Below are 57,671 nucleotides of genomic sequence, written 5' to 3'. Positions count from 1 at the left end.
CAGGTGATGATCCTCGAAATCTCACTACACTGTATCAAACACCTGTCAACACGCCTTATATGACTAAATATGAAAACCAGGTTCGACAAGCACTAGATAACGGTGAAACCATCCGTTATCGCGTAATTCCTGTTTATGAAGGAACTGCATTGTTATGTAAGCAAATTGACATTGAGGCAAAAGGACTAAATAAACACACAACCGTTGATTTTCGTGTTACGATTTTAAATGAACGATAAACTCTTACGGCATTATTTTGCAATCAGCTGAGCAGGTAGTTAATTAAGATCGAATAAGCTCACTTAGCTTTTAAATCAGGAGGTGTATATATGGATTTTCAAAAAATCAAAGAAGAACTGATCGAAACTGATCCACAAAGCTTTTTAACAGCTGTCTTAGCATATGAACAAGCCGAAGACAGTATGATTATTTTCAGTCAATCGCTTGAAGAACAATTTGAACAAACGATTCAGTACCTTACATCTGATGATACGATTTCCTTAAATGACCTTTCGAGTTGGAAAAATCACGGGTTTCTAGTCGTAGCTCAAACGATTGATGGCGACTATATTGCGGGGACAGCTGAGCAAACATTTGTGATTCCTGTTTCACTCTACAAAACAGATATTGAAACCTATCACCTGTCTTTACCAGACTTTTTTATTGCCTACACAAACCATACAATTGTCTCATCAATTTTACCTAAAAATCCATAAATAAAAAAACAGATTTTGGCGCTTAAATCAGCCAAAATCTGTTTTTTTATTTATGCACGGTAACGTTCTACTCCGTCAAGATACGTTGCTTCTAATTCCATGCTAGGGTTCAATACGATAAAGTCAGCATCACGTCCGTTTGCGATCATACCGCATTTATCTTCGATTTTACAACTAACAGCTGGAACTAAAGTTGCCATCATAATAGCTTGTTCTGGTGTCGCGATTTCCCAGTCAACAACATTTTTGATTGCTTCTTTTAATTTCAAGATACTGCCAGCTAAATTACCAGACTCTAAGCGAGCCGTTCCATCTTTTACGACAACTGGGAATTCACCTAAGTTGTAATTTCCGTCCGGCATGCCGCCGGCCATCATACAGTCAGTAATCAATGCTACATGATCATGTCCAGCTTTTTCCATTAAAATATCTGCAGCATTTGGATGTACATGATGACCATCACAAATCAATTCAGAGAACACATGGTTTAATGACATCAATGCACCAACCATCCCAGGTTCACGGTGGTTAAGTCCGCGCATGCCGTTGTATGCATGAACAAAAACACTCGCCCCGGCTTCTACTGCATCTGTCGCTTGTTCTAGCGTTGCATCACTATGCCCTAAAGCCACAACCACACCTTCATCCGTAACAGCTTTGACAAAGTCTTTAACTCCTTTACGCTCTGGAGCTAAGGCAATTTTTTTGATCAAACCACCTGAAGCTTCCTGCCATTCATTGAATGTCGCAAGATCTGGATCGCTGAAATAACTTGGATTTTGAGCACCTTTATGTTCTTCCGTGAAAAATGGTCCTTCAAAGTAAATCCCTTGCACTTTAGCACCTGGAACTTCTTGATATACCTCACCGATTGTTTTTGCAACATCTTTTAAGCGCTCTTTACTTGAAGTCAATGTTGTAGGTAAAAATGATGTAACACCGCAAGATAACAAGCCTTCTGACATAACTTTCAAGCCTTCTGCATCACTATCCATCACATCATGGTTCATATAGCCATGAATATGAGTATCTACCAAGCCCGGCGCAATCCATTTTCCTTCTTCATTAATCACTTTAGCATCACTTGCTGGTACTTCTTTATAAAAGTCTCCAAATAAGCCATCTGTAATTTCTAAATATCCCGGTCCTTTTACATCGCTTTTTAAAAAGAACTTTTCTGCAAAGATAAACGTTCTCATCTTCATCCTTCTTTCTTTAATTTTCTACTTTAAACCTACTCTTAAAATCAGTTAAAGTCAAGAATGGTGTAGACCTTTTCTAAAAAATATTTACTGAACTTTCTTTAAATTTTAATCGTTTCGATACGCTGGATTTGTTCAGATAAAATTAGATATTCAGCAGCTTTCTCTGAACATCCTTTGACGACCAACAATTGACTCTTCAATTGAAATAATTCACTTAGATAATAATAGCTATTTCTATGTCTTGACCAAACAATCCCTTGGTCAATATAGATTTGCGCTTCTTCCAGCCGTTTTTGATCCGTCAAAAATTTAGAATAATTATAAAAAATCTTTGTTAACTCAGCAGTGACGCGTTCATTGGGTAATTTATGAAAATAATGAATACTTAATTTCAGATATTTCTCCGCTTCGACAATTTTCCCAATACTACTATAGGTACTACCGATACAACTGATGACTTGTATTTCAAAGTCAGATAAGTTCTCTTTATTTGCCTGATAAGTATAGGAAAGCCCCTTTTTCAAGTCAAGTATTGCCTGTTCATAATCACTACATAAATAAAATTTACAACTACCTAGATAATAATAATAGCGCTGCCAATCCGTATCCAAATGTAATCGTTCTTCAATTTGGGTATCTCTCATGTAATGCATTATTTTAAGATATTCTTTATGGCGAAAGTAATCAGCTATTTTTTCAAATATTTGAGTGATCAGACGGACTTCTTCTGACTTAAACTGCATGATTTGATCCATCGTTACGCCTAAACGCTGACAAATTTGCTGCATCACTACCACATTGGGCAACTCTTCATTGTTTTCGATCCTACTCAAGACACTTTGTGAGCAGATATCTTCTGATAACATTTTTTGTGTTAATTTTCTATTCTTACGAATTTCTTTAATAACCGCTCCAAAAGAATCCATGCCTTCACTCCTAAGCCTATTTCAATAATCTATTAAAAATGATTTTTATTTTATAAACAACTCAAAATATGCGAATTCGCATTATGCATTTATTGTACTTTATTGCATAATATACTGCAAGAACATTACCTATTACTAAACCGAGACGATTGAAAATAATTTTGCTTTGCAAATAAGGGGTGTTATTCATGACACAGGAGAAACGAATTAGTTTTAGTTGGGACAAAAGTAGTTATAGCGGCTACGTTGAAAAAGAATATGAAAATGCTTATTTAGTAGTTGTTTCGGATCCAAGTCCGGACATGGAAGAAAAATATACAAATCGTATGGTAATTAGTAAAAAAGATTGTCAAGCCTCAGAATAATTTCTGACGCTACTTTCTTAAAATGAGAGTGACCCAAAACTTTTTCGTTTTGAGTCACTCTTTTTATTTAAAAGTGCTTTGCTTATTTTTGTTTGTAGGTACTTAAAAATTGGCGCATTTTTTCAGTGGTAAATTTCAAGTCTTCCATTTTAGGCAGATAAACGATTCTAAAATGATCCGGTTGTGTCCAATTAAAGCCGCCACCGTGGACAAGTAATATATGATGCTCATGCAAGAAATCTAAAACGAATTTTTCATCATCGTAGATATTAAAACGCGCGGTATCGATTTTAGGAAATATATAAAAAGCCGCTTTAGGCTTAACAGCTGAAAGTCCAGGAATATCATTGATTGCATTGTAAATATATTCCCGTTGCTCATAGATTCTTCCGCCTGGCAATAATAAATCATCAACACTTTGATAACCGCCTAAAGCTGTTTGGATAATTTGTTGTGATAAGACGTTTGAACATAAACGCATGGATGCCAGCATATTCAATCCTTCAATGTAGCCTTTCACATGTTTTTTGTTTCCACTAAGCACCATCCAACCGCAACGGAATCCTGCAACTCTATGTGATTTAGATAATCCGTTTAAAGTGACAACAAACAAATCTGGTGCCAGAGTGGCAATTGGAATATGGGTTAATCCGTCCATAACCAGACGATCATAGATTTCATCAGAGAAGATGATCAAATCGTTTTGTCTTGCTATTTCAACGATCTGTTCAAGAATTTCCTTTGGATACAACGCTCCTGTCGGATTATTCGGATTGATCAATACAATCGCTTTTGTATTCGTTGTTACTTTCGCTTTGATATCATCAATGTCTGGATACCATTCTGCTTGTTCATCACAAATATAATGAACAGGATTTCCACCAGCCAATGAAATTGAGGCTGTCCATAATGGATAATCCGGCATTGGTACTAAAACTTCATCACCATTATTCAATAATCCTTGCATGCACATTGAAATCAGTTCACTGACGCCATTACCAGTGTAAATATCATTGATCGTCACATTAGGAAAGCCTTTGACTTGGCAGTATTGTTCAATTGCTTTTCGAGCTGAAAAAATACCTTTTGAATCAGAATAACCTTCTGAATTACGAACATTCATGATCATATCGCGAACAACTTCATTCGGGGCATCAAAACCAAAGGGAGCGGGATTGCCAGTATTAAGTTTCAAAATACGAATGCCTTCTTCATGCATTCTGTCGGCTTCTTCTAAGACTGGGCCGCGCACGTCATAACTTACACCATCAAGCTTGCTAGATTTCTCAAAATTTCTCATACTGTATCCCTCATTTTCAAAATTTATATCTTTAAAGTTACGCCACCTAGAAAAAAAAAGCAATGAAAAGTTGGCAATTTCCGAAAAAAAACAAAAAATTCTTACTATTCTTATTTTATAGGTGCGTACCTGCTGGACTAAAACAAGAGAGCTGTGACAAACATCCGCGGGAACCGCCCACGATGACTGTTTATCACGCCCTCATACTGCCTGTATTATTTATTTTTGTACTGATAGACTCTAGCCTCATAGGGAGCAAAAATCGTGTGTTGGTGGATAACATGATTATTCAGATTACAAACTTTTAAGTCCCAGTCCTCGATCTGAACATTTTCTGGTAAATCTGCAGAAGCAAACTCTTTTGATAGGTTGATGATAATGACAAATCGTTTTTCGCCTAAACGCCGTCCATATACAAATAACTGAGGATGCTCAGGTAAGTATAGCTTATAGCTCCCATAAATCAATGCCTCATTTTCATTTCTCAATTGAATAACCGCTTTGTAGAAGTTCAACACAGAGTCTGGATCAGCTAGTTCATCTAGCACATTGATTCTCCTTTTATTAGGATTAATCACCATCCAAGGTTTCTTTCTTGAAAAACCAGCATATTCTTCTGCGGTCCACTGCATCGGTGTTCTTGAATTATCTCTAGCTGTTCGGCGAATCACATCCATCGCTTTTTCCGGGGCAAGTCCAGTATTAAGCATTTCATAGTAAAAATTTTTAGTATCCACTGCATCAATCTCAGCAATCGAGGCAAATGGCATATTGGTCATCCCAATCTCTTGTCCCTGATAGATAAAAGGAGTACCTTGCAATAAGAGAAATGTTAACGCCAAAGCCTTAGCAGATGCTTGCCAAAAAACGATCTCTTCACTACCAAAACTAGAGACTGAACGAGGCAGGTCGTGATTCTCCATATAAAGAGCATTCCAGCCTTTGCCTTCTGCTAAAGCCTCCTGCCATATAGTGATTGCCTGTTTAAATTGAACAACATCGAACCCTTCTTGCTCGCCCTTATTCCACAAAGCAATATGGTCAAACTCAAACAACATATTGAAATAGCCTTCTGTTTCTCCAACCCACTGATCTGCTTCAGCTGCACTGACACCATTGGCTTCGCCAACAGTCAAAATATCCCGCTTTTTAAAGATATCCCTCAACTCTTCCAAATGAGCCTCAATTCCTGGAACATTTTTAAATGAAGCAAACGGATCATTGATTGAGGAAGTTTCTAACGGTGCTTTTTTTATATGAGAAATAGCATCCACACGAAAACCATCGATTCCTTTATCAAGCCACCAATCGATCATTGAAAAAAGTGCCCGCTTTACCTGCGGATTTTCCCAATTTAGATCTGGCTGCTCCTTGGCAAAAACATGAAGATAATATTGATCCGTCAATTCATCGTATTCCCAAGCAGAGCCACCAAAAATAGATACCCAGTCATTGGGCGGTCCATCGATCGAACCATCTGCCCAAATATAGTAGTCTCTAAAATCGTCTTTTACAGATGACCTAGATTCAATAAACCAAGGATGCTGATTTGATGTATGATTGATCACTAAATCCATAATTATTTTAATGCCATACTCATGCGCTTCTTTCAATAGTAAATCAAATTCTTCCATCGTTCCAAACGTTGCTAAGATGTTTTGATAGTCACTGATATCGTACCCATTATCAACATTAGGCGACTCATAAATTGGCGTGATCCAGATGAAACCGATCCCTAGCTCTTTGAGATAATGAAGTTTTGAGCGGATACCATTGATATCTCCAATGCCATCGCTATTTGTATCCATGAAACTAGCTGGATAGATCTGATAACCAACTGCCTCTTTCCACCAAGCTCTCTTAATGACCATATGCCCACCCCTTAAAGTATCTTTTTTCCTATTATATAAGATACAAGCAAAAAGCGTATCTAAAACGCATGTATCCTCCTCGGCTTTAGATAAATTTAAATGGCTAAGAAAAAAAGTAACGATCATACATTAAATGATCGACCTACAAACACTTCGGTCATCTCTAGTATGACGGAAATAGCATGTAAGTCGATCACTTTCATTTTCATATTATTAGGCAAGCGCGCCAACTTTAATGGGTGTTTGATTTATCGCCATTGAATTCAATCAAATTGATAAACAAAACATTACGCTAAAATCCCCCCATCAGCAATAAATTCACTTCCTGTCGAATACGATGAATCATCAGACGCTAAAAATAAAACTAATTTTGAAATTTCCTTTGGCTCTGCCATTCGTTTCATTGGGATCGTTTGTTGGAATTGTTCAATCGCAGCTTTTTGTTCACCTGTTGCCTCTGTTACCATCGGTGTAACAACACCACCTGGATGTACTGAATTCACACGTATATTTTTATCGGCAAATTCTAAAGCAGCACACTTAGTCAAACCTCTGACTGCAAATTTGGAACTGACATAGCCATAGCCACCAATACTTCCTTCAAATCCTTCAATCGAAGAAATATTGATAATTGAGGCTGCATCACTTTTTTCCATCAATGGCACCGAGGCTTTCATTCCTAAGAAAACAGATAGCTGATTAATTTCGATGGTTTTCATAAACTCTTCCTGGCTAGTATTAATTAGACTATTAAACATACTGATCCCTGCATTATTGACCAATACATCCAAGCTTCCACTTTCCTTAGCAATTTGTTCAATCGCCGCTTGCCATTGGTCCTCATTGGTCACGTCTAAATGGATAAAGTGAGCTTTGTCTCCCAGATCATCTGCTGTCTCCTGCCCTTTGGCATCATTGATATCAGCAATATATACCGTTGCACCTTCTTTGATAAATAAAGAGGCATGTTCTTTGCCCATCCCCATTGAAGCACCAGTAATTAATGCGATTTTTCCTGCTAATCTCATACATAATTCCTCCACTCTTAAATTAGAATAAAACTAAAAACGTCATAAAACGCTTACAATCATTATAGCGCTTTATTTTGTTTTGTAAATGATCCCTACGCAAAAGAATACAAAATAAAAAGCCTTAAAAAAATGAGCTTGTTTCACTCGATTACTTCTCTATAAAAAAAGACACCTCATAAAGCTGTGTCAATTTTTGTTCGATATTTTATATTCTCATCGTTTCTCTTCAGTTCATTTTGTAGCCACTGTGTAATGTTGTTTTTTAAAGGTAGGAATCCCATTTTGGCGGCTATCATCTTGATATTGGACTAATTCAAGTTCATGAATTCCTTCTGTGACTGCACTAGGGACTTTTTGTAAACCGATTATTTCTGTAGAATCAGTTAAATCTAGTTGATCGATCAATTGTCCGTCCGCGTAGATATATGAAGTCATCTCACCGTTTATTCCTTTAGTTTCAACCTTTAGGGGAGTTGTTTTGTTATTCTTATTATACCTAATCACAACCTCAGTATTATTCGCTGAATTTCCTTGCTCACTTGAGATATTAAATGTCCCTTCTCCTAAATTAGACATAGTAGAAAATATATTATAGACACTTTCTTCAGTTACTTCGCTATTTTTTGAACTACTTTTATTTTCTGGTTCGTTAGCTGAATGACATCCAACTACAATATTGTACCTAAAACTATCGGGAAAATTTTTCTGGTTGGATTAACGATATTTTTACTCACCATAATCTCCTTTCAATTTTATGACTAAATGATCGCCATTATTTCAATATACCAATTGTTAGCCTCTATTTTTTATCTCACTTTTTTGTTAATTTAAACCATTATTCATATATAACTTTAAATGTTTCAAATACTACTAGAGACTCCCAATCAAATTTAATATCCTGTCTGCCTTTGTACGCCTCTGTAAAAAAAGTGATGTGTGCATTGCGCCAGTAGTCTAATGTTTTATCCCCTTCTCCCTCAGTTCGAGCATGATGTTCTGTGATATCTTTAAATTTTAATACTTCTACAACTGTATTTTTAATAATTGATGTCGGATTTCCACGACCATCTAAAACAACACTCATATCATCGACTTCGGGAATCTCTACATTTTCTAACTTATATAATTGATATAAGCTGGTCGTTCCACACTTCTCTCCCATAACAACAAGCCTAGCGAGTTCGCTAGCCATTGCCTCTCCTCCACCAAATGCAAACGCTTGAATATCTTTATTCGTGTATTCTGGATGTTCATTTTTAAATTTTTTTATGTAAAACTCTACTTGATTCATTCTTTTTGCTCCTTTGTTTAATAATATAATTATATCAGTAAAAGTTTGGACATTAAATAAGAGAAAATGACTCATTCTCCTGTATCAGAACTTTTATAAACAAAAAAACCTAAACCTATAGATACCAAGGTTTAGGGTTGAATTATGCGGCCAAGAAGACTCGAACTTCCACGGGGTTGCCCCCACCAGCCCCTCAAGCTGGCGCGTCTGCCATTCCGCCATGACCGCATTTCAGTGAAAAATACCACTCAATCTATCATAAAATACGCTGTTATTTTTGTCAATATTTCATTTTTTCATAGCAAGCACTCCGTCTTGTTCAGCGCTTTTGCTGATACTCATATAATTGAGATAGCTTTTCATAAGACTGCTCTACAGATTCTGGAATATTCACGGTACCAATATAATTGCTTCCATTAGGACCATAACCATTTTTATCATCTCTAAGGCGTGGAATTTCACCTAACACTAAAGAGAGAAAATACTCTTTATCCCACAATCCATTCAGTTGACTATTTTCAAATAAAACCGATTCACCAACAGCTTTAACAAAAGGGATCCTTGGTACATAATTTGTAAAAACGGTATCTGTTTCTTGCCATTCCTTTTCAAAAGTTGCTTTGATTCTTCTTTGCAATATTGGGTCTTCTAATAATAACACCTTTTTAGGCGCTAGGCCCGCTGCTTCAACTACTTTTAGTGAGAATCGTGCATTTTCACCAGAATTTGTTGACGTATTCTCAGTGATGAAGCGTTCTTTGTCCAAACCATACTTTAATTTAAAATAGTCCAGATACATGTCAGTTTCACTCTTATAATGGACATCGACGCCCATCTTTTTGAAGTTTCTTTGTAAAAATACCGTAGCGTGACCGATACCACCCACTAACATAAATTGCGATACTACACCTTGTTCGTACAAACGGATCAATTCATCAGCTAGATACGGAAGGCTGTTGCCAGCTAATATAGCTAAATCATAGGTTCCATCTATTTGCTCCTTTGCAGCTAAAAACTCGATAACTGTGTTCCAATCCTGAATCATCCTATTCCTCTTTTCTTTTACATTAATTACTTCGATCTTTAATACATGAATACGGGACAAAACTTTTTAGGTCTTGTCCCGTATTTTACTTCTGAAAATATACTTAAATCAGAAATTATTCACGCCGACTACTTTTTGCAGACTCTTTTTACAAACTCATTTCTGACCCTATTACTTACCGGGGGCACATTCCACTAACTTTCCGTGACATTTTCCGCAAACATAACGTTGTGTATTAATTCTACGTTTTCGCAAAATCAAGGTTTGGCATTTTTCGCATTGATATTGATGATACGACTGAGGCTTTTGTTCCACTAAAGGCCGAACATAGCGGCTGCCTCCTGTTTGCTTCAACAAGGATTTAAATTCCGCATCTTTATGCTGATAGCCTTTATCTTCTAGATGAAGATGATAGTGACACAGCTCATGTTTAATTACATTGATTAATTCTTTTTCACCATATAACTCAGATACTTTGGGATTAAAATCAATATTATGAGAACCTAAATGGTAGCGTCCTCCAGTTGTTTTTAGGCGCCGATTGAAGAATGCTTTGTGTCGAAATCTCTTTGCAAAAAAAGTCAGTGAAATGTCTTCCACCATTGTTTGTAGCTGGTCATCCGTTAATTCTTGCTTTATTGGTTTTCCTTCTTTAGAAAAAGGACTCAAGACTATTCTTTCCTTTCAGCTTGCGGCAGCATCGTTAAACTGATGCGCCCTTTCTTCGTATCAACATCTTCCACCCAAACGGTCACAACGTCTCCTACTGCTACGATATCAGTAGGATGTTTCACAAATTTTGAGCTGAGTTTTGAAATATGCACTAAACCATCTTGCTTGACACCGATATCAACGAATGCACCGAAATCAATCACGTTACGGACTGTTCCTTGTAGCTCCATCCCAGATTTTAAGTCTTCCATTGATAACACATCTTTTCTTAAAAGAGGTGCAGGCATTTCATCACGCATATCTCTACCTGGTTGAACTAACGCTGCGATAATATCTTTTAACGTTTCACTTCCAACTGCCAAATCTGTTTCTAATTGTGTCAATGCTAGTCCTTTAATCCGTTGCGCCGCATCTGGTGTGCCCAGTTCTGCTAATTTTACATTGGCTTGTTCTAAAATGGCTTTGGCAACATCATAACTTTCTGGATGGATACCTGTATTATCCAAAATATTTTTTCCATTTGGAATTCGTAAGAAACCAATGGCTTGTTCATACGCTTTTGGTCCTAAGCGAGGAACTTTTTTCACTTGATTTCTAGCAGTGAAGGCACCATTTTCATCGCGGTAGGCCATTAAATTTTGAGCTGTTGTTTTATTTAAACCTGAAATATGTTGTAACAGTTGCGGGCTGGCTGTATTCACATTAACACCGACTTGGTTAACAGCGGTTTCTACAACAAAGTCCAATTGTTCTGCTAAACGTTTTTGTGAAACATCATGTTGGTATTGTCCCACACCGACTGCTTTCGGATCGATTTTTACCAATTCAGCTAAAGGATCTTGCAAACGGCGTGCAATGCTGACTGCACTTCTTTCTTCTACTTGCAAGTCTGGAAATTCAGTTCTAGCTACATCACTGGCAGAATAAACAGAGGCTCCTGCTTCATTAACAATTACATAAAAAACATCTCTTTTGATTTGTTTTAATTGTTCCGCCACAAATAATTCTGATTCACGGCTAGCTGTTCCATTACCAATTGCCACCATTTCAACCTGATGCTCTTCAATCAACTTGTTAAACGCAGGTCCTGCGGCCGCTCTTTTTTCCCCAGAAGCAGGTTTATGCGGATAAATCACTTGGATCGCTAAGACTTTTCCGGTTGCGTCGACGATTGCCAATTTACACCCCGTACGGTAAGCCGGGTCAAAACCTAACACAACTTTGCCTTTCAATGGCGGCTGTAATAACAAATTACGAAGGTTTTCACCAAAAATGTTAATTGCTTGTTCGTCTGCTTTTTCAGTGAGTTCGTTGCGGATCTCCCGCTCGATTGCAGGACCAATAAATCGTTTGTAGCTGTCCAAATAAGCTGTTTCAACATAGCTAGCGGTTGATGACTGCTTGTTGTTGCCGATCAATTGACGGTCTAAATATGCAGCAATTTTATCTTCTTCAACTAGCAGTGTCACTTTTAGGATATCTTCTTTTTCTCCACGATTTGTCGCTAACACTCTATGGGAGACCATTTTGCTCAGAGGTTCTGAAAAATCATAGTACATTTCATACACTGATTTTTCATCTTTTTCCTTGTCTTTGACCGTGCTGACATATTGCCCATGTTTAAAGGTAAAATCACGAATCCACGTTCGGAACTTAGGTTCATCACTCACTCGTTCAGCGATGATTTCATGTGCTCCAAGTAAAGCTGTTTCAGCAGAATCAACTTCTTTTTCCACATCTACGAATGTTTCAGCTTCTGCCATAACATCTGCTTGGGCTGGGAAACTCAACAGCCATTCTGCCAAAGGTTCTAGCCCTTTTTCTTTGGCGATCGTCGCTTTAGTTCGGCGTTTTTGTTTATAAGGGCGATACAAATCTTCTACTTGCTGCATTTTTGTCGCTTTTTGAATAGACTTGGCTAGCGCTTCTGTCAGTTTGCCCTGTTCTTCGATTAAGCGTAAGACTTCTTCTTTACGTTTTTCCAAATTACCTAAGTAAGTATACCGTTCTTCGATTTCACGGATTTGAACTTCGTCTAAGCTACCAGTCATTTCTTTACGGTAGCGAGCAATAAAAGGAACAGTGTTGCCTTCACTCAATAAAGTCAGCACTGTCGTTAGTTGTTTTGAACGATATTCTGTCAATTCTTTCTGAAGTAAATCAACTACGTCTTGGTTATAAGTTTCTGCCATATTTACATACCTCTTTTCATTAACATACTGTTTCATTCTAGCATATTTTCCACTTGAAATATAGAAAGAGGACAAAGCTTAAAAAAGAGTTTAGCGATCCTTTCAAAAATAAAAGACAGCTTTCCTAAAAATCTGGTTGCCAGGGTCCTTTTAAATTTTGATATTCAATATCCTGGACGATCCCCTTGGAATCAAAAATCACCCCGTGAACAGAACCGCCAAAAACGGCACCGCCATCGATCCCAATTTTATGATCCGAACACCATAAATCAGTCGTTTCCATGTCACCATGAAGCATCGGCGTAATCGTATGACCGAAGACAATCGTTTTCCCCGTCTTATTCTGCCCTGTATGAAAGGCCTCTCTAATCCAGATAAAATCATGAGGACTGGTTTCGTGCCAATCCTTTTGAGTTAAGTCGACACCCGCATGGACAAAGATATAGTTGTTCCATTCAAAATATAATGGACGTTTCATTAAAAATTCAATCAACTCTTTATAACGACTACGGATCATCATTGCGATTTCTGTAGGAGAATATTCTTCTGTCGCTCCCTTATGGAGTAAACTTTCCATAGTTTCTTTACCGCCATTACGCACATAGCTAGTAAACCAATCTTCTGGACTGTTTAAAAACTGCAAAAAATACTCTTCATGATTTCCTCTTAGGTAAATTCCATCATATTTCTCGACTAATTTTTTTCCAAGCAAAAAGCTCTCTTTGGTTTTAGGTCCACGATCATTTAGATCACCAATCAATACCAATTGATGCATCGTCGGATCATAGTATTGAATCAACTCTTTAAACAATTCATATTCTCCATGGATATCACTGATTGCATAGACAAATTTTTTCATTGAACCAAACCCTCCTAAACATTCTTTTCCTTTATTATAACGCAAGAAACAAAATAGAATTCAAATGACTAATCAAAAAGAACCCAAACTTCCGTTTATTTAGTAATCATTTAAAAATTGAAATAAATCTTAGACTTTTCATGAAAAAGAGAGTAAACTTACATAAATGACACTATGTCATAAAAATAAGTAGAAAAGAGCTGAAATCTATGAAAAAGAAAACTATTTTCGGGATTCTTGCCGTGTTAGTGATTGCGATTGTTATTTTCTTATTTGTTCGAGGGAATTCAAGAACATCCGAGGCTGTCACTGTTCGAACAGGTGAAGTCAAAAAAGAAACGATCGTCGAAAAACTTTCGACAACCGGTACTTTGATTCCAAATCAAACCCAATCGCTTATGGGTACTGGAAATGTGGTTGATGTGTCCGTTAAGATTGGCGACAAGGTAACAAAAGATAAAGTTTTAGCAACGTACGATAATGGTTTACAATTAGTGGCTGGTTTCGATGCTACAGTGACTCAAGTCAATATCAAAGCCAAGCAAGCCGACACAAATGCTCAACAAGGAAAACCATCGATTCAATTAGATGATCTTTCCACCTTGAAAGTCCAACTAGAATTATCTAATTCTGAAGCATCTGCCGTTAAAGTTGATCAACAAGCTGAAATTACAAGTGGTAATCAAACCTTCCTTGGAAAAGTAGCTGAAAAAGATCCAGTCGCACAAAGTACTCAATCAACAACTGGCACAACAGCAAGTTTAGCCGCAATCGTAACCTTTGATCACGCACCAGAAAATCTTTTTGCTGGTTTTGATGTCGATGTTGAGATCAAAACAAATACTGTTGAAAATGTTCTGGCCTTACCAATTGAAGCGCTAACCTATAACGATAAAAATGAACCGATTGTTTATGTTGTCAACAAGGGGATTGCCAAAGAAACAAAAATTGCAATTGGCATTCAGTCAGATAAATTGATTGAAGTAAAAAGTGGCTTAAGTGAAAATGCGACAGTGATTCTTTCTCCAAGCTCTGATATAAAAAACAACGTTGCAGTAACCAAAGAATAGAAGGTGAAATAATTGATCGATTTAAAAGATGTCGTAAAAATCTATCGGACTGGCGGTGAAGCATTAGCAGCCTTAAAGCATGTTTCTCTTCATATCGCAGAAGGAGAATTCACTTCAATTATGGGCCCAAGTGGATCAGGAAAGTCAACCATGATGAACATCCTTGGTTTATTGGATCGTTTTGATGAAGGAACCTATCATTTGAATGGACAAGATGTATCCAATTTAACAAGTAATGAAAGTGCACATGTTCGCAACAAAGAAATCGGCTTTGTCTTCCAATCCTTCAATTTGATGCCGCGCATGTCTCTTTTAGATAATGTCGCCCTTCCCATGGTTTACTCTGGTATTTCGGCAAAAGAACGAAAAGAACGCGCTTTAGAAGCATTAAGAAAAGTTGGTTTAGCCGATCGAGTATCACATAGACCCAATGCCATCTCAGGCGGGCAAAAACAACGCGTAGCAATTGCCCGGGCGATCGTCAATGATCCAGCAGTTTTAATGGCTGATGAACCTACAGGAAATTTAGACTCAAAAACAACACTGGAAATCATGAAAATCTTTCAGGATCTAAACGACGCTGGGACAACCGTAGTCATGGTCACTCATGAACCAGATGTAGCACAATACACAAAACGAATCGTGTCTTTTCGAGATGGTGAAATCATTGATGATCAGCCTGTGCTTGAGCGAAAAACACTATAGAAAGGAGCCGTTCCTATGGGAATTATTGAAAGTTTCAAAATGGCGATCGATAGTATTTTAGCAAATAAAATGCGCTCGTTTTTGACTATGCTGGGGATTATCATCGGGATTGCAGCGGTTATTGCGATTTTAGCTGTTGGCAATGGCGCAACGAGTCAGATCACTGGCACCTTCAGCGATTTGGGTGCTTCTACGATTTCTGTTTCCACTAATCGCGATGCCACAGAGAGTCAAAAAATCACGAGTAAAGATATCAAGGCGTTAAAAGATGGAATTCCACAAATCGATCATGTTTCTCCTGCCGTATCAATTCAAGCAGTCGGGGCAGAAAATGACAAATCAAAAGCCACCTTGATCATGGCTGGGACTCCTGACTTACAATATACGAATCAAACAATGGATAAAGAGATTATCTATGGTCGTTATTTCAATACCACTGAATATTCAGAAGGCAGTAAAGTCGCTGTGATCAGTGCTGATACCGCCCGCTATTTTTTCAATGGACGAGAAAATGTAGTTGGCGAAAAAATCAACTTACGTGGGCAAAAAGGACAAATTAGCCCCCGAATCATTGGTGTAACCAAAAGTACTGTAGAAAAAATGGTCGGCTCATTTGATGAAGAAGAAATGATGGGGTATATTTCAATCCCTCTAACAACAGCTAATAACTTAAATCCTGACGCAACTAAAATCACTAGTTTGACGGTTATTGCTAAATCAAAAGATGATATCGATGCGGTGTCGAAACAAATCGTAAACATTCTTTCAGTCCGTCACAATGCAGTCGGTGACAAAGTCTATACTGCAACCAACTTTTTACAAGCACTTGATCAAGTCAATAATGTTTTAGGGTTATTTATTAACTTTATTGCAGCTGTTGCAGCAATCGCCTTACTTGTAGGTGGCATCGGTGTAATGAATATCATGCTCGTTTCAGTAACCGAGCGAACAAGAGAAATTGGAACTAGAAAAGCCTTAGGTGCAACCGACAGTAATATTCTATTCCAATTTTTAACGGAATCAGTGATTTTATGTTTGATTGGCGGATTGATCGGTCTGACGTTAGGCGCAATCTTGGCCGTTACAGTTGCCAGTGCTTTAGATATCACGGCACAGTTTACGTTGACATCCATTGTAGCCGTCTTAGTCTTTTCAAGTGCTATCGGGATTTTCTTTGGTGTTTATCCAGCCAGAAAAGCTGCGAAACTTGATCCAATTGAAGCATTACGCTACGAGTAATTATTCGAAATGGAAGATTAAAAAATCAGGACGAGAAGAATGCTTTTCTGTCCTGATTTTTTATTTATTACGCTCTTTTCATTCCAGAAACGATAAAATCAAATAGCTCTTCCGGAATTTGAAAATGGCCAAATCTCAATCGTGATCGATATTCCTGCCATAGTCGAAACTGAGCAACTGCTTGTAATGGCACTGGTTGAATCTTTTTTAAGAAGTCAATATTTTTTCTAAAGGGAACAAAGCCTGGAGCCATTTCAAACGAATACGTTTCCCCAGGTAACACTTGTCCCAGTGCAATAAACTCCTGACACGGTTCTTTGATTTTCAAACTCTGCTTCGGTGCATAGTAAATCAACCAATCGCCTGCTTTCATTTTATTCAACGGTGCTGATTTACCATGACATAATTGGCAGAAGCCTCCTGCTACACCTAGCGCTACGTGATCTTTAGAAGCAACCCCGATCCAATAATTCATATTATTCTCTCCCTTCCAGTCTTACAATACAATGGTTTCTCTACTATCCATTCCTAAAATCACAATTGCTTTGGTAAAATGAATTTCGTATAATTCTAGCATTTTACCTGCCTGTTTGATGTTTTCTTCATAGCTAGGGATTTTTTGAATCCATTGTTGGGCTACATCATAAACAGTCAGCTCACTCTTTGTTACTTGTGCCTCATGCACCCGGACATGATTTGTTTGTTCACTTGGAATCGTTGTAAAGGCGACATTGGGATTTTTTTGGAACTCAGCGATTTTTTCATTTCCTTGAAAAGTCGAGAAAAATAAACATTTTTTCGTTTCATCATAAAAGAAATTGACGATTCGGACATTGGGTATTCCCTCAACACTTGTTGCTAAGGCGATTTCTGTTTGTTCATTCATTATTTTTTTAAACGCTTCTGCTGTTGTCATAAATTTTTTGCTCCTTTATTTTTCACTTATCTGACTGACAAGTTCATTCTAACAAACAAACCCTGACAACTGATTGTCAGGGTTTGTTAAATGTTTTTCAGAAGCTGATTTATTCTATAATTTATTCAATGTCCAAGTAACTGTATCACCATCTTTTAGAAAATATTCAACGGCTCCTACATCGGGTTGTTTCCCATTAACATCGTACATCCAGTATTTACTAGATTTTTCATCTTGCACACGACCATCAATTCCACTAATAAAATCTTTCGACATTTCTACTTTATAATTTGTTTCCATAACCGTTTGAAGTGACTCGTCTTTTTTAATGTTCAATTCTTTTTTATCAAACTCTTTGCCATCTTCTTTCAAGACGATCGTAATACTAAGTGCGTTTTCACTTGCTTTCGTTGTATCTTTTTTATCCGTTGCTTGACCACAAGCACCAAGTATGAAGATCATCATCATGATCATCGCTGCATTTATAATTTTTTTCATTTTTAGTTCCACCTTTATTTTAATTATTTTATATCATATTTGACTAAAATTCGTTGAAGCTTTGTTTGTATGGTTCGAAACAGGAAGCATGAGAAAAAGGCATTTGAAAAACAATAAGACATTGTATAGGGTACAGCACTTAATAATAATGCTAGATATCTTTGCCAAGAAAAAGACCGATCAATTGAAAAGACCGTCCATAGATCCATAAAAAAGGAAAAGAAAAAACCGGCTAATATCCCATAGAGTGCTAAAAACCAATAACTTTTTTTAAGCCTTTTCTGCAACCAAGGCAATCCAGCTACCAGACCAATCATGCCCCAAGAAAACATTTGAAAAGGTGTCCACGGGCCTTGTCCAAATAATATATTTGATGTAACAGCTGATAGCGACCCGACTAAAAACCCAACTTCAGCCCCTAAGCAAATGCCTGAAATTATGATGATTGCTGTCATTGGAGTGATGGCTGGAATCATATAAAACAAAAATCTACCTAACACAGCAACAGCCGTTAATACCGCAATCAAAACTAGCTCTTTTATATTAATCTGTTTTCTTTCATAACGATAATAAATTGGAAAACAAGCGGCAATCACTAACAGCATAGATATTATCTGGTATTGACTCGCTTGAAGCAGCACCGCTCCGACAATAAACAAAAAGAGGATGCACAATGATTTGATCAATACGCGATTAACAGCTCTATTATTCATCATACTACTCCTTTTACAGCTTGACAGGCTTCAATTACTTGCTCTGTCGTAACTAAAGCATGAAAATTATCTCGCGATATGCGACTGGCTGCTGTTGTATAAAATGTATGATGACTAAAAAAAATTTTTGGTTTGGCTGTAGTCAATACCTTATTTTGGAAAAATAACCCGCAACGATCAGATAATTCTGCAGCAAAATCCAGATCATGGGTCACTACTAAGATTGTTTTGCCTTGTTTAGATAATTCTTTTACTATTTTGATCAACTGCTTTTTCCCATAATTATCGACACCTTTAGTCGGTTCATCTAATAATAAAATGTTAAAATCAGTCAAAAGTAATTTCCCTAATGCAGCTCTTTGACATTCACCACCGCTTAGATCAAGAGGGTGCTGCTGCATAACCTCATTTAGATCAAGCAAGGTTACGACACTTTTTATCCGTTCCATTTGCTTTGTTTCATTCATTTTTTTGCTCTCTAAATAGTGCTTGTAATCCTCTAAGACTGAATCTTTAATAAACAACATCTGAGGTTCTTGTGGTAAATAACCGATTGTTTCTTTATTTTTTTTGATTGATTGATTTAAAATCGAAATTTTGCCACGGTAACAGTCATAGATGCCAGCAATTGTTTTCAATAATGTTGTTTTTCCCGTTCCATTCCCTCCAACTAAAGAAAAGATTTCTCCTTCATAAACTTCAAAATCAACACCCGCTAAAATATCCCGACTATTCTTTTCATAGCGAAACCAGCAGTTTTTTAACTGGATACTTATTGTCGTTTTCTTTTTGATAGGTGACGTCTGTTGCTCCTGTAAAACCATGTCTGCTGAAAAATGCCGAGCCAAAAAACGTTTGCCTTCAATTACTGTGACCGGACACTCATCCTTTAGCCCACTTCCAAGGAAAATTTGTACCGCACTGGGCAAACTGACTATAAAGCGGCCGAGATCACTTCTATTCTTCTTGATTTCAGTTGAAATGGCTCTTGGGGCATCTTCAAAAATCAGCTGTCCATGGTCCAAAATTATCAGCTTATCAACTAATGCAAAAACTGATTCCACACTGTGTTCTACTAATAAAATGGTTACCCCCATTTCTCTATTTAGTCGCACTAATATATCGACAAAGTTTTGAGAGGCAATCGGATCAAGCTGAGTTGTGGGTTCGTCTAAAATCAAGATATCTGGTTTCATTACCAAAACAGAAGCTAAATTCAACAACTGCTTTTGTCCCCCAGATAATTCACTGGTTTTAAATTCCAGTAGTTCTTGAATACCAAGAAAATTAGCCATTTCAGCAATTCGACTCTTAATTTCAGCTGTAGGGATTCCTATATTTTCTAAACCAAAAGCTAATTCGGGCCAAACGCCATCTGTCACAATTTGATTTTCAGGATTTTGCATGACATAGCCGATTTTACTAGCTGAAAAATGTTCTGGAAGGGCGGTTATCTCTTCATTATTTAAGTAAATAGAGCCTGTTTGTTTGCCGGCTGGCGTCAATTGAGGCTTAAGTAGTTTTAATAAGGTTGATTTTCCACTCCCAGTTGCACCAGAAATCAAAACAAACTCACCTTTTTCGATAGATAATGATACCTCTTTCAAAACAGGTCTGTCACTTCCAGCATATTGAAAAGTTAAATTTTTGATTTCAAGATACGCCATACCATTACCTCCTTTAATCGTTTTAATAACGGTATAAATGCTAAAACGCCTATAAAAATATAATACGGCCGGTTTTGTTGGATTAGTCGATAACTATTATTGAGATATGGATAGAAATTGAATTGATAGTGACCATTCATCAATCCTAAAATAAAAAAACTACCAGAGAAGATGATTAGTATCAACCAGAGCGTATCCGTTTTTCTCCAGCTATAACTTAAATGACTGCTTCTAGTCCCAATACCGTAGCCACGGGCTTTCATTGAATCTGCCGTATCCATGGCATTTTCCAATGACCAAGAAAATAAATTTCCAAATAAATCAAACCCATAGGCTGCACGTTCCTTAAAATTTTTGTTTTGTGTTCGTTGAACTGTTTTTTGCGTTTGATTCAGCTCTTGAAAAAAATGCTCAAGCAATGGTATGAACCGAAAAACCAATGTTAAAATCAAGACAGACTTAGGAAATCGTTTCCCAAAAAGATAAAAAAATTGCTCCGATTCAACGGATAGCTGAAAATTTTGAAACAAATAGATAACCGTAGCAATCATGATCCCCATAAAAAAACCATATACAAAGGCTTCCATGGTAATCGGTTTATTAAATAAAAAAAATAGAATCGTTGCTCCTCGATGGACAAATAAAGGGTTTGTTATCGTAATAATCAGACAAAAAATCAAAGGATATAGCACTGATTTCTTCGATTTCCCTTTCAAATTAAGCAACAGCAATAACAAACTTCCAACAAAAGAAGAACTAATGATCACTGGATTCGTTGAACTCATTACTAGCAATAGCATCACTAGATAATAGCAGGAAATAACTAGCGGATGGTTTTGCCTAAAAAGAGACTTATTCATATTAGACTTCCTTTCTCAACTAGTTTTTAGACATAAAATAACGCCTAGCATCGTTGGATAATCTTGCGCAGAACAGACTAAAATCTTTGTAAAACATTATCAAAAAAACTCGAATATTCAACTCGTCTCTTTAAACAACAGTAACATTATATAAATCCAAATTACTAAAGTCAATCGTTCATAAGTATCAGCTGCTCGACTAACAATCTGATTAACTCAAAAAAAATTATCTTTTTTCACAAAATGACCTAATTTTTGGTTATAATAAGGTAGCTGACTCATTATGTAAACTAAAGAAGGTGCCACATGAAAACAGAACGACTACTAGCGATCACGATGATATTATTAGAAAAGAAACAAGTAAGTGCTTCTAAACTAGCGGAAATGCTAGAAGTGTCCGTACGAACCATATACAGAGATATTAATTCTCTTAGTGAAGCTGGTATTCCAGTAACCTCTTCTCCTGGTGTAAATGGCGGTATCCAAATCATGGAGAATTATAAAGTGGACAAACAGTTCTTCACGTCAACCGATATTACATCACTGTTGATTGCATTGGAAAGCTTATCGAATAATGTTTCACCCCTTCGAATAAACCAAACTTTTGAAAAAATAAAAACACTCGTTCCAGCTAATTTTCTCGATGAAGTCGAATTTAAAACAAACCAAATCGCAATCGATTTAACACCTTGGACGAGCAATCACACCTTGCAGCCATCTTTAGAAATCGTTAAATCCGGCATGGATCAAGCGCGTTTACTACGGTTTAATTATGAAGATAATCAAGGCAGAAAAACGGCCAGAATCGTTGAACCTTATCGACTTGTTCTAAAAGAAATAAGCTGGTATCTACAAGCCTTTTGTACAGAAAAAGCCGATTTCCGTACATTTAAAATTTCTAGAATGATCGATCTAGAGCTCTTGCCGACACCCTTTGCTTCTAGAGACTTTCATCCTAAACCTTTAGGAAAAGAACCGTTTTACGGGAAAGACTTTACGCTTACTACGCTGAAAGTAACACATAAAATCAAAGATCAACTAGTAGATAAATTTGGGCAATTAACCATTTCTCCTTCAGACGAACCTGAAAAATGGATCGTTGAGTTCCCATTTATGGAAGATGAATTTGGCTATAACTTACTCTTGGGTTTTGGAAATCAATGTGAATGCCTTACTCCACCACACGTTAGAACTGAATTAAAACGACGTATCGAAACTGTATTAGAGCTCTATCAAAACTCCTAATACAAAAAAGCTTCTCAACATGACTTAAATAGTACATGCTGAGAAGCTTTCTATTTATTTCTTTTTCTTACCGCCAAAAGCATCCTTCATCTTATCAAAGAAGCCTTCTTCTTGCTGTTCACTTACAGTTTGACCGCCAGCTTTAGCAAATGTGCGTAATGCTTCTTTTTGTTCATCATTCAAGTTTTTCGGTGTAATGATTTTAACTTTCACGTGCTGATCGCCATTGGCTCCGCCACGTAAGCGTGGTGCGCCTTTGCCGCGTAAACGGAAATTGGTTTCTGTTTGTGTACCTGCTGGGATTTTTAATTTTACATCCCCGTGCACAGTTGGTACTTTGATTTCGTCACCAAGAGCTGCTTGAACAAAACTCAATGGTAAATCATAATAAATCTCTGAACCTTCGCGATCAAAGATATCACTTTCTTCGACACTAAACACAACATATAAATCACCATATGGTCCGCCGTTCATACCAGCTTCCCCTTGGTTTGATAAACGCATTTGTTGTCCGTCTTCTACTCCAGCGGGAACATTGACTTTGACTTTATGCGCTTTCTTCTCATGTCCTGTACCGTGACAAGTTGGACATGGTTCTTTGATTTCTTTCCCTGTACCATGACAAACATCACAGGTTTGACGACTCATTACACGACCAAGTGGTGTTTGACGTTCCACATTGATCGAACCAGAGCCATGACATTTGTGGCAAGTTTCTGGATGAGTACCAGGTTTTGCTCCATTACCGCCACAAGTTTCACAGTTATCTTCACGATTGTACTTGATTTCTTTTTCAACACCAAAAATCGCTTCTTCAAACTTCAGATTGACCGTATACTGTAAATCAGCCCCTTGTCTTGGAGCCGTCGGATCGACACTACGTGAGCCGCCACCAAAGAATGAATCGAAAATATCTTCAAAGCCGCCAAAACCGCTGCTTGAAAATCCGCCGCCGCCAAAGCCACCGAAACCACCAGCACCGCCGCCGTAGTTTGGATCAGTACCTGCATGACCATATTGATCATAAGCTGCTTTTTTCTGTGGATCGCTCAAGACTTCATAGGCTTCAGATACTTCTTTGAATTTGTCTTCTGCATCTGCTTCTTTATTGATATCTGGGTGATATTGCTTAGAAAGCTTACGGTAAGCTTTTTTTATTTCATCATCTGAAGCACCTTTGGCAAGGCCCAGCACTTCATAATAATCTCTTTTCGTAGCCATTAGTTCCCCTCCAACTATTATTCCATTTATTCTTAAAAAGGATCGACGCTAACTTATTTGTATAAAAACATCGTTGTAATCATACCACATATTAGCTAAAAGAAAAACCGCTTCACTTAATTTTTCCTGCAAATAAAGATAGGCAAAGACCAAAGCGATGACTTTGGTCTTTGCCAGCTTGTTAATGATCAAGGATTATTTGTCGTCGCCTTCTACTTCTTCAAAGTCAGCATCTACAACATCATCAGCTCCACCTTGTGCAGCTTCTGGATTTTCTTCTGCCTGTTGTTGCGCTGCTTGTTCATAAAGTTTTACAGTTAAGTTTTGAACGATTTCGTTTAATGAATCACGTTTTTCTTTCATTTGTTCGATATCGTTGGCTTCAACAGCTGCTTTTAACTCATCACGAGCATCTTCGGCTTTTTTCACTTCATCTGCGTCAACTTTGCCTTCTAATTCTTTCAATGTTTTATCAACAGTGAATAATAAAGCATCTACATCATTACGTAAGTCAACTTCTTCTTTACGTGCTTTATCTGCTTCAGCATTAGATTCAGCATCTTTCACCATACGTTCGATTTCGTCATCTGACAAACCTGATGAAGATTTGATTGTGATTGTTTGCTCTTTTTGTGTTCCTAAATCTTTCGCACGTACGTTTACGATACCATTTTTATCAATATCAAAACTTACTTCGATTTGAGGCACACCACGAGGAGCAGCTGGAATATCTGTTAATTGGAAACGACCTAATGTTTTGTTATCTGCTGACATTGGACGTTCACCTTGTAATACGTGAATATCTACGGCTGGTTGATTATCAGCGGCAGTTGAGAAGACTTGTGATTTACTTGTTGGGATCGTTGTATTACGATCGATCAATTTAGTAAATACGCCACCCATTGTTTCGATACCTAATGATAATGGTGTTACGTCTAATAATACAACATCTTTAACATCACCTGTGATAACGCCACCTTGAATGGCAGCACCCATTGCTACTACTTCATCCGGGTTAACAGATTTGTTTGGTTCTTTGTTTGTTTCTTTACGGACAGCTTCTACAACAGCTGGAATACGTGTAGATCCACCGACTAAGATTACTTCATCGATTTCAGATGGGTTCAAACCAGCATCTTTCAAAGCTTGACGTACAGGTGTTTTTGTACGTTCTACTAAATCGCTAGTTAATTCATCAAATTTCGCACGAGTTAAGTTCATTTCTAAGTGCAATGGACCAGCGTCTCCTGCTGTGATAAACGGTAAGCTGATTTGTGTTGAAGTCACACCAGATAAATCTTTTTTCGCTTTTTCAGCCGCATCTTTCAAACGTTGAACAGCCATTTTGTCTTTAGATAGATCAACACCGTTTTCTTTTTTGAATTCCGCTACCATGTAGTCGATGATTTTGTTATCAAAGTCATCTCCACCTAGTTCGTTATCGCCGGCAGTTGATAATACATCGAATACACCATCACCTAATTCAAGGATCGATACGTCAAATGTACCACCACCAAGGTCAAATACTAATACTTTTTCGTCTTTATCTGTTTTATCTAAACCATAAGCTAATGCTGCAGCCGTTGGTTCGTTAACAATACGTTCAACTTCCAAACCAGCGATTTTACCAGCGTCTTTTGTTGCTTGACGTTGTGCATCGTTGAAGTAAGCTGGAACAGTGATTACTGCTTTATCAACTTTTTCACCTAGATATTCTTCTGCAAAGCCTTTTAAGTATTGTAAAATCATCGCAGAAATTTCTTGTGGTGTATATGATTTGCCGTCTGCTTCTACTTTGAAGCCTGCTTCGCCCATATGACGTTTGATTGACGCAATTGTGTGCGGGTTTGTTACTGCTTGACGTTTTGCAACTTCACCAACTTGGATTTCTCCATTTTTAAATGAAACAACTGAAGGGGTTGTACGGTTACCTTCTGGATTCGCAATGATTTTTGCTTCTCCGCCTTCTAATACTGCAACTGCTGAGTTTGTTGTTCCTAAGTCAATACCAATAATTTTACTCATAATTAATGATCTCCTATCTTCTATTTTAATTTTTTTCAATTTATATTATGCAAACATTCCTTGCTGTTACTGTGCAACAACAACCATGCTTGCTCGTAAAACGCGGTCATGTAATTTGTAGCCTTTTTGTAATACTTCAACGATCGTATCCGCAGGTGTTTCGTCACTTGCAGGAATCGTTTGAACTGCCTGGTGTAAATTAGGATCAAATACTTCGCCCATTGTTGGGATTTCTTCGATGCCTTCTTCTTTCAGTGCAGCTTGTAAACTTTCAAGAACCATTGAGATCCCTTTTTTCAAGCTCGTTCCTTGTTCATCATCGACTTCGATTGCCATCGCTCGTTCTAAATTGTCGATCGAAGGTAATAATTTTTTACCTAAGTCTTGTGAACGATAACGAACCAGTAACTCACGCTCATTCTTGAAACGGTTACTCATATTTGCAATCTCTGCACGAGCTCTTAAAAACTTATCTTCCATTTCGGAAAAATCAGCTTTAGCATTTTCAAGCTCTGTCATTTCTGTTTCTGAAACGCCTGACGCATCAATTGCCTCTGACAATTCTTCTTGTTCTTCTGTCTGTTGATCCTGTAATTCTTCATTCTCATCTGTTTTGCTCACTCTTGCAACTTCCCTTCTCTATTTCGTAGAATCGTTAAATTTCTATATTTAAACTTTTTACTTATTCATCAAGAAAGCGATAATAAGCGCCAAGTTTTGAAGCTAACTCATGGCGAAATACATCTACTAAACCGAACATTTTTGAATAAGGCATACTTGTTGGTCCTAGTAAAGCAATCGTTCCTTTGCCATGTCCTGTTACCTCATAGGTTGCAGTAATCATGCTCATATTGTCTAATAGTTCATTACCTATCTCAGAGCCGATCCGAATCGCAATCGGTGAATCAGCTTCTGCCGTTAACAGATGTGTAATGGCATCTGTATTTTGCATAAATGAATACACTGATTTTAATTGATCGATGTCTTGTTTCACACCAAAATCCAGCACATTCATACGGCCGCTGACGAACAATTTCTCTTCAAATGCATGACCTAGCATGGCATCGAATAGACTCATCATACCGTCTGGTGTTTGGAAATAACGATGTAAAATCATCGGAATCTCAGTTCTCAAGCGATGATAAACAGTCAATAAAGGCTGCCCTACAAGCTTGTCATTAATGATTTGCGTCATTTTTTCTAAATCTTGACTGGAAACGGAAGCTGGAATTGCAAACACTTGGCTTTCTACATTTCCTTTGTCTGTCACAATAACCGCTATGATTTGTCGGTCATTTAAAGGCACGATTCGAAAACCTGTTAGTCGCCGTTCTTTCACCTCAGGACCTAATGAAAAAGCAGTGTAGCTGGTCAAATTAGAAAGAATTTTCGCTGATTGTTCAATGATGTCGTTGATTTCATGAAACTCTTTGCCAAAGGAATGGCGAATTATTTCTAAATCATCTCGCTCAACTTCAGCCGGACTTAGTAAATGATCCACATAATAGCGATAACCATCCATTGAAGGAATTCTGCCGGAAGACGAGTGTGTCTTCAACAGTAAGCCATGCTCTTCCAAGGCCTTCATATCGTTTCTAATTGTTGCTGAACTAGACTGGATACCTTCTTCCATCAGCTTCTTTGACCCTACAGGATTGCCTGTATTCGTGTATTCTTGGATGATAAGTCGCAAAATATTCTTTTGTCTTTCCGTTATCATAGTTACCACCCTTCATTAGCACTCATGATATTCAAGTGCTAATACAATTATTAATATAGCAAGTTCAGTTAAAATTGTCAAGAGAAAAACACACTTTTTTAGCACTCTTTATCACCGAGTGCTAAAATAATAAAAAAGAACGAAAAAAGAGCTCTTACAACGCTCATTTCGTTCCTAGAATCGTTACTTTTCCTTATCGATCAAAAATGCTTCAAAAACATCGTTTCCAACAAACAGTCCCTGTTCAGTTAATTGGATATACTCTTCACTTTCAAGAAGCAGGCCTTTTTGAATCAATTCTACGATGGTTTTTTGATATACTTGATTTAAAGTCAAACCAAATTTTTCTTGGAATCGCCCTTTTGAAACCCCCATCTTTTTACGTAAACCTAAGAATAATTCTTCTTCCATTTGATTATTCAAAGTCAGAATCTCAGTTTCAAGTGTTGGTAATTGGTTTTCACGCAATGGTTTTAAATAATGCTGGATCGGACCATGATTTTTATAGCGGGTATGTCCTAAATAACCACTAGCTCCAGCACCAAATCCATAATAATGGTCATTGTTCCAATACACTAAATTATGCTGACTTTCTTGTCCCTTTAAGGCAAAATTACTTACCTCATATTGATGACGTCCGGCCTTTTCCATTGCAATGATTGTTTCTTCAAACATTTGAGCTTCCACATCTTGATCGGGTAACTGCAGACGCCCTTGGCGCACCCAGTTCATAAACATCGTTTTATTTTCCAAAATCAAAGAATACAGTGAATAATGAGGCAAATCGAGTTCAATTGCTCTTTTTAATGTATCTCTGAATCCTTCTAAGGTCTGACCTGGCAAGGCATAAATCAAATCGATACTGACATTTAGAAAACCTTCTTTTTCCAAAAATTTCATTGTTTCATACACATCTTCTGCCGTATGTTTACGTCCAATCTTTTTCAACAATTGATTATCGAATGTCTGAACGCCCATAGATAAACGATTTACACCATATTCTTTCATTACCTGTAACTTTTCTTGCGTTAAATCACCTGGATTGGCTTCGATTGTAAATTCATTTGCCGCATCAATCGGTAGTAATTCACGGACACCTTTTAGCAATACATCTAGCTGTTTAGCAGATAAAGAAGTTGGCGTACCACCTCCTATGTAAATTGTTTCGGTCGTCTTGCTTGGGTATTGCTCTTTGGTCAGACGAATCTCCTTCAAAAGACTTTGGATATATTCATCGACTGGTTGACCTTCTAAAAAAACTTTATTAAAGTCACAGTAAAAGCAGATATGTTCACAAAACGGGATATGTATGTAAGCGGAAATATTTGTATTTTTGTTTTCCAATTTTTTATTCCTCCAATTTAGGCGACTTCTAATTTTTAGACTATTCTATAGAAGACGTCTCTTATCTTACCATATTCAGCCATAAAATGTTTTAAATTGAATCAAGAAATTTTTCTTGTAACGATTCATAAAAATGAGTCTCTGCGCATACATTAAAAATTTATTAACCAAATGATTCGCTGCAGTTTGCTTAACATGCCCTATTCTGTATACTAACCATAGCTATTTTCATTCACTCTGTGCAATAAAATAAGAAAGGGTTATCTTCACCACGTTCTAGCAGTAGTAACTAAACGAGAAATCACAAAAATTTTAATAATTTTTTTACCAAGCTATCTTGTTTTTTGTTAAGGATTATTCCTAATGTCAAGTCTTATCTATAGTAGTTTTCCCCATTTTATGCAATTACTTGCTGATACCAATCAAACGATTTTTCCTTTTTAAGCACCAAACTCCCTTTGCCTTCATTGTCACAATCGACATAGACAAAGCCATAGCGTTTTTTTCATTTTCCCCGTCCCAGCAGAGATCAAATTAATACAGCCCCGCATGGTGCCAATAAGATTTACATCATGATTAATGGCCTCTTTTATAACCATCAATGCGATAATTACCCATCACATGACCAGCTTCATCTGTTTAATCAGTAGCACCTAGTCCATCTTCCACAACCATTAAATGTGATTCGTTAATGAAATATCGATCCCTTCCCTTAGCTTCTTTCCTAATTTCAATTTACTATTCGCAATAATTTGTTAGAACTTTCCAGATAACTCTTGACTTTGAAGAACAAATTTTTTATTTACTAGAGAATCTGCGATTGTCTCTCCTATTTTCTTTTGATAGGCAATCCCTTTTCCAAGACCAATGATTTCATTTTCTGGATTGTCCAAGCACACCACAATCTAAAAAGACCTGATTGCAAATTGATATCTTTGAATCGTTAAGTCTGTTTTATTTCAGAACAAACTACACTATTTCAAAAGAATCTGTTATTCATTTTATGCATATCACATATATTTTTTGTAACAAGTATCCAAAATTACAATTTTACTTCCCAAATAACGCCTTGTATAATTTGAGATGCTTAAGAGCTCAATCTTATGATGAAATTGGAGGGAATATAAATGACAACAAAAATAACAGAAAAAATGTGCTTTAGCCCATCATTTGACTATATTGATAATGGTATCGAACATGGCGTGCTTAGCCCATTTGAAACAAAAGAAATCATCTTAGAAAAAGGACAACAAATTGCTGAAGGTTTTAAACCCTTAACCAATGCGATTAAAATGCTGAAAGATGTCCCAGTAAAATTACGAGATGGTGTGACAATTTACACAGATATCTACTTACCAGTAACTGCAGAAAAGGTACCTGTTCTCATCGCGTGGAGTCCTTATGGTAAAAGTGCTGGAACCGCCCCGCGGTATAAAAATCTTTTCAATATGCTTGGTATGGGCAATCACTGGAACTCAGGCTTAACAAAATTTGAAGCCCCTGATCCTGATTATTGGTGTGCACATGGCTATGCTGTATGTAATCCTGATATGCGTGGCATCGCTCATAGTGAAGGTGATACAACAATGATTGGTTCGCAAGAAGCACAGGATGGGTATGATTTAATCGAATGGTTAGCTTCTCAAGCTTGGTCCAATGGCAAAACAGCACTTACAGGAACGTCTTATCTCGCTTTTTCACAATGGTATATCGCAGCTGAACAGCCTCCTCACTTAACCTGTATCAATCCAACAGAAGGACTCGCAGATGGTTACCGTGATTTAGCTTTTATTGGTGGGATTCCTGATGAAAACTTCATTGATCGTTTACAAGTGAATCATGTCAGTGCAAAAGGTGCTAAGCGTGAAGACTTGGTAAAAGAAATGAAAGCATATCCTTTGGCTAACGCAACAGTTTGGCAAGATAAAATTGCTGATCCAAGTAAAATTACGGTTCCTGCCTTTGTTATCGCAAGCTACTCAAACACGTTACACACGATGGGAACCTTTCGTTCTTGGCGCACATTAGGTTCATCAGAAAAATGGCTTCGCATCCACGATCGTCAAGAATGGCCCTATTATTATGATGAAAAGAATACAGAAGAGTTACGCAAATTCTTTGATTACTATTTACTTGGAAAAGACAACAGCTGGACAGATACACCAACTGTTCGCTATTCTCTTATTGATTTCCAAGGAGGCAATAAAACAGATATCCCATCTGAAACTTTTCCGCCTTTAGCTAGTGAAAACAAGCGCTACTACATGAATGGACTATTCCGCACTTTACAAGAAAAGCCTGAATCAGAAGATTTAACAGTAAAATATGCTGCAGACAGTCTACCAGGACGCAGCTCTTTCCAAATGACTTTCGCTAAAGATACAGATTTCGTAGGGTATCCAAAAGCAAAATTATTCATGGAAGTTGATGGTTACGAGGATATGGATGTTTTTGTTTGGATCCAAAAATTAGATAAATTTGGGAATATCTTAAGTGAATTTGTTGTACCAAATCACGGTGCTGCGCTTCAAGATTTCACGCAAGAAGGTGCCTCTGCCCTGCGTTATAAAGGTGCTTGGGGACGTCTTCGAGCTTCTATGCGTCATCTTGACAGCGAACGCGCAACAGACGAAATCCCGGCTTATAACTTTGACCATGTTCAAAAACTATCAAAAGGTGAAATTGTTGAACTGGATATCGTATTAAGTCCACTTGGCCTATCGTATAAAGCTGGTGAAACATTACGCATGGTCGTCAGTACAAAAGATGAACTTGGTTCAGTAATGCCTGGTACACCAGGCTGCACGCCAGATAATCAAGGGACTCACATTCTCCATACTGGTGGCGAGTATGCTTCATATCTTCAATTACCATTGATAAACAAACCTTAACAAAAACTTGTTAAATAAATGTGTTAACTTTATACTAAAGCTACTATTAAATATATTTAGTTGAAATGGAGCTACAATGAAGTTAACGACCTTAAATTATTTTGTTGCAGTTGCTGCTGAGGGTAGCTTTACAAAAGCGTCTGAAAAATTGTATATTTCCCAACCAACCTTAAGTCGACGAATACAAGAATTGGAAACTGAATTAGGCGTAGAATTATTTATTCGCCATAGTCATGGACTTACATTATCAAATGCTGGTGAACAATTCTTAACAGCAGTCAGTGAAGTCTTAAAACGAGTTGATCATTTATCCCATATGTTCGATTCGCATGTAAATTCTGATAAAACAGTACAAATTTTAAAAATTGGGTACTTACAGAATTTCAATATGGGTAGAATGTATGAGCTACTTGAGTGTTTTAAACGCAAGCATCCCAATATTCAATTTTTAATGAAGCAAGATACACCCATGAATTTAGCTAATGGACTTTCTACTAATCAATATGATTTAGTCTTTAATTTATCAACTTATTTTCAACCGGATCAGACTGTTGAAAAAACGGTATTCATGAAAAATTATTTACAAATTGCAGTACCTTTTGATCATGTATTGAGTCATAAGAAAGAATTGGATTTTGCTGATTTAGGTCAGGAAACGTTTATCTTGCTTGAAAGACAACATTCGCCTGTCATTGTTGATTATGTAATCAGTCAAGGGATTAAAAATGGATTTAATTTGAAAGTGGATTTTTATGTGAACGATCTTGATGAAGGTCTTTCTATGGTTTCACTTGGTAAAGGATTGGCCTTTTTATATTCAAGAATGGATGACGGAACATTAGAAGGTAGATATCATATTAAAATTCTAAACTTACAAGGCAATAGTAAAGAGCAAGATATTGTCGTAGCTTTTGATAGAAATAATCAGAACTATTTTCTCCGAGAGTTATTTACTTTTGTAAAAAAGAACGTCGAGGAATTATAAGATTTAACCCTACCTAAATAGCAAGTATTCTTCCCATCCGTACCACGCAACTATGCATCTGTGAGTCATTTAATCAGTATCGGAATAGTAGCAAAATATATCTACTCGTATTAAAAAAAGGAGGATAATCATTAAGAAATATGATCGTCCTCCTTTTTCCGATTCTATGGTTTACAAAAAATACTTACAATATTCCCCTACAAATATCGACAACAAATTTTTCTAGGACAAGATTTCTACATAGTCTAATGATAATTCTTCAAAAACTTCTTGATTTGCTGCTAGCTTATCTTCATTATCAATTTCTTTATCAAGTAACATAAGATTATATCTTGACTCTCTTTCATAGTAATTATTTAAACTCATCAACTATTCTTACTTACATTTTACAGAGCATATTAAAAAGCCTACTAATTTTTTGTACCAATTTCGCTGAAATAACATTTGCCTGCTTTGAATACAATAAAGAACTGGATAAACAGCCATAAAGTTCAGCTGCTTATCCAGTTCTTTTAACTAAAAAAGCAAAGGTAAGGCAGAGCGGATCAAAATATTCTCGTAAAAAATACTACGCTACTAATTCTTTTTCTCAGAAAAATAATCTGCCGTATCTTGTTCATCTTGTTTAAGTTGTACAATCAAGCCCTCAGCTCCATCAAATTTAACTTGATCACGTAAATAATGATTCCAGCGAACCGTCACTTGTTCACCATAAATGTCTTGATGGAAATCTAATATATACACTTCCACTGTAAGATCACGCCCATCACCAAACGTATCATTATGCCCGATTGACCCCATACCAAGATACCAGTTGTCTCCAACTTGAATTTTCACAGCATAGACACCGATTCGAGGTAAACGCACCGTACTTTTCACCTTGATATTGGCAGTCGGGAAACCTAACAAACGACCTCTAGCATCCCCATGAACAACTGTTCCATCCGTCTCATAGACATAACCTAGTAATTCAGTAACCTCTTCCATCTTTCCATGTTCCATTAATTCACGAATCCGCGTAGAACTGATTTTTGCACCATCTAACTCTTCTTTGCTCACTGTAGTGATCTCAAAACGCTCTTTAGCATATCCTGGTAAATGAGCAACATCAGCGATATCTTTAGGTCCATAAGTGTAATCAAAGCCTGAAACAGCAAATTTTGCATGTAACCCAACAATATATTGATCCACAAATTCCTGTGGCGCTAAATGGGCAAAAGCTGAAGTAAATTCAATCACATATAAAATATCTACTCCTAGGCTTTCCATCAATCGCTCTTTTTGATCTAAACTATTCAAGTATTTCATATTTTCAGGCAGAACTTTTTGGAAAACGATCGAAGGATGCTGGTTAAATGTCATTACAGCTAGCTTTAAGCCTTTTTCTTTGGCAATTTGTTTTCCGGTCTCAATTACTTTTTGATGTCCACGGTGAACACCATCAAAAAATCCTAATACCATTACGACCTCATCTTTTGGGATTTGTTCCAGGGTGTATGGATGTCGAATTGAAATAATTTGCATGATCAAACTTCTTTCTATTAATTATTTCTTAGCACTTTGCTAGGTTTTAATACATTGGCTTTCGTAGGATGAGCCATATACAAACTCACAACCTCATCTTGATAAAATAAAGCTAGTAAGTCTTGCGGCATCTCTTTTAAAGCAAGTTCTGCTGGACTCAATCGAACACCGTTTTTGACTCTTTGATAAAGTTCCGTAGATAAATCAATCCGTTGGAATCGCTCAATTGCGGTTTCAATCGGTAATAACGTTTCATTGATTGCATTTTGTTCCATTTTTTCGGCTACTTGTTCCAAGGTCAAACTTTGCTCAGCCGTTAAGCCTCCACTTGCTGTTCGTGTTAAATCAGACATATGGGCCGGCACGCCTAAAACAAGGCCTGTGTCTACCGATAACGTTCTAACATAAGTTCCCTTACCACAGACAACCTTAAAGCGCCAGCTCTGTGTTGCGTTGACTGGATCAAATTTAGGCTCGCTGGTGCGTTCAAATGAGTAAATCGTTGCTTTTCTCATCGGTCGTTCGACCTCTTCGCCATTTCTTGCGTATTCATAAAGACGTTTGCCGTTGACTTTGACTGCTGAAAACATCGGTGGAATTTGTGTAATAACCCCCGTCATCTTGTTCATCGCAGCATCAATTTCTTCAATTGAAAACGGCGTTTTAAGAGCGATTTTTTCAACCACTTCACCGCTAACGTCTTCCGTTGTCGTTGAAAAACCAAGTGTGATCTCTCCTTCATACGTCTTCCCTGAATCAACCATATATTCAATTACTTTCGTTCCTTTTCCAATACAAATAGGTAAAACGCCAGACACGTCAGGATCAAGTGTACCGCCGTGACCGATTTTTTTCGTATGTAAAATTTTCCTCAGTTTGAAAACACAGTCATGGCTTGTCATGCCGCGTTCTTTCCATAAAGGTAAAATACCGTCCATTGTTTTCCTCCAATTAGATTGTTAACTTATTTATTATAGCATAGAAAATAAAAGAAATTCAGTTTTAATAATAGCTTTTCAGGCAAATATCTATTCCAATCAAACACAATCATCATAAAAAAGCGTAAAACAAAACTAGATTAACAGCTTTGTTTTACGCTCACCATTTACTAAAGCATTAAATCGTATCTCTTTTTGACTTATCCGTTATTATTAGGCAGAATGCCCTACGATTACATCACCAGCATACCCAAACCCAACACGCGTCATACTAGGATTCATCTCCCAATCACGGTGCCCTGTTCCAGACGGAGATACCATGTTTGTTTCATTATACCAAGCCATGATCACAGAGTTTCCTGGAGCAAACATAAAAGCGATCACTTCATCGCCTCTATTCCAATGATCCGATGGTATTTGGTAATCTTGCATCATTGAAGCTCTACCACCAGCTGAAGCAGCCAGTCCAGCATCCCAACTGACTGGATTTAATCCATTAGCTGTACGTAATGCATTTAAGGCTTGGAACGTTGCATCAGCTGAGGTAACTGGCGGATCTACTGGTTCATCAGGCGTTTTAGGTACTTCAACATTGCCTTGATTATCCGAATTATTTTCATTATTATTTACCTCAGGCGTGCTTGGGTTTGCCTCTTTAGACTCATTCGTCTCTGCAGGCGGTGCTGTTGTTGTGGTTGTTTCTTTCTTAGTCTCACTCGTATTTTCACTTTGAGCAGACTGTTTTTCTGGTTTATTTGACGTCTCAGCTTTTTTTGTCTCTTTCTTTTTCGCTTCATTTACTAGCTGAACTTTTAAGGCTTCTTGTTGTTCTTTTAATAATTTATTTTTTGAACTTTCTGCACCAGAAGTTTCAGAGTCTACTTCTGCTTTTAAAACGTTCAAATCTGCCTGTTTAGCTACAAGGTTTTCTTTCTCTTTTTCCAGTTGAGTCGTTGCTTCTTCTACTGCAACCAGATTGTTTTGAATAGTTGTTTTTTTCGTTTCAACAAGTGCTTTGTCTTCTTTTTGTTGTTTAATTAAATCATTATTAGCTGTCAAAATGGAAGAAATTGCATGAACTCGACCAACAGCATCTGTAATTGATTCTGAGTTTAAGATAATATCCAGAATTTGAGTTCCTTGTCCATTGACCTGAACATTTCTCCCTTGCTTTTGGATCGCTTCTGTTCGTTTATTGATACGTACATCTAGTGCATCAATATCTTTTTCTAGCTGTTCAGATTCTTTTGTTAATTCTGTTCTTTGTTTATTCAATTCAATACCTTCGTCAACTATTGAAGCAATGTCTTCTTCTAATGACGCAATCTGGGTCGTTACCCCTTGTTGTTTTTCTTTTAGGACTGAAATTTCTTTGTCTTGTTGTTCTATTTTTTTATCAGCTGTTTCTGCCAGCGAACTCATTGGTATCACTGTTCCTGCAACTGTAACCATGCCAACTATTAATAATGTCAAATGCTTTTTCTTCACTATTAACCCTCCATTTTCTTCAACAGTGTCTTCAATAAGACTTGTATTATAAATAATAGCATAAATTTATTTTAGTTGATCGTTAAAAATATTACAGTTCCTTTCAATATAGTTACAAAAAATAAGTGTATTACAAAAAATAAATAAAAAAGCCGAAAAGGAATACTCCTCTTCGACTTTTTAGTTGATTAATTTTTTATTCGCCTTGATTCAACTTACGAATCAATTCGTCAATATGATTCCCATATTGAACGGACTCATCTTTTTCAAAAATTAGCTCTGGCGTTTTATACAATGTCAAACGTTGTCCTAATTCTTTACGAATCAATCCTTTAGCTTTATCTAATCCTTGTTGCGCTTTTTGGTGATCAGAAGCTAGATCAGATAACAAACTGTAATAAATCGTCGCTTGCTGCAGATCGCCAGTTACTCGAACGTCTGTAATTGTAATATCTTGCACACGTGGGTCTCTGACACGTTTTCTCAATATATCATTGATTTCACGCATGATTTCTTGACCCACTCGGCGGTCACGATAATTTGCCATACTGTTTCTCCTTCTCTCTACTTTATTTTTTATATTATTGTTTGATTTCTTCCATAACGAAGCCTTCGATTACGTCGTCCACTTTAAGATCGTTGAAGTTTTCAACCATTGCACCACATTCAAAGCCAAGTTTGACTTCTTTGGCGTCATCTTTGAAGCGTTTCAAGCTGGCTAATTTGCCTTCGAAGATCACGATTCCGTCACGAATCACACGAACGCCGCCATCACGACGGATAGAGCCTTCTGTTACGTAACAACCTGCAATCGTTCCAACTTTAGATACTTTGTAAAGTTCACGAACCGTCATTTGACCAGTGATTTTTTCCTCAAATTCAGGATCAAGCATCCCTTTCATTGCTGTTTCGATTTCTTCGATTGCTTTGTAGATGATACGGTGTAAACGGATGTCTACTTCTTCTTGATCTGATTGTTGTTTTGCTTGTGGTGTTGGGCGAACGTTAAAGCCAATGATGATCGCATTACTTGCTGCGGCAAGTGTCACGTCACTTTCATTAATTGCACCAACAGCCGAGTGAACGATTTTCACACGAACGCCAGCAACTTCGATTTTTTGTAAGCTAGCCGCAAGTGCTTCAGCTGTACCTTGCACATCTGCTTTAATAATCACGTTAACATCTTTCAATTCGCCTTCTTTTAGACTTTCGAACAAGTTGTCTAATGTTACACGATTATTTGATGAACGTTGTTCAAGTTGTGCGCGTTTGCCACGCTCTTCACCTGCTTGACGAGCTGTTTTTTCGTCTTCAAAGACTACAAAACGATCGCCGGCTTGTGGTACATCATTCAACCCAGTGATTTCAACTGGTGTTGCAGGTCCGACAGCTTTATCGCGACGACCAAGATCATTGGTCATAACACGAACACGTCCAAAAGTATTCCCAACAACGATTGGGTCTCCAACACGTAATGAACCTTGTTGAACCAGTAATGTAGCCACAGGTCCTTTTCCTTTATCTAAACGAGCTTCGATCACTGTACCGATTGCACGTTGCGTTGGATCAGCTTTCAAGTCTTCTACTTCGGCGATCAAAAGAATATTTTCTAGTAATTCATCGATGTTTTGGTTGAATTTCGCTGAAATATTTACGAAGATCGTATCTCCGCCCCATTCTTCTGGAATCAACCCATGTTCACTTAATTCTTGTTTCACGTGATCAGGATTAGCACCAGGTTTATCAACCTTATTAACAGCTACGATAATTGGCACTTCAGCTGCTTTAGCATGGTTGATCGCTTCAACTGTTTGTGGCATAACACCATCATCAGCTGCAACGACTAAGATCGTAATATCTGTGATACCTGCTCCACGAGCACGCATGCTTGTAAATGCCGCATGTCCTGGTGTATCCAAGAAAGTGATTGGTTTGCCATCGATATCGATTTGGTAGGCACCAATATGTTGCGTGATACCACCGGCTTCACCAGAAGTTACGCGTGAATTGCGCAATGTATCAAGCAAGGTTGTTTTACCATGGTCAACGTGTCCCATGATTGTTACAACTGGCGGACGTGTTACTAGATTTTCTTCAACTAATGCTTCTGGTTCGAAGAATTTATCGATATCCGCTACGTCGACTTGAATTTTTTCTTGTGGCTCCATACCATAGTCCACTGCCAACAATTCAATTGTTTCTTTATCTAATGATTGGTTTTGGTTGACCATAACACCCATCATAAATAGTTTTTTGATGATTTCAGCTGGCTCGCGATGGATTTTCTTCGCGATATCCGCTACATTCATGCCTTCTGTATATTCTAATACATCTGGCAATTCACGGAATTTACGTGCAGGCACTGCTGGTTTTGTTGATTCTTGGTATTTCCCTTTTTTGCCTTTTTTGTTGAATCTGTTGCGGTTTTGGTTGTTGTAGCCATTACGGTTACGATTTTGACCGCCGCCTCCGCCGAAACTAGTGTTGCGGTTTCCAGTATTCGTATTGTTACGGTTTTGGTTTCCTTGAGAGTTATTGCTAGTTTGTCCTTGTTGTGGACGGTTTTGTTGTCCTGTTTGTGTAGCTGGACGATTTTGATTTGTATTTTGAGTATTACTTTGTGTATTACGGTTTTGGTTGGTACTTGGCGTACTACCTTGTGTATTGCGATTTTGGTTATTGTTACGGTTTTGGTTATTTTGTTGTCCTGCTTGTGCTGGACGGTTTTGATTTTGATTATTTTGCTGCGGACGGTTTTGCTGTCCTTGGTTTGAACGGTTTTGAGTCATATTTTGGCTGCTTCCTTGCATGTTTCGATTTTGGTTGTTGCGGTTTTGATTATTTTGTTGTCCTTGTTGTGCTGGACGATTTTGATTTTGGTTGTTTTGTTGTGGACGATTTTGTTGACCATTTTGTTGCGGTCTATTTTGATTTTGGTTTGGTCTATTTCCATTTTGGTTAGCTGGTTTTGGATTTGCTGGTTTTGTTTGCCCTTGACCACTTTGTGCTGCTTGTGGTTTCGGTGCTGGTTTTTGTTGTGTATTGGCAGGCTTATTTCCTCCAAATGAGTTGCGAAGTTTTGATTCGTCCTCAGAAGAAATTGCGCCCATGTGATTTTTCACATCCATACCTAAAGCATGTGCTTTTTCGACAACATCTTTACTTGATTGATTGATCTCTTTTGCTAATTCGTAAATTCTTTTTTTCCCCATGCAATCACCTTCCTAACCTTTGATTAGTTCCTTGAATTTCTTTGCAAAGCCTTGATCATTGATGCCGATTACCATACGCGTTTTACCGATCGCATGACTTAACTCTGCTTGAAAAAACGACTCATCGCAAGGAACGTTGTAATAAGAACATTTGTCCTTGATTTTTTTTCTTGTATTATCACTAGCATCCGCTGCAACAAAAACAAATTTCGCTTTATTACTGCGGATATCACCGATCGTTAATTCTTCACCAGTTACTAGTTTTCCAGCTCTCATAGCCAAACCTAAAAAATTTAGTATCTTCTCTTTATCCATTGCCAAACAACTCATTCCGTGCTTTTTGGTGTTCAACATAGTTTAATAATTCTTGGTAAAACTCATCCGTCAACGTCGTTTCCAACACACGATCTAAAATATGTTTATCCCATGCTTCTTGGACTTCTTTTGGTTCAAGAGCGACATAGGCACCTCGTCCTGGCATTTTCCCAGTAGGATCAATGGCAACTTCGCCTTCTTTAGAGCGTGCGATTCGAACTAATTCTTTTTTCGGTTTCATTTCACCTGAAACAACAGATTTGCGCATCGGGATTTTTCTTTTTTTCATTTTATTCCCTCCAAATCGTTAGACTTGTTCTTCGTCTTCAGTTGTTTTTTCTTCAAACTCAACGTTTTCGTAATCATCAGCAGTCATAGCAGATTCTACGATTGCTTCATCGTGCACTTCTTCTTCAGGAGTTTCTTGATTTTCTGCAAGTTGTGCATAATAATCTTCCATTTCTGATTCTGGTTTAATATCGATTTTAAAACCAGTCAATTTAGCGGCTAAACGAGCATTTTGTCCTCTTTTACCGATAGCAAGTGATAACTGATAATCAGGAACGACTACTGTACAAGCTTTATTATTATTTGGATCAAAAATAACATCGACCACTTGTGCTGGATTCAATGCGTTGCTGATGAAAACTGCTGGGTCTTCACTCCATTCAACGATATCCATATTTTCGCCTTTTAATTCATTCACGATTGCTTGGACACGTTGTCCTTTTGGACCTACACAGGTTCCAACTGGATCGATATTTGAATCCGTTGAGCGAACTGAAACTTTTGAACGATCCCCTGCTTCACGAGCAATGCTGACGATTTCTACAATCCCATCATACACTTCTGGGATTTCTTGTTCAAATAATCGCTTCAGTAAATCAGGATGACTACGGCTAACAAAAACTTGCGGGCCTTTTGATGTATTTTCAACTTTTGAAACGTAGACTTTGATACGATCATGAGGTTGATAAAATTCATTTGGCATTTGATCTTGTTTTGATAACACAGCTTCGATCTTTCCTAAGTTTACATAAATATAACGGCGATCTTGTCTTTCAACAATCCCTTGCATGATATCATTTTCGTAAGCACTGAATTCGTTATAAATGATATTTCTTTCTGCTTCGCGAACACGTTGCAAAATAACCTGTTTAGCCGTTTGTGCTGCAATACGACCAAAGTCTTTTGGCGTTACTTCAAAACGGATCTTGTCACCCATTTCATAAGCTTTGTTGACTTCCATTGCTTCTTTCAATGATACTTCAAGCTGCGAGTCAAATACTTCTTCTGTTACTTCTTTAACGGCATAAACATGGATGTTGCCTTTCTTTCCGTCAAATTCTACTTCAACGTTTTGGGCTTGACCATAATGTCTTTTATATGCGGAAACTAATGCTGCTTCCAGTGCATCAATCACAATCTCTTTAGAAATACCTTTTTCAGCTTCTAATGCATCTAGTGCATTTAACATTTCTTTGCTCATTTTTTTATCATTTCCTCCTACTGTCTAAATGAAAGGTAAACGGAGCTGAACAACCTTTTATAGGTTAATTTCTGCATCCTGTGATAAGCAAAAACCGGAAAGTTCTGCTTTATATTTTATTTTTTAAAACTGAATTGCTAAACGAGCTTTGGCAATGTTTTTCCGTTCAAATGTATAATCTTTGACTCTTGTTTTGATTTTGACGGTTAAGGTCAACTGATCTTTATCAACTGTTTTTAAAACACCTTCAAATTGTTTTTCACCATCGATTGTTTGATAAAGTGAAACATGGATATATTCTCCAACTGCGTTTTCATAGTCGCTTTCTTTCTTCAACGGACGTTCAGCTCCCGGAGAGGACACTTCCAGAAAATATGCTTGGGGAATCGGATCAGGATCCATAGCATCAAGCTTTTCATCTAGCTGCTCACTTACAAGTGCACAGTCTAAGATGTCAATACCGCCTTCTTTATCAATAAAGACACGGAGAAACCAGTCTCTTCCTTCCTTAACAAACTCTACTTCTACAAGTTCAAAATTTTGTTTTTCTAAGATTGGCGTGACTAACTCGGTAACAGTTTCCACAACACTACTCAAAATTTTCGCCTCCTTCGAGATTTATGTAACGTACTAGATTTTTAGAAAAGCGGAGTGAACTGTTTAGTACTGTCAGAAAAATAGGAGTTATTGATTTCGGTGCTTTTTACCGATAGCAATAATTATCTTTTTTCCGAAGTACTAGTTCATGCAGCTAGACAATGAAAAGCGGAACAAATCAACGTTTCATCGTATTTTTCTCCTATGTTACTCCATTAAAAAGAGTGAGCAGAAATCCGCTCACTCAAACTAGTATCATTACTTATAATATATTCTACCATAGATTTTCTGAAAACTCAAATTTACGTTATTAGAAGGGCTTTTGTTTTCGATAAAGTTTTCATTTTTCTAAAAAGAAACATACTTCACTTTTTAACTTTTTTGTTTTACTATAGATAAGAAGATTTGAAAGGAGTTCTATCATGTCCCAAACTCACGTAATCAAAGTAACCAAAGATACGATGAAAAAAATGCATAGCTTTTATGAAAAAAATCGCTTGAATAAAAATGTCCCCTATACAGACTTTGTTGCTAAAGTAGGAAATACAACGATTACAGCCTATACTTCTGGTAAGGTTGTGTTTCAAGGGCCAGATGCTGAAACAACAGCGACTAAATGGGGAAGCACACTCCAAAGTAAGGGTACAAAAAACTCTTCCGTTCAAAAAACGGCCGCTTTACCCAAAAATTTCAGCCAGCTTTCTGTTTTAGGTAGTGATGAAGTGGGCAACGGCAGTTATTTCGGTCCAGTCACAGTTTGTGCCGCTTACGTCGATAAAACAATGGTGGCAAAATTAAAAGCTCTTGGCGTAAGAGATTCCAAAGAATTGACTGATCCGCAAATCATTCAACTATCTGCTGTAATCAAAGAATTAGTCCCTTACAAATTATTAATTGTCGAGCCAGAAAAATACAATCAAATCCAGCCAAAATACAATGCTGTTCACATGAAAGTCGCATTGCATAATCAAGCGATCCACTTGTTGTTGAACGAAATTGCGCCGATTAAACCAGAAGCGATTTTGATTGATCAGTTTACACCAGAAGCAAATTACAAAAAATATGTGCGCAGTGAACAAAATCAAGTCAGCGAAAAGTTATACTTCATTACCAAAGGCGAACAATATCACGTAGCGGTTGCTGCCGCTTCGATCATTAGTCGAGCAGCTTTTTTAGAAGAATTAGAGAAAGAGTCAAAAGAATTAGGGATGAAAGTGCCTTCTGGTGCCGGAGCTGTTTCTGATAAAGTTGCAGCTAAAGTGTTGGCAAAAGGCGGCATGGAATTACTAAGTAAGTATGTAAAACTTCATTTTGCAAATACAGAAAAAGCAAAAAAAATTGCTTCAAAATAACAAAATGCCTAAGACATTATCAAAATCTGTCTTAGGCATTTTGTTATTCTGCTTCTTGAATCTCTTTATCTAAGTCAGCATAATCGATTGCCGTATGAATAAAGGTTTCATCATTTTTAGGAAAATGCTGCAATAAAGAATCCATTGGTTCGATCTCAATTGTGCCAGACTCTAATACAAAATCCATTAAATGTCCGCCAAACGTTTGCTCATCGTCGATAAAATGCAAATGAAGATCGGCTGCGGCAACACCTTGAAACAATTCAGGTGTAAAAAAACCAACGATGGTGCCAGTAACATCTTCTTTTATAAACTCAGGCTGTTCTTTAGATACTTCGACTAAGCGTTTATATGGTTTTTGTTGTTTCGGCATTACGCGAATATGAACTTCTTTGAATTCTCCATGAATTTTAATAGCATGAAAAAGATTTTCGCTCTTCAATTGTTCACGGATCAATGTGTTGATTTTTAAATTATCTACAGGACCGTCCACTGAAAAAGTGATTGTCGGTTTAAATGTCGTCACAGCAGCGTACGGTGTTTCCTGTTTTTCATCGAGTGCAATCAACGCGCCATCTTCACGGCCTTGATAGGCTTTCCCCTCTAAAATAATCAGTTCTCCATCTAGACCAGATAATGTTCCAATCCCAAAGTCCCCTTTTTTTAAGATATTAGCGATTGTTTCAGTGCCATCCATTAAACCAGCCATTAGCGCACCTAAAGTACCGTGTTGATATAAAATTGTTTCTTTTGTCATTATACTCACCTTTCTAATAAAACTGATCTGGTAAAATTGTTTCGCCAAGTTTTTCATTGTCTCGATAATCAATTGGAATATCAATCACTACAGGCCCCTCTGTGTCGATCCCAGTTAAAATCGCCTCTTTCAGTTCTTGAGCACTTTCAGCTCTTAAACCTGTTGCACCAAAAGCTTCAGCGTATTTCACAAAATCAACAGGTCCAAAATCAACCCCCGAAATTCGATGGTATTTTAGTTGTTCTTGAAATTCTACCATGTTATAGCGGCCATCATTCCAAATCAAATGAATGATTTTCAGTTGCTTGCGAACGGCAGTTTCAAGATCTTGAGCTGAAAATAGGAAGCCACCATCACCCGAAATGGATATAATTTGTGTATTTGGTCGAACCAACGCAGCTGAAATTGCCCAAGGAAGCGCCACACCTAATGTCTGCATACCGTTACTAAACAGCAAATGTCTGGGCTCATAGCTTCTAAAATGACGTGCCATCCAAATATAATGACTACCCACATCAACAGTAACGGTCATTTCATCGGTTACAATGCTTTGAAGTGTGTCGATAACTTCTAAAGGATGGATCAAGCCAGTTGTAGTTGGCTTTTTGACACTATCCCGCTGAATCAATTTTTCATGCAGTGAATGCAAATATTTTGTAGCGTTTTCTGGCAAGACTTTTGCTTCAATACTTGGTAGCAAAACCGTCAACGTTTCGCCAATATCACCGACCAGTTCTCGTTCTGGCTGAAAATATTGATCAATCTCAGCAGGCGTATCATCGATCACGATGATTTTAGACTCTCCTTCTGCATTCCAATTTCTAGCTTCATACTCGATCGGATCGTAGCCAACAGCAATCACTAAATCACTACGTTTTAATAGCATATCACCTGGTTGATTGCGAAATAAACCAATCCGTCCGAAGAAATGCTCTTCCAATTTTCTAGAAATCACTCCTGCAGCTTGGAACGTTTCAACAACCGGGATCTTGGTTTTCTCAACGATTTCGCGAAGCGCATTTGCTTCCTTTTCAGTAGAAGCTCTCATTCCTACCAACAAAACAGGCAATTCTGCTGCTTGGATTTGCTCGGAAAGATATTTGATATCTTCAGTTGAAGCAGAACCGATTTTCGGATCATTCAATGGTTTGATATCAGGTGATTCGACCGTTCCATCCACAACATCCTGAGGAATACTAATGAAGCTGGCGCCTTTTTTTGACGATTTCGCCAAACGATAGGCATTTGCTAGAACTTCTGAAATGGTCTCGGGGTCTTGAATTTCTGCACTATATTTAGTAATTGGTTCAAATAAGGCAGCATTATTCATACTTTGATGCGTTAATTTTAGTAAGTCTCTGCGTTTCACTTGGCCACCAATTGCCAGCACGGGGTCACCTTCTGCTGTAGCTGTAACTAATCCTGTTGCCAAATTACTTGCACCTGGACCACTTGTAGCAACTACTACACCTGGATTTCCAGTCAAGCGCCCAACTGCCGCTGCCATAAATGCTGCGTTTTGTTCATGTCGTGTGACAATCAATTCAGGTCCATCATCGACTAAGGAATTAAATAGACCATCGATTTTTGCCCCTGGAATTCCAAAGACATAATCGACTTGATGATTCTTTAAACTTTCTACAATCACTTCAGCACCGTTTCTGCTTTTTCTGACCATCTGTTACACTCCTTTTATATAGATGTTACATTGCAATAAAAACCAATGATAAATGTAAAAATATTAATAAAATAATTCAAAACTTATATTTTATGATACAGATTCATAACCTGTAACACTTTTACATTATAGCACTCAAACTATTTTTTGTTTAATCATTTGTTTGACAAAAAAACAGCAACGAAATGGTTAGATTTCATCGCTGCTTCTAGTCATTCTATTTTCGATAGTGCAACCGCTCATCTTCAATTTGATGTTCAAAGTCCATCCCATAGCCAAAATCATACACATGCCCTAATTCATCTTTATGACAAATCAGATCCAATGGAACATCTTCTTTTTGTTGTTCAACGGTTTCCATATCGGCGGGCATTTGAAATGGTAACAATCCAGACGGCATATATTCGCCGCTCAAAACACTCAATATCGCTTGTGTTTGGACACCAAAATCGGCAATAATGCTCTCCACAGCCCATTCAAATTCTTTAACGATTGTTGGATTTTTCATCGTGAGAGAAACGATGATCGGCAAATCGGGAAATTCTTTTTTGAGTGACAAAATCGTTGCAAGATCTCCGCTATTGGCTGCTGTATTGCTTTTATTGACATACGATCGATTTTCTCCAGCTAAGCTTTCTTCACGAGCAAGTTTGGCAGTATACGGCTGATACTGTAAGCTGATCGGTAAATAGCCATTTCCTTCAGCTTCACTTGAATAGCCAACTGTTTTAGGCGACGCTAAAAATACTAAAGCAACTTCAGCTTTTTCTGGTGAGTCGACTAGTTGAAAATACTTTTCTACAAAGTCTGGGTTGATCGGGTTCTTTTCACACGCTGGTTGAATATTGCCAAACCAATCTGCCGACTCGCCGATTTTCTGTTTTGGTACGTAAATTTTCGTTTGTTTTCGTAATGGCAATACATGCTGTTTATTTTTCAATAAGACCAACGATTTTTGCTGTGCTTTATAACCAATTTCCATAAAATCAGGATTTCCAACCACTTTTTCTGAATGTTCTGGGATCAAATATGGATTTTCAAAAAGACCCGTTTGAAAAATGTTTTTCAATAGGCGACGGGCAGAAATTCGGAACCTTTCTTTCATCACCTGTGCTCCCTGTTCTGCAACGCCTAACTCATAAGCCGCCAATACAGGCGCAATGTCATTATTCCCACCAAATTGATCAACACCTGCCGTTAAAGCTTTATAATGACGCTGTTCAACCGTTAAGGCTTCTACTCCCCAGCTTTTCCCACCAATAAATTGATCAAGCTTGACAGCATCCGCTGTAATTGACCAGTCTGTACAAACAACTCCGTCATACTCATATTTTTTACGCAATAAATCATTAATAATATACTCACTAAAGCCATTGCCAACATTTTCTTGATTTTTTTGATCTTGATCATAAGAAATAGTGTAGTAAGGCATCACGGCTGATGCTTTATCAGTTCCATCCCCCAAGGCAAAAGCTCCCTTAAGAAACGGTTGTAAATGTTCCTCGAAATTATGCCCTGGATAAACCGCATATTTCCCATAACCATAATGACCATCACGCCCCGCTTCGCCACTGCCTCCACCTGGCCAATGTTTGACCATCGCATTTACACTTTCTAGTCCCCAGCCGCCTTTTTCATGGTGAGTCGTTTGAAATCCGTCACAATAAGCTTTAGCTAATGCTGTCACTAATTTCACCCCTTCGCCAAAGGTTCCTGAAAAACGCATCCAGCGCGGTTCTGTCGCTAAATCAATTTGTGGTGATAAGGCTGTCGTAATCCCTAACGCTCGATACTCCTTACTAGCAATTTCTCCAAATTGCCTAACCAATTCAGGATCAAACGCCGCAGCCAAGCCTAATTGTTCTGGCCATTTTGAAATATCCCCGCCAGCACCTGCATTAAACTCTGTATCTGCATTTGTGCTGTGTCTCGGATCAGAACTAACATTTACCGGTATACCTAAATCTAAGCTTTCTGCCATGGCTTGTAAATTATTGGTCCATTCCGCAGCGATTTTGGGAGAGTCGACTATTGTTAATAACACATGACGGATATGATCCTCTTTTAAAAACTCTTTTTGCTGATCCGTCAACTTGGCAAGCGAACCATTGTATTCGTCTAACGTTTTTCCGTTATATGTTCCAGAAAACATCTTAACAAAATGATTTTGCTTTTTAGAAACAGTTTGGTGCCTGCTGTACAGCATTAAACCTGCAATTTGTTCAACAGATAATTTCATTACTAGGTCTTCTATTCTTTCTTCAAGCGGTAAACGCCAATCTTCATATGGATCTAACACCCCATTTTGATTCAAATCCTTAAACGCAAAACCATCTTTTTCAATCAGAGAAACACCAGAATTTTCAGCATAGCCAAGGGTTGCCCCATTTTCATTTTCAACAAGTATCCAATTTCCTTGAGACGTTTTTTTATAGCTCATTTCATTTCCTCCCATTTCTGCGTTAAAGTAAACGCATACTTTTCCTCTTCTATCTTACAATGTTTTGCAACTAGAAGCGATAGTCATTTTTGATTTAGAGATTTTTTACTTACTTAAGAAAGGGTAAAGAAAATTTCCCGTGCTATTTGTTTAATAAATTGGCGATTCTTGGTAGAAGCCTCTAGCAGATAGATGCCTTCCATTAAAATAGCACTGATTCTTTATTTCGAGCAGTTATATTATAAAAAAATTAACATTTATCGCATTGACTTAAATGCAGTTATTCACTATATTTAAGGCGATCTGAATAACTTGTTAGGTGAGGCTCCTATGGAAACACAGGCTACTGCTCAAAAATGTCGAAAGACAGGAATGGGTAGGACAGGAATTGTCGAATTAAGGCTTTTCACAAAGTAGCTAAAAGCTCTGCTTTTTACGTTTCATAGTGCTAAAACTCAACGATGAGAATGATGAAAAGCTCTATTTGTGCTGAATTCAATCCCCCTTCGCTGAGTTATTTAGGCGAAGTTTTTTTGTATTGATCAATAATGTTGTCAGCTTTAACTATCTAGGAGGTGAAAAAAATAGAAACAAAGAAATCTTACCGGAGAGACGCTGATTTTCTTTGTCGTTATGAAGCTTACTTCATCATTAGCCCAAGCAAAAAGAACTTTTTATACCACTATCAAAGTCGATTCCTAATGCAAACTTTATTTGATGATCAATTAAAATGATTAGCGAGGAAGAGAACATGAAGCACCCAAAAAAATTATCTAAACTACACTATTTAGACTTTTATATTTTGATTCCTTATTTGATTCTTTGTATCGTGGGTATTTTAATGGTCTATAGCTCTAGCTCTTACCATTTACTTGATAGTGAGCTTGGAACTGCCAGTAAAGCGATCAAGCAAACGACCTATTTTGCTTTCAGTCTAGTCTGTATGAGTTTTGTTTACCGAATCAATCTCACTATTTTTCGTAAACCAAAAATAATGCATTTTATACTTATCTTGACCTTTCTTACGCTTATCGCGTTGCCGTTAATTGGGACAAGTGTTGGAGGTGCAAAACGTTGGATCAACCTAGGTGTGCTTTTATTTCAACCATCTGAATTAGTTCCTCTTGTGCTAGTGCTTTATCTAGCTGCAAACTTAGCTAAAAATGACACGTTAGTACCCTTTTCTTTTAAACATCATAGGAACTCACTATTAATTTCAGTCTTCTTTATGTTTTTGGTCGCGCTTCAACCGAACATCGCTGGAGCATCAATGATTTTTATTTTGGTTTTCGTATTATTTTTATCAAGCGGACTCTCTCCTTGGTTTATGTCATTAGCCTTGATTGGCTTTGTTGTCATAAAACGATTGGGTACGATGCTATTATTGTCACTTCCAACTAACTGGATGCCGCAAAAGTTTAGTTATCTAGTCACGCGGTTTGAAGTCATGCAAAACCCCTTTATTGATCCAACCGGTAAAGGATTCCAAACCTCAAATGCCTATTATGCAATGCATAACGGTGGATTTTTCGGCCGTGGTTTAGGCAACAGTATTCAGAAAAAAGGATTTTTACCAGCAGCAGATACAGATTTTATTTTTGCCATTTGCATTGAGGAATTAGGGTTGCTTTTTTCTTTAGGTATTTTATTTTTGGTCTTTTCGATTGTCGGACGCCTATTTTTATTGGCAATAAAATCAAAATCACTCTATTACTCTTATCTTTACATCGGTTGCGGAATGTTGCTTTGTCTGCAAGTCGCTGTAAATGTCGGTAGCCTCTTAGGTTATATTCCCATGACAGGCTTAACGTTTCCATTTATTAGTTACGGTGGCTCTAGTTTATTAATACTAAGTGTCACGCTTGGTATTGCCTTGAATGCTCGCGGCACCGAAATAAGAGAAAGCGTTTGGCTAGGAGGGATGGTATGAGAAAAAGCGTTATTTCAAAAAATGAAGCAGTGAATTATGCTCTACTCTTACCTGTTTTCCTGTTGATACTCGTTGGATTCATCGCTCAATATGGTGCATTTAATGCGGATCCGGCAGTTGAGTCAATTACACCTTTATTGAAAAAACAGCTTTTGTGGGCTCTTTTAGGAATCGGTGCAATGTTTGCTACGATGGTCATTCCAATAAAATATTTATGGAAAGCAACACCTGTACTTTACGGCTTATCCCTGTTTTTGATGGGATTACTTGTGAAATTCCACGATCCTGTTATGGCAGCAGCAACTGGAACAAAGCGTTGGCTTCGTTTAGGACCGTTTTCCTTTCAGCCTTCAGAATTTATGAAGCTTGGCTATATTTTAATGTTAGCTTATATCGTAACGAGAAGAAGACAAAAATCTTCAATCGCTTCGACTTTAAAAGAGGATTTTCGATTGTTGGGTGAATTATCTCTTGTCAGTCTACCTGTTCTAGCGTTAATGTTTTATCAAAAAGATTTTGGAACAAGTTTAGTCTTTATTTCAATTTTCCTAGGTATAGTACTGGTTTCAGGTTGTTCTTGGAAAATTTTAGCCGTCGGTTTTAGCCTTTTAGGTGTGCTTGGCGTGAGTGGTATTTTATTAGTTTTAACTGAACAAGGGCAAAAAATCCTTTCCTTTTTTCATTTCCAACCTTATCAATTTAATCGAATCCACGCGTGGCTTAACCCTTTTGAATATGCAGATTCAATCTCCTTTCAACAGGTACGTGGCTTAACGGCTATCGGATCTGGTGAGATGCTAGGAAAAGGTCTGACAAATTTGCGGACATACGTGCCTGTTAGAGAATCTGATATGATTTTTACTGTGATTGGAGAAGCCTATGGGTTTGTAGGAACGTGTTCGTTGATCCTACTGTTCTTCTATCTGATTTATCAAATGTTGATCTGTACGCTAAATGCCAAACGTGAATTTTACGCGTATATCACAACTGGTGTTATTATGTATTTCTTGTTCCATATCCTTGAAAATATTGGTTCGAATATTGGTTTGCTGCCTTTGACGGGAATTCCTTTGCCTTTTATTAGCCAAGGTGGTACAGCTTATTTGGCTAATTTTATTGGGATCGGATTGATTCTTTCGATGTATTATCAGAAGGAGAAAAGTGAAGTCGAGAAGTGAATATAAAACAAAGAGCTAAGACTCTATACAGAATTTTAGCTCTTTGTTTTATATGGAGACAGGCTTACACAACCACTTACTCCTGATTTAATTGGTTGTTTTTCAATGTCTCAATCAATTCTCTTGCCTCTTTAAGTGTTGTAGCTCTAGGGTCAGTAGATGGATTGTCTTCCCGAATTGTATTGCCGCTTTCATCTTGAACAACCGCTGCAGGTTCTCCATTATCAGGCCCACTAATAAAACTATACCCATCACTTTCTTGAATCGCTAATACTTTAAAATTATCATCCTCAAAATCTGGTTCTTTTTTGAACATCTCAAAGTTTCCAGTTTTTTCTATTTCTTCTTTTATTACTTGTAAAGTAAAATTGGCTTCTCCTTTATCAGTTGTTGGTTTTTCAGCAGTAGTAGTTTTTATTTTTTTATATTCCATCGGCTTACTTTCACCTGTCATTTCAGCATTAGTGGTTCCTCGATTAAGGATGATCATTCCGTCTGCTTTTAAATCGATCATGTAGGCCATTTCATTATTTTTATTTTCAAATCTAAAATAGATGCTATTTTTTTCTGATTTTTTTTCGATAAATTTTGTCGCGGTCTCCTCTTCACCAGCGTATTGAATCGTTAATCCATCATCGTTTTGTTTGATAGATACTTCGTCACCTTTGCCTGCCTCATCTAAACATTCCCACAGTCCTACAAGAGCGGTGTATTCCTTTTGGGAAATACTTACTTGTTCTTGTTCAGAAGTAGTCCTTGTATCATTGGAGGGATCGATGGACGAATTATTCTTTTTAGCCAAAGAACAACCTGTCAGTGCAATTGCTAGTAATGTACTGCATAAAATAATCATTTTTTTCATAGCTAAACTCCTTTTTATGGTGCATCGAGCACTTGATAAAACCATTGTTTCGATTTTACAATCTTTTACTTAATAGTAACAATTTCGACTCGTTCAGCTAAAATCCAGCCGTTTAATCCATAAGACGAAGTGAGTACTTGGTAATGTAGGTTTGAATCTTTTATTTTTGCTGCAAGCTCTTGCAATGAATCGTACATTATTGGCCATACATAATTTTTCGTTTGGATCAACAACTCTTTATTCTCAGTATAGAAACTTTCTATTGGTCTTTCTTCCAGATCAAAGATGATACTGTATGGCATTTCTTCATAAAATCTATAGCAAAAAACATCATAAAATATAATTTGTTTTTTGTATTGATTAGAAGAGACATTCATTATTAGCATATTCTTTTTGAAATCAACACTATAACTATCTATTTCGTAATCATGAATTGAGCTCATTTGTTTCTTCACCACCTTAATTTCAAATTCAATCACACTTATTATTTCAACAGCAACATTGAGTCTATGTATTATATAATGGTTTATTTTTAAGTGATCACATAAACTTCGATCACTCTTTTTGCTCAGATTTTTAAACTCTATTTTCTGCCCCTTAAGTTTAGCACATGCTAGATAAAATATAAATATGAGAAAACGATTAAAGGTAATTATAATTGTCTGTATGATCAATCCTGCGAAGTTCTTCATTTATGCTATTAGGTAAAATAAGAGAGCTGAGTCCTATAAATCGTGGACTCAGCTCTCAATTAAATTCTATTCCTCTTCCGCCATGAATGACGATAGCGTTTCATAACGTTTTATCTATCGTCATTTGGTGACTTTTAAAAAGAAAATATTCATAGTCAATCACCGAATATCATTAACCATTTTCTTAATGGCATTCATTTTGGCATTCACTAATTCTCATTAGCGTGGTGCGCTATACATAAAAACAGACACAAAACCACACCATCAATAGGTGCTTTTTATCCTTAATTATTGAATCATCATACTTTTCCAGTTATATATAAAATCAAAATTTTAGTAGCCGTTGGAATACTTATGTAAAGATATTTATTATCTTCAGAAGGATGAATATTCAAGTGTCCACCATTAACTAGCTCTGCCATACCTAGCCTATAACCATTAAAGTTATCTTTATTTTGATATGGTTGAATAAATCTACTGAATACGCCATCTTCTGATCCAGAAAAGTTCCCGTCTTCTGTTTTGTATTGTATTTTTTGTAGGATCCCATTTCTTCCTCTTATATCCTTTAGTATCTTCATAGAATAAGGAGATAATATACGAGTATAATGCAATAGGTTAATAAAATCATAGTAATCTTGACTTGGTGATTCTATTTTCTTTGAACAAATTCTATCTATAATTCCCGCAATATTAGATGTTCTTAATTCATCATAAGGTTTTTCATCAAAAATTTTTATGCTCTCTTGAATTAGCATGTAATTATATGGTAAAGAAATACATTCTTTAATTTTCTCTAACTTTTTTTCATGATTATTATTCTTTGTTATATAAGTAGAAATCAAGTTTTCTATTTTTCTTTTTCGAATTTCTTCATTAAGTTCATTTTCCGCCTCGAATACACATAGAAAAGTGTCTATAAGTCCCCCGGTTAAGTTTGAAATAGCAGATTTCCCAACTGATTTTACAGTTGATTTACTATTTTTTATTATAAGCTCTTTCTCTTCTTCTTCACTAAGATCGACCAAATGTTTATCCAATTCATTCTTCATTCAATTCTCTCCTTATTATTTAAATAAATTATACTAACAAATAGACATAAATAAAATATTCAGTTCCCAATATTATAAGCATAAAAAAAATAAACTTATGACGTCAAATAGCTATAAGCTCATTTTCTATTTTTCCGTTGAATTTCACTAAAATTTTCATTAGCCTAGGCGCTATACATAGTTCTAAATATCATTATCTTTTTTATCAAAATGCAATAAAAAATGATATCTTACATCATAAAGTACTCCTAAAACTTGTTTTCGTATAAATGATACCGTTGAAAACAGTAGATAACCTATCGCTATCGGAAACACAAATAATAAAAGAAGGTTTCCAGCATTACCAAAAATAATTTCAAATATAGAGGATCCCGAATTATTATATTCTTTAACAAACATATCTGATATCATTTTTATATCTTCATCTTTCAGGATTTTTAGAGCTATATCAATAAATTTAAAAATAGCATTGCCCATCAGCGTACTTATTAAAACAAGTAATGTTGTCAATACTCCAACCGCCCATTGAGACACAGTTTTCAAACTACTCAAATTTTTTTCTAGCTCATCAATTAAAGCATCAATTGAATTGATATTTAATATATCGTCTTCAGAAAATCCTTTTGTTTTTAGCCATCTTTCTTTTGCTATCTTATTCCTCCAATACTTTGATCCAAAATAGCTCGCTGCTCCTAATATTATATAAGTCAATCCCATTGTCTCGCTTTGATTATAGCTTTGAGATTCATTAAAAAAGCCGATTGCTGATATGAACCCAATGATCATAATGAAATAGTAAAGAACTTTATCTACCCAGCTTAATAGTCCGTAAGCTTTCGATGTTTCTTTCACTAAATAATAATAGTTGCTCATCTAATTCTCCTTTTTACACAATCATACCAAGAGTAAGAAAAAATAGCTATATAGATTTACTGTGAGATATCTCTTTTCCGAAATCTACTTTTAAAAAAATCCGTCTACTATCACTCATAGTATGTAATAACTTTGGCCAGATGAATTGAACACGCTTAACAAGCCAAATCTCCGCTGGTTGATGGCGCACTTTTGCGCTCTCATCATATCATCCGTTTCATATAGTATGAACATAAGTAGTTTTTTAGTTTTTAGATACCAACCCAGATGGGACAGTATCTAAGAGCGAATGTTTCGTTCTCGCTTGCCGTTGGGTTCCAACGATGAAAAGTCGTGTTTCGCTACATTAGAACAAAGATGGTGGTGGATCACACCCCTGTACCTAAAGGTACACCCTACTATCTGCAGCAGAACGGTGCAACTCTTCCCTTATAAAATTACCGCTTTTCAACTTTTCTCTTTTTTGAGTATTGTAAACCTCATTTAGTCACCTTATTACTGATATAATAGCATTCAAACCAACAAGCAATCTAGTAGAACCAATCAAAGATAAATCCCTATTATAGCAAGATGGTTAACGTAAACGGCTTACAATATTCATTAAACAATAGTCTAAATATTAATTAACTATTGTACCATTACTTTCTTTGTGTTAAATTTTAATTACAAATGATAAGGAGTGATTTATTTTATGAAAAAGAAAAGTTTGTTAGTCGCAAGTTGTATGGTAGCAGTCGGGGTGTTCGTTGGAACTAAGACAGCAAATGCTGATGAATCAGTTATGAGACCAACTACAAGAGCAACAATCGTTAGGCACAAACTAGTCCTAAGCCCATTAGAAAGCCGAGTTTTTTACTTAGAAAGTACAAATCAAACTAAATTTGCTACAAAAGTACTTTTTAAGGTAAAACCAAACAACAAGAATAATGATTACTATAATTTAGAGCATTATGGAAGTTACGGAAACGAAATTTTTCAAAAAGAAGATTTAATGTTAAATGATGACAAAGAAATTACACTTAAATCGTCTCCTGCTACCGATGATGCACTGAAAGACGTAATAACTAAAGGTAGAGAAAATTATCGTATAACTAATTATTCTCCCGTTACAATGTATTATAATATAGCCTATACTTCGGGATTACATTTTAAAACAAACGGCTGCGTAGATTATAGCGATATAGATTTTAATTTAGAATAAAAAACAAGGAGACAGCTTAACGGCTATCTCCTTTTCTTGTACTTTAATTTTTCCGCGGCTTGGTAAAAGTTCTCTACCTAGTTCAGTAACTAAGTATCATTTAGATACCTTGTTAGCTGCGTTACTTTGAGTAACCTAGCTCATTCTTAATTACTCCGAAAATATCGGTTAAGTAGTGATGCATCATCCGTCATATCTGAACAATACTTATTCAGTTTTCCGGACGATCCCTATATAAACATCTGTCCAATTCTGGACAGATCCTCTTAAATTAGGCGTTATGCTTACCATCACACTTTTGTGAGCGTTACACATTACCAGCGCGATTTCCCCACTGGTTAATTATTATGACCTAACAATTCATTAGGTGATCTAAGTCTAACTTACTCATATACAATAAATTATCACATTTTTGTGATTAACTCTGTTAGGTCAGGGAACTTTTCCCCTCAGCTATTTTAGGACTAACTAATTTTGGCGACTCTTCAAGCTATAGGTCAAAATTATCCGACACTGATAGTAAAGGAAGTTTTGAACATTATTGTTCATATCCGACAAAACGGCGTACATGAAACGAACTAGAAAATACCTAGTCTATCATCTTGAGGTGGCCTAATTTACGACCGGCCACTTTACATATAGCGTTGAAAAAGAAAGATGCAGCGATCTACTACAATTTACTACAAGTATGAACTGTTTAAATATGAAACCAAAAAATACCCACTCATTAGGGTTGAGTGGGAAAAAGGAATTAAAGATGAGAAAGTGTTTTTTTAGTTGAAAGGGTTGTTGTCTTTGATTCAAATTCAATCTTTTCTTAAGTAAAATAACTTTCAAGAATAAAGGCTTTTCTTTCTATTTTCCTTTTTTGGCTAAGTCCCATTCAATTTTAATGTACAATCGCATTATATTGCCCAACGTCTTAGTCAGTATATAAATTTGATACGTACGAAAATTGACTGGTCTTTTTTCCTCTTCAGCTTTTTTTACTTACCTCTCAAATAATTTTGGATCATACATTACCGATAGAATTATTATATTTATAAGACCAACTATTATTTCGTTCTTACCTTTATTTGTCTCCTTTTCTCTCAACTTATCTATTAATTCCTTCATTTTTGACTCGTTTTGATAGGAATTTGTACCTATAGTGAATAATTCTAGTTGCTCCCATTGCCCCCTCATAATCAGCCCGTACTCATCTTCTAAAATTTCACCATTTTCCGGTCCAAACATTAATTTTAATTTATATAGCTGTGTTGTTATACTATTACTTACCTCAAAGATATCCACATTTAACTTTTCTATCTCTTTTATTTCTACATCAGAATAGTCACCCATTTTATATAGATTTTCTAATTTGTATGTATATGCTTGTCTTCTACCAGATAAGCTCAAAAGCTCAGAAGTTTCCTTTCTCACATTGTTTATCCATTCAAGACGAGCCTTTGATTTTAAGTTAGCATCAATATTCTGTTGATTAATCTCCTTCTGAATTTTGTTATTTCTAAATGTTCCCCA

At 36.8% G+C, this 57,671-nt stretch carries 53 protein-coding genes, 1 tRNA gene, 1 pseudogene and 1 riboswitch (2 of these 56 only partly in view); of the genes and pseudogenes, 13 read left to right on the top strand and 42 right to left on the bottom strand.

What is annotated here, in order from left to right; genetic code table 11:
- Both RV15_RS02270 and RV15_RS02265 read left to right on the top strand, forming a co-directional pair.
- Window positions 1-239: the 3' end of a DNA/RNA non-specific endonuclease gene (locus RV15_RS02270; protein ID WP_071876438.1), read on the top strand. Its footprint begins 430 nt before the window's first position; 239 of the gene's 669 nt are visible here — the last part of the coding sequence; its start codon lies beyond the left edge, outside the window; it ends in the stop codon at window positions 237-239.
- A 90-nt stretch (window positions 240-329) separates the two neighbouring features.
- On the top strand, window positions 330-716 hold the full coding sequence (locus RV15_RS02265; protein WP_071876437.1) for a hypothetical protein: 387 nt from the start codon (window positions 330-332) through the stop codon (window positions 714-716).
- Between the two features lie 50 nt (window positions 717-766).
- Here the strand turns inward: RV15_RS02265 and nagA are convergent, their stop codons facing one another.
- Both nagA and RV15_RS02255 read right to left on the bottom strand, forming a co-directional pair.
- Window positions 767-1,915, bottom strand: a complete 1,149-nt coding sequence (gene nagA, locus RV15_RS02260; RefSeq protein WP_071876436.1) for an N-acetylglucosamine-6-phosphate deacetylase — start codon at window positions 1,913-1,915, stop codon at window positions 767-769.
- 104 nt (window positions 1,916-2,019) lie between these two features.
- The gene (locus RV15_RS02255; RefSeq protein WP_071876435.1) at window positions 2,020-2,847 is read right to left on the bottom strand and encodes a helix-turn-helix domain-containing protein; all 828 of its coding nucleotides are present in this window, start codon (window positions 2,845-2,847) and stop codon (window positions 2,020-2,022) included.
- 188 nt (window positions 2,848-3,035) lie between these two features.
- On the opposite strand from RV15_RS02255, the gene RV15_RS18675 reads away from it, so the two are divergent.
- Window positions 3,036-3,212, top strand: a complete 177-nt coding sequence (locus RV15_RS18675) for a hypothetical protein (protein ID WP_086346745.1) — start codon at window positions 3,036-3,038, stop codon at window positions 3,210-3,212.
- Window positions 3,213-3,294: 82 nt separating this feature from the next.
- Here RV15_RS18675 and RV15_RS02250 read toward each other — a convergent pair whose 3' ends face one another.
- The 10 genes from RV15_RS02250 to RV15_RS02205 form a co-directional block, all read right to left on the bottom strand.
- Window positions 3,295-4,512 (bottom strand): pyridoxal phosphate-dependent aminotransferase, encoded by a 1,218-nt coding sequence (locus RV15_RS02250; RefSeq protein ID WP_071876434.1) that lies wholly within the window; start codon window positions 4,510-4,512, stop codon window positions 3,295-3,297.
- Between the two features lie 215 nt (window positions 4,513-4,727).
- On the bottom strand, window positions 4,728-6,383 hold the full coding sequence (locus RV15_RS02245; RefSeq protein ID WP_071876433.1) for a glycoside hydrolase family 13 protein: 1,656 nt from the start codon (window positions 6,381-6,383) through the stop codon (window positions 4,728-4,730).
- A gap of 287 nt (window positions 6,384-6,670) precedes the next feature.
- Complete coding sequence (locus RV15_RS02240) at window positions 6,671-7,411, bottom strand: glucose 1-dehydrogenase (protein WP_071876432.1); 741 nt, start codon at window positions 7,409-7,411, stop codon at window positions 6,671-6,673.
- Window positions 7,412-7,645: 234 nt separating this feature from the next.
- Window positions 7,646-7,990, bottom strand: coding sequence for a hypothetical protein (locus RV15_RS18845; protein WP_071876431.1), 345 nt, complete (start codon window positions 7,988-7,990; stop codon window positions 7,646-7,648).
- Between the two features lie 259 nt (window positions 7,991-8,249).
- A complete protein-coding gene (locus RV15_RS02230; protein WP_071876430.1) occupies window positions 8,250-8,705 on the bottom strand; it encodes an ASCH domain-containing protein in 456 nt (151 codons plus the stop codon).
- 145 nt (window positions 8,706-8,850) lie between these two features.
- A tRNA-Leu gene (locus RV15_RS02225) sits at window positions 8,851-8,933 on the bottom strand.
- 91 nt (window positions 8,934-9,024) lie between these two features.
- On the bottom strand, window positions 9,025-9,750 hold the full coding sequence (locus RV15_RS02220; RefSeq protein WP_071876429.1) for a YdcF family protein: 726 nt from the start codon (window positions 9,748-9,750) through the stop codon (window positions 9,025-9,027).
- Between the two features lie 171 nt (window positions 9,751-9,921).
- Entirely contained in the window at window positions 9,922-10,419 is a 498-nt protein-coding gene (locus RV15_RS02215) for a SprT family protein (protein ID WP_071876428.1), read from the bottom strand.
- A gap of 2 nt (window positions 10,420-10,421) precedes the next feature.
- Complete coding sequence (locus RV15_RS02210) at window positions 10,422-12,614, bottom strand: Tex family protein (protein ID WP_071876427.1); 2,193 nt, start codon at window positions 12,612-12,614, stop codon at window positions 10,422-10,424.
- Window positions 12,615-12,738: 124 nt separating this feature from the next.
- Entirely contained in the window at window positions 12,739-13,473 is a 735-nt protein-coding gene (locus tag RV15_RS02205; RefSeq protein ID WP_071876426.1) for a metallophosphoesterase, read from the bottom strand.
- A gap of 209 nt (window positions 13,474-13,682) precedes the next feature.
- Here RV15_RS02205 and RV15_RS02200 point away from each other — a divergent pair, with 209 nt between their 5' ends.
- Genes RV15_RS02200 through RV15_RS02190 form a run of 3 tightly spaced genes read left to right on the top strand, consistent with a single transcriptional unit; the run spans window position 13,683 to window position 16,487 of the window.
- Entirely contained in the window at window positions 13,683-14,543 is an 861-nt protein-coding gene (locus RV15_RS02200; protein ID WP_071876425.1) for an efflux RND transporter periplasmic adaptor subunit, read from the top strand.
- Window positions 14,544-14,555: 12 nt separating this feature from the next.
- A complete protein-coding gene (locus RV15_RS02195) occupies window positions 14,556-15,248 on the top strand; it encodes an ABC transporter ATP-binding protein (protein ID WP_071876424.1) in 693 nt (230 codons plus the stop codon).
- A gap of 15 nt (window positions 15,249-15,263) precedes the next feature.
- Complete coding sequence (locus RV15_RS02190) at window positions 15,264-16,487, top strand: ABC transporter permease (protein ID WP_071876423.1); 1,224 nt, start codon at window positions 15,264-15,266, stop codon at window positions 16,485-16,487.
- 67 nt (window positions 16,488-16,554) lie between these two features.
- Here the strand turns inward: RV15_RS02190 and RV15_RS02185 are convergent, their stop codons facing one another.
- From RV15_RS02185 to RV15_RS02160, 6 genes are all read right to left on the bottom strand, one after another.
- Window positions 16,555-16,962, bottom strand: coding sequence for an EVE domain-containing protein (locus RV15_RS02185; protein ID WP_071876422.1), 408 nt, complete (start codon window positions 16,960-16,962; stop codon window positions 16,555-16,557).
- Between the two features lie 21 nt (window positions 16,963-16,983).
- The gene (locus RV15_RS02180) at window positions 16,984-17,403 is read right to left on the bottom strand and encodes a pyridoxamine 5'-phosphate oxidase family protein (RefSeq protein ID WP_071876421.1); all 420 of its coding nucleotides are present in this window, start codon (window positions 17,401-17,403) and stop codon (window positions 16,984-16,986) included.
- Window positions 17,404-17,517: 114 nt separating this feature from the next.
- Window positions 17,518-17,901, bottom strand: coding sequence for a DUF4430 domain-containing protein (locus RV15_RS02175; RefSeq protein ID WP_071876420.1), 384 nt, complete (start codon window positions 17,899-17,901; stop codon window positions 17,518-17,520).
- A gap of 23 nt (window positions 17,902-17,924) precedes the next feature.
- Window positions 17,925-18,614: an ECF transporter S component gene (locus tag RV15_RS02170; protein WP_071876419.1), complete on the bottom strand. Its 690-nt coding sequence runs from the start codon at window positions 18,612-18,614 to the stop codon at window positions 17,925-17,927.
- Window positions 18,614-20,281, bottom strand: coding sequence for an ABC transporter ATP-binding protein (locus tag RV15_RS02165; protein WP_071876418.1), 1,668 nt, complete (start codon window positions 20,279-20,281; stop codon window positions 18,614-18,616). The genes RV15_RS02170 and RV15_RS02165 overlap by 1 nt, the downstream gene beginning before the upstream one ends.
- Window positions 20,254-21,141 (bottom strand): energy-coupling factor transporter transmembrane component T, encoded by an 888-nt coding sequence (locus RV15_RS02160; protein ID WP_071876417.1) that lies wholly within the window; start codon window positions 21,139-21,141, stop codon window positions 20,254-20,256. Before RV15_RS02160 ends, RV15_RS02165 begins: the two co-directional genes overlap by 28 nt.
- Window positions 21,142-21,447: 306 nt before the next feature.
- Here RV15_RS02160 and RV15_RS02155 point away from each other — a divergent pair, with 306 nt between their 5' ends.
- The gene (locus RV15_RS02155) at window positions 21,448-22,386 is read left to right on the top strand and encodes a helix-turn-helix transcriptional regulator (RefSeq protein ID WP_071876416.1); all 939 of its coding nucleotides are present in this window, start codon (window positions 21,448-21,450) and stop codon (window positions 22,384-22,386) included.
- 54 nt (window positions 22,387-22,440) lie between these two features.
- Here the strand turns inward: RV15_RS02155 and dnaJ are convergent, their stop codons facing one another.
- From dnaJ to RV15_RS02125, 7 genes and pseudogenes are all read right to left on the bottom strand, one after another.
- On the bottom strand, window positions 22,441-23,607 hold the full coding sequence (gene dnaJ, locus RV15_RS02150) for a molecular chaperone DnaJ (RefSeq protein ID WP_071876415.1): 1,167 nt from the start codon (window positions 23,605-23,607) through the stop codon (window positions 22,441-22,443).
- 195 nt (window positions 23,608-23,802) lie between these two features.
- Complete coding sequence (gene dnaK, locus RV15_RS02145; protein WP_071876414.1) at window positions 23,803-25,632, bottom strand: molecular chaperone DnaK; 1,830 nt, start codon at window positions 25,630-25,632, stop codon at window positions 23,803-23,805.
- 66 nt (window positions 25,633-25,698) lie between these two features.
- Window positions 25,699-26,253, bottom strand: a complete 555-nt coding sequence (grpE, locus tag RV15_RS02140; RefSeq protein WP_071876413.1) for a nucleotide exchange factor GrpE — start codon at window positions 26,251-26,253, stop codon at window positions 25,699-25,701.
- Between the two features lie 61 nt (window positions 26,254-26,314).
- Entirely contained in the window at window positions 26,315-27,352 is a 1,038-nt protein-coding gene (hrcA, locus tag RV15_RS02135) for a heat-inducible transcriptional repressor HrcA (protein ID WP_071876412.1), read from the bottom strand.
- 183 nt (window positions 27,353-27,535) lie between these two features.
- Entirely contained in the window at window positions 27,536-28,696 is a 1,161-nt protein-coding gene (gene hemW, locus RV15_RS02130) for a radical SAM family heme chaperone HemW (protein ID WP_071876411.1), read from the bottom strand.
- A 397-nt stretch (window positions 28,697-29,093) separates the two neighbouring features.
- Window positions 29,094-29,401, bottom strand: a pseudogene (locus tag RV15_RS18920) (family 1 glycosylhydrolase); the annotation flags it as partial.
- A gap of 50 nt (window positions 29,402-29,451) precedes the next feature.
- Window positions 29,452-29,589: a CAT RNA binding domain-containing protein gene (locus RV15_RS02125; protein WP_167364070.1), complete on the bottom strand. Its 138-nt coding sequence runs from the start codon at window positions 29,587-29,589 to the stop codon at window positions 29,452-29,454.
- A 234-nt stretch (window positions 29,590-29,823) separates the two neighbouring features.
- On the opposite strand from RV15_RS02125, the gene RV15_RS02120 reads away from it, so the two are divergent.
- Both RV15_RS02120 and RV15_RS02115 read left to right on the top strand, forming a co-directional pair.
- Entirely contained in the window at window positions 29,824-31,587 is a 1,764-nt protein-coding gene (locus RV15_RS02120; RefSeq protein WP_071876410.1) for a CocE/NonD family hydrolase, read from the top strand.
- Window positions 31,588-31,663: 76 nt separating this feature from the next.
- Window positions 31,664-32,572 carry a LysR family transcriptional regulator gene (locus tag RV15_RS02115; protein WP_071876409.1) on the top strand — a complete coding sequence of 303 codons (909 nt, stop codon included), beginning with the start codon at window positions 31,664-31,666 and terminating at the stop codon, window positions 32,570-32,572.
- A gap of 576 nt (window positions 32,573-33,148) precedes the next feature.
- Here the strand turns inward: RV15_RS02115 and ribF are convergent.
- The 9 genes from ribF to rimP form a co-directional block, all read right to left on the bottom strand.
- Complete coding sequence (gene ribF / locus RV15_RS02110; protein ID WP_071876408.1) at window positions 33,149-34,096, bottom strand: riboflavin biosynthesis protein RibF; 948 nt, start codon at window positions 34,094-34,096, stop codon at window positions 33,149-33,151.
- Window positions 34,097-34,113: 17 nt separating this feature from the next.
- Window positions 34,114-35,034, bottom strand: a complete 921-nt coding sequence (truB, locus tag RV15_RS02105) for a tRNA pseudouridine(55) synthase TruB (protein ID WP_071876407.1) — start codon at window positions 35,032-35,034, stop codon at window positions 34,114-34,116.
- A gap of 213 nt (window positions 35,035-35,247) precedes the next feature.
- The gene (locus RV15_RS02100) at window positions 35,248-36,522 is read right to left on the bottom strand and encodes a coiled-coil domain-containing protein (protein WP_083429064.1); all 1,275 of its coding nucleotides are present in this window, start codon (window positions 36,520-36,522) and stop codon (window positions 35,248-35,250) included.
- A 196-nt stretch (window positions 36,523-36,718) separates the two neighbouring features.
- The gene (gene rbfA / locus RV15_RS02095) at window positions 36,719-37,069 is read right to left on the bottom strand and encodes a 30S ribosome-binding factor RbfA (RefSeq protein WP_025870867.1); all 351 of its coding nucleotides are present in this window, start codon (window positions 37,067-37,069) and stop codon (window positions 36,719-36,721) included.
- A 34-nt stretch (window positions 37,070-37,103) separates the two neighbouring features.
- Complete coding sequence (infB, locus tag RV15_RS02090; RefSeq protein ID WP_071876406.1) at window positions 37,104-39,734, bottom strand: translation initiation factor IF-2; 2,631 nt, start codon at window positions 39,732-39,734, stop codon at window positions 37,104-37,106.
- A gap of 12 nt (window positions 39,735-39,746) precedes the next feature.
- The gene (locus RV15_RS02085) at window positions 39,747-40,049 is read right to left on the bottom strand and encodes a YlxQ-related RNA-binding protein (RefSeq protein ID WP_071876405.1); all 303 of its coding nucleotides are present in this window, start codon (window positions 40,047-40,049) and stop codon (window positions 39,747-39,749) included.
- Window positions 40,042-40,338, bottom strand: coding sequence for an RNase P modulator RnpM (gene rnpM, locus RV15_RS02080; RefSeq protein ID WP_071876404.1), 297 nt, complete (start codon window positions 40,336-40,338; stop codon window positions 40,042-40,044). Before rnpM ends, RV15_RS02085 begins: the two co-directional genes overlap by 8 nt.
- A gap of 18 nt (window positions 40,339-40,356) precedes the next feature.
- Window positions 40,357-41,538 carry a transcription termination factor NusA gene (gene nusA, locus RV15_RS02075; RefSeq protein ID WP_071876403.1) on the bottom strand — a complete coding sequence of 394 codons (1,182 nt, stop codon included), beginning with the start codon at window positions 41,536-41,538 and terminating at the stop codon, window positions 40,357-40,359.
- Window positions 41,539-41,661: 123 nt separating this feature from the next.
- Window positions 41,662-42,135 (bottom strand): ribosome maturation factor RimP, encoded by a 474-nt coding sequence (rimP, locus tag RV15_RS02070; protein ID WP_071876402.1) that lies wholly within the window; start codon window positions 42,133-42,135, stop codon window positions 41,662-41,664.
- Between the two features lie 422 nt (window positions 42,136-42,557).
- Between rimP and rnhC the strand changes: the two genes are divergently transcribed.
- A complete protein-coding gene (gene rnhC / locus RV15_RS02065; RefSeq protein WP_071876401.1) occupies window positions 42,558-43,487 on the top strand; it encodes a ribonuclease HIII in 930 nt (309 codons plus the stop codon).
- Between the two features lie 43 nt (window positions 43,488-43,530).
- Here rnhC and budA read toward each other — a convergent pair whose 3' ends face one another.
- The 3 genes from budA to RV15_RS02050 all read right to left on the bottom strand — a co-directional run bounded on the left by budA (window position 43,531) and on the right by RV15_RS02050 (window position 48,362).
- On the bottom strand, window positions 43,531-44,244 hold the full coding sequence (gene budA, locus RV15_RS02060; RefSeq protein WP_071876400.1) for an acetolactate decarboxylase: 714 nt from the start codon (window positions 44,242-44,244) through the stop codon (window positions 43,531-43,533).
- 13 nt (window positions 44,245-44,257) lie between these two features.
- Window positions 44,258-45,922 carry an acetolactate synthase AlsS gene (alsS, locus tag RV15_RS02055; RefSeq protein WP_071876399.1) on the bottom strand — a complete coding sequence of 555 codons (1,665 nt, stop codon included), beginning with the start codon at window positions 45,920-45,922 and terminating at the stop codon, window positions 44,258-44,260.
- Between the two features lie 217 nt (window positions 45,923-46,139).
- A complete protein-coding gene (locus RV15_RS02050) occupies window positions 46,140-48,362 on the bottom strand; it encodes a glycoside hydrolase family 3 protein (protein WP_071876398.1) in 2,223 nt (740 codons plus the stop codon).
- A 304-nt stretch (window positions 48,363-48,666) separates the two neighbouring features.
- A riboswitch (M-box (ykoK) riboswitch) is annotated at window positions 48,667-48,836 on the top strand.
- A gap of 277 nt (window positions 48,837-49,113) precedes the next feature.
- Here RV15_RS02050 and RV15_RS02045 point away from each other — a divergent pair.
- Complete coding sequence (locus tag RV15_RS02045; protein ID WP_071876397.1) at window positions 49,114-50,292, top strand: FtsW/RodA/SpoVE family cell cycle protein; 1,179 nt, start codon at window positions 49,114-49,116, stop codon at window positions 50,290-50,292.
- Window positions 50,289-51,470 (top strand): FtsW/RodA/SpoVE family cell cycle protein, encoded by a 1,182-nt coding sequence (locus tag RV15_RS02040; RefSeq protein ID WP_071876396.1) that lies wholly within the window; start codon window positions 50,289-50,291, stop codon window positions 51,468-51,470. The genes RV15_RS02045 and RV15_RS02040 overlap by 4 nt, the downstream gene beginning before the upstream one ends.
- Window positions 51,471-51,546: 76 nt before the next feature.
- On the opposite strand, the gene RV15_RS02035 is transcribed toward RV15_RS02040, so the two are convergent.
- The 4 genes from RV15_RS02035 to RV15_RS02020 form a co-directional block, all read right to left on the bottom strand.
- Window positions 51,547-52,332 (bottom strand): hypothetical protein, encoded by a 786-nt coding sequence (locus tag RV15_RS02035; protein ID WP_071876395.1) that lies wholly within the window; start codon window positions 52,330-52,332, stop codon window positions 51,547-51,549.
- Between the two features lie 65 nt (window positions 52,333-52,397).
- The gene (locus RV15_RS18500; RefSeq protein WP_139242957.1) at window positions 52,398-52,811 is read right to left on the bottom strand and encodes a hypothetical protein; all 414 of its coding nucleotides are present in this window, start codon (window positions 52,809-52,811) and stop codon (window positions 52,398-52,400) included.
- Window positions 52,812-53,323: 512 nt separating this feature from the next.
- Window positions 53,324-54,076 (bottom strand): hypothetical protein, encoded by a 753-nt coding sequence (locus RV15_RS02025; RefSeq protein ID WP_071876394.1) that lies wholly within the window; start codon window positions 54,074-54,076, stop codon window positions 53,324-53,326.
- 183 nt (window positions 54,077-54,259) lie between these two features.
- Window positions 54,260-54,949 carry a hypothetical protein gene (locus RV15_RS02020; protein WP_071876393.1) on the bottom strand — a complete coding sequence of 230 codons (690 nt, stop codon included), beginning with the start codon at window positions 54,947-54,949 and terminating at the stop codon, window positions 54,260-54,262.
- A gap of 691 nt (window positions 54,950-55,640) precedes the next feature.
- On the opposite strand from RV15_RS02020, the gene RV15_RS02015 reads away from it, so the two are divergent.
- A complete protein-coding gene (locus RV15_RS02015) occupies window positions 55,641-56,150 on the top strand; it encodes a hypothetical protein (protein WP_071876392.1) in 510 nt (169 codons plus the stop codon).
- A gap of 990 nt (window positions 56,151-57,140) precedes the next feature.
- Here the strand turns inward: RV15_RS02015 and RV15_RS02010 are convergent.
- Window positions 57,141-57,671, bottom strand: the 3' portion of a protein-coding gene (locus RV15_RS02010; RefSeq protein WP_217265792.1) for a hypothetical protein. Its footprint extends 87 nt past the window's final position; the window shows 531 of its 618 coding nt (coding positions 88-618); the start codon falls outside the window, past its right edge; it ends in the stop codon at window positions 57,141-57,143.

It is taken from the genome of Enterococcus silesiacus (genome assembly GCF_001886225.1).
Taxonomy (GTDB): Bacteria; Bacillota; Bacilli; order Lactobacillales; family Enterococcaceae; genus Enterococcus_L; species Enterococcus_L silesiacus.
The sequence above is the reverse complement of the archived record's forward strand: the minus strand, read 5'-3'. Positions and strand labels throughout refer to the sequence as shown.

Coding starts and splice junctions, on each gene's coding strand:
- RV15_RS02120 (WP_071876410.1), top strand. CDS start 29,824: ATGACAACAAAAATAACAGAAAAAATGTGCTTTAGCCCATCATTTGAC.
- RV15_RS02180 (WP_071876421.1), bottom strand. CDS start 17,403: ATGACAACAGCAGAAGCGTTTAAAAAAATAATGAATGAACAAACAGAA.
- RV15_RS02040 (WP_071876396.1), top strand. CDS start 50,289: ATGAGAAAAAGCGTTATTTCAAAAAATGAAGCAGTGAATTATGCTCTA.
- RV15_RS02160 (WP_071876417.1), bottom strand. CDS start 21,141: ATGAATAAGTCTCTTTTTAGGCAAAACCATCCGCTAGTTATTTCCTGC.
- alsS (WP_071876399.1), bottom strand. CDS start 45,922: ATGGTCAGAAAAAGCAGAAACGGTGCTGAAGTGATTGTAGAAAGTTTA.
- RV15_RS18675 (WP_086346745.1), top strand. CDS start 3,036: ATGACACAGGAGAAACGAATTAGTTTTAGTTGGGACAAAAGTAGTTAT.
- budA (WP_071876400.1), bottom strand. CDS start 44,244: ATGACAAAAGAAACAATTTTATATCAACACGGTACTTTAGGTGCGCTA.
- RV15_RS02185 (WP_071876422.1), bottom strand. CDS start 16,962: ATGAATTATTGGATCGGGGTTGCTTCTAAAGATCACGTAGCGCTAGGT.
- rnhC (WP_071876401.1), top strand. CDS start 42,558: ATGTCCCAAACTCACGTAATCAAAGTAACCAAAGATACGATGAAAAAA.
- RV15_RS02085 (WP_071876405.1), bottom strand. CDS start 40,049: ATGGATAAAGAGAAGATACTAAATTTTTTAGGTTTGGCTATGAGAGCT.
- rbfA (WP_025870867.1), bottom strand. CDS start 37,069: ATGGCAAATTATCGTGACCGCCGAGTGGGTCAAGAAATCATGCGTGAA.
- RV15_RS02045 (WP_071876397.1), top strand. CDS start 49,114: ATGAAGCACCCAAAAAAATTATCTAAACTACACTATTTAGACTTTTAT.
- dnaK (WP_071876414.1), bottom strand. CDS start 25,632: ATGAGTAAAATTATTGGTATTGACTTAGGAACAACAAACTCAGCAGTT.
- RV15_RS02165 (WP_071876418.1), bottom strand. CDS start 20,281: ATGGCGTATCTTGAAATCAAAAATTTAACTTTTCAATATGCTGGAAGT.
- dnaJ (WP_071876415.1), bottom strand. CDS start 23,607: ATGGCTACGAAAAGAGATTATTATGAAGTGCTGGGCCTTGCCAAAGGT.
- RV15_RS02265 (WP_071876437.1), top strand. CDS start 330: ATGGATTTTCAAAAAATCAAAGAAGAACTGATCGAAACTGATCCACAA.
- RV15_RS02015 (WP_071876392.1), top strand. CDS start 55,641: ATGAAAAAGAAAAGTTTGTTAGTCGCAAGTTGTATGGTAGCAGTCGGG.
- RV15_RS02175 (WP_071876420.1), bottom strand. CDS start 17,901: ATGAAAAAAATTATAAATGCAGCGATGATCATGATGATGATCTTCATA.
- rnpM (WP_071876404.1), bottom strand. CDS start 40,338: ATGAAAAAAAGAAAAATCCCGATGCGCAAATCTGTTGTTTCAGGTGAA.
- RV15_RS02200 (WP_071876425.1), top strand. CDS start 13,683: ATGAAAAAGAAAACTATTTTCGGGATTCTTGCCGTGTTAGTGATTGCG.
- RV15_RS02240 (WP_071876432.1), bottom strand. CDS start 7,411: ATGAGATTAGCAGGAAAAATCGCATTAATTACTGGTGCTTCAATGGGG.
- infB (WP_071876406.1), bottom strand. CDS start 39,734: ATGGGGAAAAAAAGAATTTACGAATTAGCAAAAGAGATCAATCAATCA.
- RV15_RS02020 (WP_071876393.1), bottom strand. CDS start 54,949: ATGAGCAACTATTATTATTTAGTGAAAGAAACATCGAAAGCTTACGGA.
- RV15_RS02035 (WP_071876395.1), bottom strand. CDS start 52,332: ATGAAAAAAATGATTATTTTATGCAGTACATTACTAGCAATTGCACTG.
- nagA (WP_071876436.1), bottom strand. CDS start 1,915: ATGAGAACGTTTATCTTTGCAGAAAAGTTCTTTTTAAAAAGCGATGTA.
- RV15_RS02170 (WP_071876419.1), bottom strand. CDS start 18,614: ATGAATAATAGAGCTGTTAATCGCGTATTGATCAAATCATTGTGCATC.
- hrcA (WP_071876412.1), bottom strand. CDS start 27,352: ATGATAACGGAAAGACAAAAGAATATTTTGCGACTTATCATCCAAGAA.
- nusA (WP_071876403.1), bottom strand. CDS start 41,538: ATGAGCAAAGAAATGTTAAATGCACTAGATGCATTAGAAGCTGAAAAA.
- RV15_RS02205 (WP_071876426.1), bottom strand. CDS start 13,473: ATGAAAAAATTTGTCTATGCAATCAGTGATATCCATGGAGAATATGAA.
- RV15_RS02230 (WP_071876430.1), bottom strand. CDS start 8,705: ATGAATCAAGTAGAGTTTTACATAAAAAAATTTAAAAATGAACATCCA.
- RV15_RS02255 (WP_071876435.1), bottom strand. CDS start 2,847: ATGGATTCTTTTGGAGCGGTTATTAAAGAAATTCGTAAGAATAGAAAA.
- RV15_RS02025 (WP_071876394.1), bottom strand. CDS start 54,076: ATGAAGAATGAATTGGATAAACATTTGGTCGATCTTAGTGAAGAAGAA.
- ribF (WP_071876408.1), bottom strand. CDS start 34,096: ATGCAAATTATTTCAATTCGACATCCATACACCCTGGAACAAATCCCA.
- RV15_RS02210 (WP_071876427.1), bottom strand. CDS start 12,614: ATGGCAGAAACTTATAACCAAGACGTAGTTGATTTACTTCAGAAAGAA.
- RV15_RS02245 (WP_071876433.1), bottom strand. CDS start 6,383: ATGGTCATTAAGAGAGCTTGGTGGAAAGAGGCAGTTGGTTATCAGATC.
- truB (WP_071876407.1), bottom strand. CDS start 35,034: ATGGACGGTATTTTACCTTTATGGAAAGAACGCGGCATGACAAGCCAT.
- RV15_RS02250 (WP_071876434.1), bottom strand. CDS start 4,512: ATGAGAAATTTTGAGAAATCTAGCAAGCTTGATGGTGTAAGTTATGAC.
- RV15_RS02115 (WP_071876409.1), top strand. CDS start 31,664: ATGAAGTTAACGACCTTAAATTATTTTGTTGCAGTTGCTGCTGAGGGT.
- RV15_RS02050 (WP_071876398.1), bottom strand. CDS start 48,362: ATGAGCTATAAAAAAACGTCTCAAGGAAATTGGATACTTGTTGAAAAT.
- RV15_RS18845 (WP_071876431.1), bottom strand. CDS start 7,990: ATGTCTAATTTAGGAGAAGGGACATTTAATATCTCAAGTGAGCAAGGA.
- RV15_RS02220 (WP_071876429.1), bottom strand. CDS start 9,750: ATGATTCAGGATTGGAACACAGTTATCGAGTTTTTAGCTGCAAAGGAG.
- RV15_RS02155 (WP_071876416.1), top strand. CDS start 21,448: ATGAAAACAGAACGACTACTAGCGATCACGATGATATTATTAGAAAAG.
- RV15_RS02190 (WP_071876423.1), top strand. CDS start 15,264: ATGGGAATTATTGAAAGTTTCAAAATGGCGATCGATAGTATTTTAGCA.